This is a genomic window from Streptomyces sp. NPDC048057 (genome assembly GCF_040653095.1).
GTDB lineage: Bacteria > Actinomycetota > Actinomycetes > Streptomycetales > Streptomycetaceae > Streptomyces.
In genome coordinates this window covers 165158-222828 of record NZ_JBEZNF010000013.1, presented here as the reverse complement: position 1 = coordinate 222828, position 57671 = coordinate 165158, and the positions used below count along the sequence as shown (strand labels likewise).

52 protein-coding genes, 1 tRNA gene and 1 pseudogene (2 of these 54 running past the window's edge) are annotated in these 57671 nt (G+C 72.1%); 18 read left to right on the top strand and 36 right to left on the bottom strand.

The window, feature by feature from the left end; genetic code table 11:
* Positions 1-559: the 3' portion of a cob(I)yrinic acid a,c-diamide adenosyltransferase gene (locus AB0E05_RS17825; protein WP_361964310.1), read on the top strand. 14 nt of this gene lie to the left of the window's left edge; 559 of the gene's 573 nt are visible here — the last part of the coding sequence; its start codon lies beyond the left edge, outside the window; the stop codon is at positions 557-559.
* A gap of 9 nt (positions 560-568) precedes the next feature.
* On the opposite strand, the gene AB0E05_RS17820 is transcribed toward AB0E05_RS17825, so the two are convergent.
* Positions 569-1150 carry a hypothetical protein gene (locus AB0E05_RS17820; RefSeq protein ID WP_361964308.1) on the bottom strand — a complete coding sequence of 194 codons (582 nt, stop codon included), beginning with the start codon at positions 1148-1150 and terminating at the stop codon, positions 569-571.
* Between the two features lie 170 nt (positions 1151-1320).
* On the opposite strand from AB0E05_RS17820, the gene AB0E05_RS17815 reads away from it, so the two are divergent.
* The 3 genes from AB0E05_RS17815 (at position 1321) to AB0E05_RS17805 (ending at position 5285) form a co-directional block, all read left to right on the top strand.
* Positions 1321-2547, top strand: coding sequence for a histidine kinase (locus tag AB0E05_RS17815; RefSeq protein WP_361964306.1), 1227 nt, complete (start codon positions 1321-1323; stop codon positions 2545-2547).
* Positions 2544-3236 (top strand): response regulator transcription factor, encoded by a 693-nt coding sequence (locus tag AB0E05_RS17810; protein ID WP_361964304.1) that lies wholly within the window; start codon positions 2544-2546, stop codon positions 3234-3236. Before AB0E05_RS17815 ends, AB0E05_RS17810 begins: the two co-directional genes overlap by 4 nt.
* Positions 3237-3428: 192 nt before the next feature.
* A complete protein-coding gene (locus AB0E05_RS17805; protein WP_361964302.1) occupies positions 3429-5285 on the top strand; it encodes a glycoside hydrolase family 18 chitinase in 1857 nt (618 codons plus the stop codon).
* A gap of 118 nt (positions 5286-5403) precedes the next feature.
* On the opposite strand, the gene AB0E05_RS17800 is transcribed toward AB0E05_RS17805, so the two are convergent.
* From AB0E05_RS17800 to AB0E05_RS17680, 25 genes are all read right to left on the bottom strand, one after another.
* On the bottom strand, positions 5404-5865 hold the full coding sequence (locus tag AB0E05_RS17800) for a DUF2550 domain-containing protein (protein ID WP_361964300.1): 462 nt from the start codon (positions 5863-5865) through the stop codon (positions 5404-5406).
* A 162-nt stretch (positions 5866-6027) separates the two neighbouring features.
* On the bottom strand, positions 6028-6411 hold the full coding sequence (locus AB0E05_RS17795; protein ID WP_361537206.1) for a F0F1 ATP synthase subunit epsilon: 384 nt from the start codon (positions 6409-6411) through the stop codon (positions 6028-6030).
* Between the two features lie 171 nt (positions 6412-6582).
* Positions 6583-8025, bottom strand: coding sequence for a F0F1 ATP synthase subunit beta (gene atpD, locus AB0E05_RS17790; RefSeq protein WP_361964297.1), 1443 nt, complete (start codon positions 8023-8025; stop codon positions 6583-6585).
* Complete coding sequence (locus tag AB0E05_RS17785) at positions 8025-8942, bottom strand: F0F1 ATP synthase subunit gamma (protein ID WP_361964295.1); 918 nt, start codon at positions 8940-8942, stop codon at positions 8025-8027. Before AB0E05_RS17785 ends, atpD begins: the two co-directional genes overlap by 1 nt.
* Positions 8943-8962: 20 nt before the next feature.
* Positions 8963-10561, bottom strand: coding sequence for a F0F1 ATP synthase subunit alpha (gene atpA / locus AB0E05_RS17780; RefSeq protein WP_361964293.1), 1599 nt, complete (start codon positions 10559-10561; stop codon positions 8963-8965).
* Between the two features lie 156 nt (positions 10562-10717).
* Positions 10718-11533, bottom strand: a complete 816-nt coding sequence (locus tag AB0E05_RS17775; RefSeq protein WP_361964291.1) for a F0F1 ATP synthase subunit delta — start codon at positions 11531-11533, stop codon at positions 10718-10720.
* Positions 11530-12090, bottom strand: a complete 561-nt coding sequence (locus AB0E05_RS17770) for a F0F1 ATP synthase subunit B (RefSeq protein ID WP_361964289.1) — start codon at positions 12088-12090, stop codon at positions 11530-11532. The genes AB0E05_RS17775 and AB0E05_RS17770 overlap by 4 nt, the downstream gene beginning before the upstream one ends.
* 41 nt (positions 12091-12131) lie before the next feature.
* The gene (gene atpE, locus AB0E05_RS17765; RefSeq protein ID WP_358827635.1) at positions 12132-12362 is read right to left on the bottom strand and encodes an ATP synthase F0 subunit C; all 231 of its coding nucleotides are present in this window, start codon (positions 12360-12362) and stop codon (positions 12132-12134) included.
* Positions 12363-12446: 84 nt separating this feature from the next.
* Positions 12447-13259, bottom strand: a complete 813-nt coding sequence (atpB, locus tag AB0E05_RS17760; protein ID WP_361964287.1) for a F0F1 ATP synthase subunit A — start codon at positions 13257-13259, stop codon at positions 12447-12449.
* A gap of 225 nt (positions 13260-13484) precedes the next feature.
* Positions 13485-13931, bottom strand: coding sequence for a hypothetical protein (locus AB0E05_RS17755; protein ID WP_361964285.1), 447 nt, complete (start codon positions 13929-13931; stop codon positions 13485-13487).
* A 274-nt stretch (positions 13932-14205) separates the two neighbouring features.
* Positions 14206-15603, bottom strand: a complete 1398-nt coding sequence (locus AB0E05_RS17750) for an MraY family glycosyltransferase (protein WP_361964283.1) — start codon at positions 15601-15603, stop codon at positions 14206-14208.
* A 91-nt stretch (positions 15604-15694) separates the two neighbouring features.
* On the bottom strand, positions 15695-16963 hold the full coding sequence (glyA, locus tag AB0E05_RS17745; RefSeq protein WP_361964281.1) for a serine hydroxymethyltransferase: 1269 nt from the start codon (positions 16961-16963) through the stop codon (positions 15695-15697).
* A 440-nt stretch (positions 16964-17403) separates the two neighbouring features.
* Positions 17404-18045, bottom strand: a complete 642-nt coding sequence (locus AB0E05_RS17740) for a protein-tyrosine-phosphatase (protein WP_361964279.1) — start codon at positions 18043-18045, stop codon at positions 17404-17406.
* Complete coding sequence (locus AB0E05_RS17735; RefSeq protein ID WP_361964277.1) at positions 18042-18689, bottom strand: L-threonylcarbamoyladenylate synthase; 648 nt, start codon at positions 18687-18689, stop codon at positions 18042-18044. The genes AB0E05_RS17740 and AB0E05_RS17735 overlap by 4 nt, the downstream gene beginning before the upstream one ends.
* A 64-nt stretch (positions 18690-18753) precedes the next feature.
* Complete coding sequence (gene prmC / locus AB0E05_RS17730; protein ID WP_361964275.1) at positions 18754-19599, bottom strand: peptide chain release factor N(5)-glutamine methyltransferase; 846 nt, start codon at positions 19597-19599, stop codon at positions 18754-18756.
* Positions 19600-19656: 57 nt separating this feature from the next.
* Complete coding sequence (gene prfA, locus AB0E05_RS17725; protein WP_361964273.1) at positions 19657-20736, bottom strand: peptide chain release factor 1; 1080 nt, start codon at positions 20734-20736, stop codon at positions 19657-19659.
* Positions 20737-20877: 141 nt separating this feature from the next.
* On the bottom strand, positions 20878-21102 hold the full coding sequence (gene rpmE / locus AB0E05_RS17720) for a 50S ribosomal protein L31 (RefSeq protein WP_361964271.1): 225 nt from the start codon (positions 21100-21102) through the stop codon (positions 20878-20880).
* A 161-nt stretch (positions 21103-21263) separates the two neighbouring features.
* On the bottom strand, positions 21264-22421 hold the full coding sequence (locus AB0E05_RS17715; RefSeq protein ID WP_361964269.1) for an LCP family protein: 1158 nt from the start codon (positions 22419-22421) through the stop codon (positions 21264-21266).
* Positions 22422-22722: 301 nt separating this feature from the next.
* Positions 22723-24747 carry a transcription termination factor Rho gene (gene rho / locus AB0E05_RS17710; protein WP_361964267.1) on the bottom strand — a complete coding sequence of 675 codons (2025 nt, stop codon included), beginning with the start codon at positions 24745-24747 and terminating at the stop codon, positions 22723-22725.
* Positions 24748-25204: 457 nt separating this feature from the next.
* The gene (gene thrB, locus AB0E05_RS17705; protein ID WP_361964265.1) at positions 25205-26215 is read right to left on the bottom strand and encodes a homoserine kinase; all 1011 of its coding nucleotides are present in this window, start codon (positions 26213-26215) and stop codon (positions 25205-25207) included.
* A gap of 383 nt (positions 26216-26598) precedes the next feature.
* On the bottom strand, positions 26599-27657 hold the full coding sequence (gene thrC / locus AB0E05_RS17700) for a threonine synthase (protein ID WP_361964263.1): 1059 nt from the start codon (positions 27655-27657) through the stop codon (positions 26599-26601).
* A 6-nt stretch (positions 27658-27663) separates the two neighbouring features.
* Entirely contained in the window at positions 27664-28965 is a 1302-nt protein-coding gene (locus tag AB0E05_RS17695; protein WP_361964261.1) for a homoserine dehydrogenase, read from the bottom strand.
* Positions 28966-29061: 96 nt separating this feature from the next.
* The gene (gene lysA / locus AB0E05_RS17690; RefSeq protein ID WP_361964259.1) at positions 29062-30453 is read right to left on the bottom strand and encodes a diaminopimelate decarboxylase; all 1392 of its coding nucleotides are present in this window, start codon (positions 30451-30453) and stop codon (positions 29062-29064) included.
* 13 nt (positions 30454-30466) lie between these two features.
* A complete protein-coding gene (gene nrtL / locus AB0E05_RS17685) occupies positions 30467-31402 on the bottom strand; it encodes an ArgS-related anticodon-binding protein NrtL (RefSeq protein ID WP_361964257.1) in 936 nt (311 codons plus the stop codon).
* A 55-nt stretch (positions 31403-31457) separates the two neighbouring features.
* The gene (locus AB0E05_RS17680; RefSeq protein ID WP_361964345.1) at positions 31458-31940 is read right to left on the bottom strand and encodes a response regulator; all 483 of its coding nucleotides are present in this window, start codon (positions 31938-31940) and stop codon (positions 31458-31460) included.
* Between the two features lie 134 nt (positions 31941-32074).
* On the opposite strand from AB0E05_RS17680, the gene AB0E05_RS17675 reads away from it, so the two are divergent.
* Positions 32075-32149 (top strand) — tRNA-Arg (locus AB0E05_RS17675).
* Between the two features lie 75 nt (positions 32150-32224).
* Here the strand turns inward: AB0E05_RS17675 and AB0E05_RS17670 are convergent.
* A complete protein-coding gene (locus AB0E05_RS17670) occupies positions 32225-32776 on the bottom strand; it encodes a hypothetical protein (protein WP_361964255.1) in 552 nt (183 codons plus the stop codon).
* Positions 32777-32921: 145 nt separating this feature from the next.
* On the opposite strand from AB0E05_RS17670, the gene AB0E05_RS17665 reads away from it, so the two are divergent.
* Both AB0E05_RS17665 and AB0E05_RS17660 read left to right on the top strand, forming a co-directional pair.
* The gene (locus AB0E05_RS17665) at positions 32922-33539 is read left to right on the top strand and encodes a helix-turn-helix domain-containing protein (RefSeq protein ID WP_361964253.1); all 618 of its coding nucleotides are present in this window, start codon (positions 32922-32924) and stop codon (positions 33537-33539) included.
* Positions 33540-33612: 73 nt separating this feature from the next.
* Positions 33613-34869: an MFS transporter gene (locus AB0E05_RS17660; RefSeq protein ID WP_361964250.1), complete on the top strand. Its 1257-nt coding sequence runs from the start codon at positions 33613-33615 to the stop codon at positions 34867-34869.
* A gap of 164 nt (positions 34870-35033) precedes the next feature.
* On the opposite strand, the gene AB0E05_RS17655 is transcribed toward AB0E05_RS17660, so the two are convergent.
* The 7 genes from AB0E05_RS17655 to AB0E05_RS17625 all read right to left on the bottom strand — a co-directional run bounded on the left by AB0E05_RS17655 (position 35034) and on the right by AB0E05_RS17625 (position 43877).
* Positions 35034-36701 carry a hypothetical protein gene (locus AB0E05_RS17655; protein ID WP_361964248.1) on the bottom strand — a complete coding sequence of 556 codons (1668 nt, stop codon included), beginning with the start codon at positions 36699-36701 and terminating at the stop codon, positions 35034-35036.
* 141 nt (positions 36702-36842) lie between these two features.
* Positions 36843-37781, bottom strand: coding sequence for a hypothetical protein (locus tag AB0E05_RS17650; RefSeq protein WP_361964246.1), 939 nt, complete (start codon positions 37779-37781; stop codon positions 36843-36845).
* A 43-nt stretch (positions 37782-37824) separates the two neighbouring features.
* Positions 37825-39960 (bottom strand): M48 family metalloprotease, encoded by a 2136-nt coding sequence (locus AB0E05_RS17645; RefSeq protein ID WP_361964244.1) that lies wholly within the window; start codon positions 39958-39960, stop codon positions 37825-37827.
* Between the two features lie 82 nt (positions 39961-40042).
* A complete protein-coding gene (locus tag AB0E05_RS17640) occupies positions 40043-40747 on the bottom strand; it encodes a hypothetical protein (protein ID WP_361964242.1) in 705 nt (234 codons plus the stop codon).
* Positions 40744-41655 carry a hypothetical protein gene (locus tag AB0E05_RS17635; protein WP_361964240.1) on the bottom strand — a complete coding sequence of 304 codons (912 nt, stop codon included), beginning with the start codon at positions 41653-41655 and terminating at the stop codon, positions 40744-40746. Before AB0E05_RS17635 ends, AB0E05_RS17640 begins: the two co-directional genes overlap by 4 nt.
* A 433-nt stretch (positions 41656-42088) precedes the next feature.
* Positions 42089-43171, bottom strand: a complete 1083-nt coding sequence (locus tag AB0E05_RS17630; protein ID WP_361964238.1) for an NAD(P)/FAD-dependent oxidoreductase — start codon at positions 43169-43171, stop codon at positions 42089-42091.
* A 61-nt stretch (positions 43172-43232) separates the two neighbouring features.
* The gene (locus AB0E05_RS17625; protein ID WP_361964236.1) at positions 43233-43877 is read right to left on the bottom strand and encodes a TetR family transcriptional regulator; all 645 of its coding nucleotides are present in this window, start codon (positions 43875-43877) and stop codon (positions 43233-43235) included.
* A gap of 229 nt (positions 43878-44106) precedes the next feature.
* On the opposite strand from AB0E05_RS17625, the gene AB0E05_RS17620 reads away from it, so the two are divergent.
* Positions 44107-45120, top strand: coding sequence for a Ku protein (locus AB0E05_RS17620; RefSeq protein WP_361964234.1), 1014 nt, complete (start codon positions 44107-44109; stop codon positions 45118-45120).
* 63 nt (positions 45121-45183) lie between these two features.
* Positions 45184-46062, top strand: coding sequence for a non-homologous end-joining DNA ligase (gene ligD, locus AB0E05_RS17615; protein ID WP_361964232.1), 879 nt, complete (start codon positions 45184-45186; stop codon positions 46060-46062).
* 28 nt (positions 46063-46090) lie between these two features.
* On the opposite strand, the gene AB0E05_RS17610 is transcribed toward ligD, so the two are convergent.
* Entirely contained in the window at positions 46091-46939 is an 849-nt protein-coding gene (locus AB0E05_RS17610) for an NERD domain-containing protein (RefSeq protein WP_361964230.1), read from the bottom strand.
* Between the two features lie 236 nt (positions 46940-47175).
* Here AB0E05_RS17610 and AB0E05_RS17605 point away from each other — a divergent pair, with 236 nt between their 5' ends.
* The 7 genes and pseudogenes from AB0E05_RS17605 to AB0E05_RS17575 form a co-directional block, all read left to right on the top strand.
* Entirely contained in the window at positions 47176-49545 is a 2370-nt protein-coding gene (locus AB0E05_RS17605; protein WP_361964228.1) for a PBS lyase, read from the top strand.
* A complete protein-coding gene (locus AB0E05_RS17600) occupies positions 49542-49901 on the top strand; it encodes a zinc-ribbon domain-containing protein (protein ID WP_361964226.1) in 360 nt (119 codons plus the stop codon). The genes AB0E05_RS17605 and AB0E05_RS17600 overlap by 4 nt, the downstream gene beginning before the upstream one ends.
* Positions 49902-50006: 105 nt before the next feature.
* Positions 50007-50780 (top strand): hypothetical protein, encoded by a 774-nt coding sequence (locus tag AB0E05_RS17595; protein WP_361964224.1) that lies wholly within the window; start codon positions 50007-50009, stop codon positions 50778-50780.
* An 89-nt stretch (positions 50781-50869) separates the two neighbouring features.
* Positions 50870-52045, top strand: a complete 1176-nt coding sequence (locus AB0E05_RS17590) for a HAMP domain-containing sensor histidine kinase (RefSeq protein WP_361964343.1) — start codon at positions 50870-50872, stop codon at positions 52043-52045.
* A 504-nt stretch (positions 52046-52549) separates the two neighbouring features.
* Complete coding sequence (locus tag AB0E05_RS17585) at positions 52550-53896, top strand: FtsW/RodA/SpoVE family cell cycle protein (protein ID WP_361964222.1); 1347 nt, start codon at positions 52550-52552, stop codon at positions 53894-53896.
* Entirely contained in the window at positions 53893-55377 is a 1485-nt protein-coding gene (locus AB0E05_RS17580; protein WP_361964220.1) for a penicillin-binding transpeptidase domain-containing protein, read from the top strand. The genes AB0E05_RS17585 and AB0E05_RS17580 overlap by 4 nt, the downstream gene beginning before the upstream one ends.
* A 19-nt stretch (positions 55378-55396) precedes the next feature.
* Positions 55397-55531 (top strand): annotated as a pseudogene (locus AB0E05_RS17575) (DUF3291 domain-containing protein); the annotation flags it as partial.
* A gap of 109 nt (positions 55532-55640) precedes the next feature.
* Here the strand turns inward: AB0E05_RS17575 and AB0E05_RS17570 are convergent.
* Entirely contained in the window at positions 55641-56249 is a 609-nt protein-coding gene (locus tag AB0E05_RS17570) for a Uma2 family endonuclease (protein WP_361964218.1), read from the bottom strand.
* A 256-nt stretch (positions 56250-56505) separates the two neighbouring features.
* Between AB0E05_RS17570 and AB0E05_RS17565 the strand changes: the two genes are divergently transcribed.
* The gene (locus AB0E05_RS17565; protein WP_361964216.1) at positions 56506-57462 is read left to right on the top strand and encodes a diiron oxygenase; all 957 of its coding nucleotides are present in this window, start codon (positions 56506-56508) and stop codon (positions 57460-57462) included.
* 46 nt (positions 57463-57508) lie between these two features.
* Positions 57509-57671 carry the start of a TetR/AcrR family transcriptional regulator gene (locus tag AB0E05_RS17560; protein WP_361964214.1) on the top strand. 566 nt of this gene lie beyond the right edge of the window, so only the first 163 of its 729 coding nucleotides appear in the window; its start codon is at positions 57509-57511; its stop codon lies beyond the right edge, outside the window.

Sequence of the window (57671 nt, the reverse complement as noted above, 5' to 3'; positions counted from 1 at the left end):
GCGCATCTACACCCGCACCGGCGACACCGGCACCACCGCCCTCGGCGACATGAGCCGGGCGCCCAAGACCGATCTGCGGATCGCCGCCTACGCCGACACCAACGAGGCGAACGCCGTGCTGGGCACCGCGATCGCCCTGGGCGAGCTGCCCGGGGAGGTCGTCACCGTCCTCGTGCGGGTGCAGAACGACCTCTTCGACGTCGGCGCGGACCTGTCCACCCCGGTGGTGGAGAACCCCAAGTACCCGCCGCTGCGGGTGGAGCAGTCCTACGTCGACCGTTTGGAGAAGGACTGCGACCACTTCCTGGAGTCCCTGGACAAGCTGCGCAGCTTCATCCTCCCCGGCGGCACCCCGGCCGCGGCGCTGCTGCACCAGGCGTGCACCGTGGTGCGGCGCGCGGAGCGCTCCACCTGGGCGGCGCTGGAGGTGCACGCGGCGACGATGAACCCGCTGACCGCCACGTACCTCAACCGCCTCTCCGACCTGCTCTTCATCCTCGCCCGGACGGCGAACAAGGAGCGCGGCGACGTGCTGTGGGTGCCCGGCGGGGAGCGCTGAGGACACGGCTCACAGGCGCTTGCCCGTCTCGACCGGCTCGCCCTTCCCGTGCTGGCCCTCGGGCGCCTTCGTCGGGAAGACCACGTAGTACAGCACCACGAGCCCGTGGAACCCGGTGATCCGCCACGCCTGGGCGATCCACGCCCAGAGGCTGTCGTCCCGAGCGCCGTCGCCGACGTACGCGATCGCCAACAGCAGCAGCACGCTGGCGGTGATCGCGCCGACGACCGTGCCGAGCCACAGCTTCGTCTCGTACGCCATCCGCGCCTTGCCGTACCCCGCGCTGTTCTTCGGCGCCGGGGCGCCGGCGAAGCGGTGGGCGGCCTTGGCGTCCAGCCACTTGACGGTGCGGTGGCCGTGGCCGACGGTGTAGCCGATGTAGAGCGCGGCGAGACCGTGCGTCCAGCTCGGTTCGGCGCCGTTCCTGAGGTCGATCGCCGTGGCGACCAGCAGGACGACTTCCAACAGGGGCTCCAGCAACAGCAGCCCCAAGCCCAGGCGCGGCTTCTTCAGCACGTAGCGGGCCCCGAGGCCCGCAGCCAGCAGCACCCAGAAGCCGACCTCGCAGATCACGATCAGCGTGACGATCACGGCTCCACTCCTTTCACCACCTCAAGGGTCCCCGGCCGCGGTGCCTGCCTGCGTCGTCGCCGGTGACGAATCGGACGCCGCCGTACTGCATCTTTCGATGTAGCGGGTGCCGCGCCGACTCCCCCCACCACAGGAGGCCAAAGGGGGACGGCGGCGTGTTTCATGGGTGCGTGCACCTTCCCCGTCCCCACCGCGACGACGTCTTCATCGCCGTGGCCGCCCTGCTCGGCGGGCTGCTGCTGTGGTCGCTCGGCCTGTACACCAACGGCGACGTGGACCGGCCGCTGCCCAAGTGGGTGACGCTGGTGCCGCTCGTGGTGATCTGCGCCCAGTCCGTCTACCGCAGGACGTTCCCGCTGACCACGCTGCTGGTGTGCACCCTGTGTCTGTCCGTGGACGTGCTCACGGTCGGCAGCCTCGTCACGGTCATCATGTTCTCGGACGGGGTGTACGTGTCCGTGGTCTACGGGCCGCCCGGGCTCGCACGCCGCCTGCCGGTGATCACCGGGATGCTCACCGTCGCCGTGACGGGCCTGCTCGCCGCCCTGCTCCAGGTGCCGGAGACACTGCTGATCGGGGTGCTCTTCGGGCTGGTCACCTTCGGCCCGGCGACGACGGGCGCCATCGTGCGCAACCACCGCGAGGCGGCGGACGCGGCCAAGCTGCGGGCCGAGCAGACGGCGCTGTTGGCCGAGATGGACCGGGTGCAGGCGGTCACCGCCGAGCGTTCCCGGATGGCGCGCGAACTGCACGACATGGTCGCCAACCACCTCTCCGCGATCGCGATCCACTCCACCGCCGCGATCTCCCTGGACGATCCCGCGACCACCCGCACCGCGCTGGACGTCATCCGGGAGAACAGCGTCGCGGGCCTGGCCGAGATGCGCCGGTTGATCGGGCTGCTGCGGGACGACGCGAGCGCCGACGACCGCGAACCGACCGCCCGCCCCTCGCTCGCCGGCCTGGAGTCGCTGGTGGCGCAGGCCGGGACGAACGGCGCGGCCAGCGGCCTCACCGTCACCCTGGACGACCGGCGCGGCGGCCAGGGCCCCGGGGAGGCGACGCTGCCGGCCCCGGTGGAGCTCGCGGCGTACCGGATCGTCCAGGAGTCCCTGACGAACGCGCTCAAGCACGCGGAGCCCGGCGAGGTGCACGTCCAACTCGTCCACACCGCGGGCGATCGGCTGACCGTGACCGTGACCAGCGCGTACGGCTCCGGCGCCGGCCCGCGCGCCCCCGGCTCCGGCGCCGGTCTGGTGGGCATGCGGGAGCGGGTCGCCCTGCTCGACGGGGAGATCGACGCGGGCCCGGTGCCGGGCCCGGAAGGCGGACCGGAGAAGATCTGGCGGGTACGGGCGGTCCTTCCCGTACGGGACGACAAGGAGCCGGACGCATGACGGGCACAGCGCAGCACGCCGACGGGACGCACCAGGAGCCGCGGATCCGCGTGCTGGTCGCCGAGGACCAGAGTTCGGTGCGGGCGGGGCTCGTGCTCATCCTGCGCAGCGCACCCGACATCGAGGTGGTGGGCGAGGCCGTCGACGGCGAGGAGGCGGTGCGGCTCGCCCGTGAGCTGCGCCCGGACCTGGTCCTGATGGACATCCAGATGCCGCGGCTCGACGGGGTGTCGGCCACCCGCCAGGTGGTGGCGGAGGACCTGGCGGACGTGTTGGTGCTGACCACGTTCGACCTGGACGAGTACGTCTTCGGCTCGCTGCGGGCCGGCGCCTCGGGCTTCCTGCTGAAGAACACCGACGCCAAGGACCTGCTGGAGGCGGTGCGCACGGTCGCGCGCGGCGAGGGGCTGATCGCGCCCGCGGTGACGCGCCGGCTGATCGCGGAGTTCGCGGCGCCACGGCCGGTCCGCTCCGCCGACGCGCCGGATCCCGCGGTCCTCGACGCGCTCACGCGGCGGGAGCGGGAGGTGCTGTCCTGTCTGGGCGAGGGGCTGTCGAACGCGGAGATCGCGGAGCGGCTGACGATGGCGGAGGCGACGGTGAAGACCCACGTCAGCCGGTTGCTCGGCAAGTTGGAGTTGCGCAGCCGGGTTCAAGCAGCCGTCCTGGCACAGGAGTTGGGGATCTGACGCGCCGGCGCACAACGGCGTGCCATCGGGTGGCGCACCGAACGCCGCCTATGGTCTGGACCTATTGACGATTGGTCCAGACCTTCCTACTCTCCTCGGAACACGCGCTGCGGTGAGCCACGCAGTGTGCGCAGTGCACGGTTCAGCCCAATTGGTCCCACCCCACTGTTCGGACCTCGTCGAGGAGTACCCGTGAGCACTCAACCCCCACCTCTGCGCGCCCGGAGATTCCGGTTGCCCGTCAGATCCAGGATCGTCGCGATCCTGGCCGCGCTCGTCGTCCCGCTGGCCGCGATGGTCGGCCTCGCCTCCCCCGCCCAGGCGGCCACCTCGGCCACCGCCACGTACACCAAGGGCTCCGACTGGGGCAACGGCTTCGAGGGCAAGTGGACCATCAAGAACACCGGCACCACCACCATCAGCAGCTGGACGGTGGAGTGGGACTTTCCCGCCGGCACGAGGGTCACCTCCGCCTGGGACGCCGACGTGACCAACGTCGGCAACCGCTGGACCGCCAAGAGCAAGTCCTGGGCCGCCGCGCTCGCCCCCGGCGCCAGCGCGACCTTCGGCTTCAACGGCACCGGCACCGGCGCCCCGTCCAACTGCAAGATCAACGGCGGCGCCTGTGACGGCGGCACCATTCCCGGCGACGACCCGCCGTCCGCCCCCGGCACCCCGACCTCCAGCAACGTGACCGAGACCTCGGCCACCATCTCCTGGGGCGCCGCCACCGACGACAAGGGCGTCAAGAACTACGACGTCTACCGCGACGGCGCCAAGGTCGCCACGGTCACCGGCACCTCGTACAACGCCACCGGGCTGACCAAGGCCACCGACTACAGCTTCACGGTCCAGGCGCGCGACACCGCCGACCAGGTCGGCCCGCACAGCGCCGCCCACACCTTCCGCACCCCGGGCACCCCGGACCCCGGCGGCAACAAGATCAAGATGGGGTACTTCACCAACTGGGGCGTCTACGGACGCAACTACCACGTGAAGAACCTGGTGACCTCCGGCTCAGCGGCCAAGATCACCCACATCAACTACGCCTTCGGCAACGTCCAGAACGGCCGCTGCACCATCGGCGACTCCTACGCCGACTACGATCGCGCCTACACCGCCGACCTCTCCGTCGACGGCGTCGCCGACACCTGGGACCAGCCCCTGCGCGGCAACTTCAACCAGCTGCGCAAGTTGAAGAAGCAGTTCCCGCACATCAAGATCCTCTTCTCCTTCGGCGGCTGGACCTGGTCCGGCGGCTTCACCCAGGCCATGCAGAACCCGGCGGCCTTCGCCCAGTCCTGCTACGACCTGGTGGAGGACCCGCGCTGGGCCGACGTCTTCGACGGCATCGACCTGGACTGGGAGTACCCCAACGCCTGCGGTCTGACCTGCGACTCCAGCGGACCCGCCGTCATGAAGACCATGGCGCAGGCGTTCCGCGCCAAGTTCGGCCAGAACTACCTCGTCACCGCGGCCGTCACCGCCGACCCCAAGCCCGGCGGCAAGATCGACGCCGCTGACTACGGCGGCGCGGCACAGTACATGGACTGGTACAACGTGATGACGTACGACTTCTTCGGCGCCTGGGCGGCGCAGGGCCCGACGGCCCCGCACTCGCCGCTCACCACGTACCCCGGCATCCCCGAACCGACCTTCAACTCCGCCGACGCCATCGCCAAGTACAAGGCCAAGGGCGTGCCGGCCAGCAAGCTGCTCCTCGGAGTCGGCTTCTACGGCAGAGGCTGGACCGGCGTCACCCAGTCCGCCCCGGGCGGCACCGCCACCGGACCGGCCCAAGGCACCTTCGAACCGGGCTTCGAGGACTACAAGGTCCTCAAGAACACCTGCCCGTCCACCGGCACCGTCGGCGGCACCGGCTACGCCCACTGCGGCACCAACTGGTGGGGCTACGACACCCCGGCGACCATCGGGAACAAGATGAACTGGGCCAAGAACCAACAGCTCGGCGGCGCGTTCTGGTGGGAGTTCAGCGGTGACACCACCAACGGCGAGCTGGTCAGCGCGGTCAACAGCGGCCTGCAATGACCTTGAGCGGGACCGACTGAACCACCCGTGACGCACGGGCGAGGGGCCGGGAGGCCCGAACCTCCCGGCCCCTCGGCCGTTCTCACGAAGTCCTGCGCGCGCCTCGTACGAAGCAGTCCTACGCGACGTTCACCCGCTGGCCGGGCGGCGCCGCCTCCAGCCAGGCGAGGAAGCCCGTCAGCGCGTCCTCGCTCATCGCCAGCTCCAGCCGCACCCCCTGGTGCAGACAGCCCAGCACCACCGCGTCGGAGAGCAGCGCCAGCTCCTCCTCACCCTCGGGCGTGCGCCGGCCGACGACCTCGATCGCGGAGCGCTCCAGCACCCGGCGGGGCCGCGGCGCGTACGAGAAGACGCGGAACCACATGATGCGGTCGCCGCTGTAACGGGCGACCCCGTACACCCAGCCCTTGCCCGGGGGCAGTGCTGGCTGTACGGGGTCGTCCGGGACGTTCCACCGCAGGGAGCAGTCGAAGGTGCCGCCGGAGCGCTGGATGAGCCTGCGGCGCAGACCGAAGACGAAGAGTCCGATCCCCACCAGGGCGACCACGACCAGGACGCCCACCAGAACCGCGAGGAACATCTCCGTCGACCTCCTCGCATCGTTCGTGTCGTTCGCACCGTCCCCGCCGGAGCACTCGCTCCGACGGCCGATCCCACTTCCACCCGCATTGCCTCAGCCGCGACACGGTCTGGAGGATTCCAGTCCGGGCCGCGGCTGAGGGCGACGTCTGTCGGCGGGCGCTCAGCCCACCGCCACCGCACGCAGACGGACGTCGGCACGACGCTCGGCCGCCCCGTCCGAATCCGCCTTGGCACGCTCCAGCGCGCGCTCGGCACGCTGGGCGTCGATCTCGTCCGCCAGCTCGGCGACCTCCGCCAACAGCGACAGCTTGTTGTCGGCGAAGGAGATGAATCCACCGTGCACGGCGGCGACGACCGTACCGGCGCCTTCGGGGCCGCTGGTACGGATGGTCACCGGGCCCGACTCCAGCACACCGAGCAGCGGCTGGTGACCGGGCATGACGCCGATGTCGCCGGACGTGGTGCGCGCGACGACCAGGGTGGCCTCGCCGGACCAGACCTGGCGGTCGGCGGCGACCAGCTCGACATGCAGCTCAGCAGCCAAGGGTGGCTCCTCGGGTCACCACCCGGCGGCTCCGCCGGGTGTCGGTTCATCAGTCTAGTGGGGCCCACGGTACGACCGTGCCGGGGCCCGGTCCGGCGCTGCGGCCGGACGGGCGGGGAGGAGACGGGGCGTCCCGCGGGACGCCCCGCCCTCTCCTCGTCGGTGCGGGGGTCAGGAGACGCCCAGCTCCTTGGCGTTCTTGCGCAGGTCCTCGATGCCACCGCACATGAAGAACGCCTGCTCCGGGAAGTGGTCGTACTCGCCGTCGCAGATCGCGTTGAACGCGGAGATCGACTCGTCCAGCGGCACGTCCGAACCGTCCACGCCGGTGAACTGCTTCGCCGCGTGGGTGTTCTGCGACAGGAAGCGCTCGACGCGACGGGCACGGTGGACGACGAGCTTGTCCTCCTCGCCCAGTTCGTCGATGCCGAGGATCGCGATGATGTCCTGGAGGTCCTTGTACTTCTGCAGGATCCCCTTGACGCGCATGGCGGCCTCGTAGTGGTCCGCAGCGATGTACCGCGGGTCCAGGATCCGGGACGTGGAGTCCAGCGGGTCCACGGCCGGGTAGATGCCCTTCTCCGAGATCGGACGGGAGAGCACCGTCGTCGCGTCGAGGTGGGCGAAGGTGGTCGCCGGGGCCGGGTCGGTCAGGTCGTCCGCGGGGACGTAGATCGCCTGCATCGAGGTGATCGAGTGACCGCGGGTCGAGGTGATGCGCTCCTGGAGCAGACCCATCTCGTCCGCCAGGTTCGGCTGGTAACCCACCGCGGACGGCATGCGGCCGAGCAGGGTGGACACCTCGGAACCGGCCTGGGTGAACCGGAAGATGTTGTCGATGAAGAAGAGCACGTCCTGCTTCTGCACATCGCGGAAGTACTCCGCCATGGTCAGACCGGCCAGGGCGACGCGCAGACGGGTGCCCGGGGGCTCGTCCATCTGACCGAAGACCAGCGCCGTCTTGTCGAGGACGCCGGACTCCTCCATCTCGTCGATGAGGTCGTTGCCCTCACGGGTGCGCTCGCCGACGCCCGCGAAGACGGAGACGCCCTCGTGGAGGTTGGCGACACGCATGATCATTTCCTGGATCAGCACGGTCTTGCCGACACCGGCACCACCGAACAGACCGATCTTGCCGCCCTTGACGTACGGGGTCAGCAGGTCGACGACCTTCAGACCCGTCTCGAACATCTCGGTCTTCGACTCAAGCTGGTCGAAGGCCGGGGCCTTGCGGTGGATCGCCCAGCGCTCGCCGACGTTGGCGTTCTCCTCGGGGTGGTTCAGCACCTCGCCGAGGGTGTTGAACACCTTGCCCTTGGTGAAGTCGCCGACCGGGACGGTGATGCCCTTGCCCGTGTCGGCCACCGGGGCCTGGCGGACCAGACCGTCGGTGGGCTGCATCGAGATGGTGCGGACCACGCCCTCACCGAGGTGCTGCGCGACCTCCAGGGTCAGCGTCTTGGTCGCACCGTCGGCGGCGGGGTCGGCCACCTCGACGTGCAGCGCGTTGTAGATCTCCGGCATCGCGTCGACGGGGAACTCCACGTCGACGACCGGGCCGATGACCCGGGCGACGCGGCCCGTGGCAGCGGCCGTCTCAACAGACGTCGTCATTACTTTTCACTCCCCGCGGTCGCGTCGGCCAGGGCACTGGAGCCACCGACGATCTCGCTGATTTCCTGGGTGATTTCGGCCTGGCGGGCCGCGTTGGCAAGTCGGGAGAGCGTGTTGATCAGCTCACCCGCGTTGTCGGTCGCCGACTTCATCGCCCGGCGACGGGCGGCGTGCTCGGAGGCAGCGGACTGGAGCAGGGCGTTGTAGACCCGGCTCTCGACGTACCGCGGCAGCAGGGCGTCCAGGACGTCCTCCGCCGACGGCTCGAAGTCGAACAGCGGCAGGATCTCGGGCTTGCCGCCGCTCTCCTCCGTCGACTGCTCCAAGCTGAGCGGCAGCATCCGGTTGTCCACCGGCGTCTGCGTCATCATCGACACGAACTCCGTGAAGACGATGAACAGCTCGTCGGCACCGCCCTCGGCGGTGTCCTTCTGGACCGCCTCGATGAGCGCCGCGGAGACCTTCTTGGCGTCCGCGTACTCCGGACTGTCCGTGAAGCCCGTCCACGCGTCCGCGACCTTGCGCTCACGGAACCCGTAGTAGGCCACGCCCTTGCGGCCGACGATGTAGGTGTCGACCTCCTTGCCCTCGCCGCGGAGCCGCTCGGTGAGCCGGTCGGCCGCCTTGATGGCGTTGGAGGAGTAGCCACCGGCCAGACCGCGGTCGCTCGTGATGAGCAGCACCGCGGCACGGGTCGGCGTCTCCGCCTCCGTGGTCAGCGGGTGTTTGGTGTTCGACCCGGTCGCCACCGCCGTGACCGCGCGGGTCAGCTCGGTCGCGTACGGCATGGAGGCCGCCACCTTGCGCTGCGCCTTGACGATGCGCGAGGCGGCGATCATCTCCATCGCCTTGGTGATCTTCTTCGTCGCGCTGACGGACCGGATGCGACGCTTGTAGACCCGGAGCTGCGCTCCCATGGATCAGGTCCCTTCCGTCGTCACTTGGAGACGTTGACGGCGGCCGGAGCGTCCTCGCCGAGCAGCTTGCCGTCGTGCGTCTCGAACTGCTTCTTGAACGCGGAGATGGAGTCCGCGACCGCGGTCAGCGTGTCGTCCGACATCTTGCCGCCCTCACGGATGGAGAGCATCAGACCGGACTCCTCGCGGTGCAGGTACTCCAGCAGCTCGCGCTCGAAGCGGCGGATGTCCTGGACCGGGACGTCGTCCATCTTGCCGTTGGTGCCGGCCCACACGGAGACGACCTGGTCCTCGGTGCGCATCGGCTCGTACTGCGGCTGCTTCAGCAGCTCGACCATGCGCTTGCCGCGCTCCAGCGACGCCTTGGACGCGGCGTCCAGGTCGGAACCGAAGGCGGCGAACGCCTCCAGCTCGCGGAACTGGGCGAGGTCCACGCGAAGGCGGCCGGAGACCTGGCGCATCGCCTTGTGCTGGGCGGAGCCACCGACTCGGGAGACCGAGATGCCGACGTTCAGGGCCGGGCGCTGACCGGCGTTGAACAGGTCGGACTCCAGGAAGCACTGGCCGTCGGTGATGGAGATGACGTTGGTCGGGATGAACGCCGAGACGTCGTTGGCCTTCGTCTCGACGATCGGCAGACCGGTCATCGAACCGGCACCCATCGCGTCGGAGAGCTTGGCGCAGCGCTCCAGCAGACGCGAGTGCAGGTAGAAGACGTCACCGGGGTACGCCTCGCGACCCGGCGGACGGCGCAGCAGCAGGGACACGGCGCGGTAGGCGTCGGCCTGCTTCGACAGGTCGTCGAAGATGATCAGGACGTGCTTGCCCTCGTACATCCACTGCTGACCGATGGCCGAGCCGGTGTACGGCGCGAGGTACTTGAAGCCGGCCGGGTCGGACGCCGGAGCGGCGACGATGGTCGTGTACTCCAGGGCGCCGGCCTCCTCCAGCGCGCCGCGCACGGACGCGATGGTGGAGCCCTTCTGGCCGATGGCGACGTAGATGCAGCGGACCTGCTTGTTCACGTCGCCGGAGCGCCAGTTGTCGCGCTGGTTGATGATCGTGTCGACGGCCAGGGCGGTCTTGCCGGTCTGCCGGTCACCGATGATCAGCTGGCGCTGACCGCGGCCGATCGGGGTCATGGCGTCGACGGCCTTGTAGCCGGTCTCCATCGGCTCGTGCACCGACTTGCGCTGCATGACCGTGGGGGCCTGCAGCTCAAGGGCGCGGCGACCCGAGGTCTCGATCTCGCCGAGGCCGTCGATCGCGTTGCCGAGCGGGTCGACGACGCGGCCGAGGTAGCCCTCGCCGACGGCGACCGACAGCACCTCACCGGTGCGGCTGACCGACTGTCCTTCTTCGATGCCGCTGAACTCGCCGAGGACGATCGCGCCGATCTCGCGCTCTTCCAGGTTGAGCGCGAGGCCGAGGGTGCCGTCCTCGAACTTCAGCAGCTCGTTCGCCATGGCCGAGGGAAGTCCCTCGACCTTCGCGATGCCGTCGCCGGCCAGGCTGACCGTACCGACCTCCTCGCGCGAGGCCGCGTCCGGCTTGTACGACTGGACGAAGTTCTCCAGCGCGTCCCGGATCTCCTCCGGCCGGATCGTGAGCTCCGCCATCAGGTTCCCTGCTCTCCTTGTTGGGCCCGAAGTTTCTTTGGGGTCTGGGGGCGACCCCCAGGAATCTTCTGCAATCTCTGCACGACCCAACCGGGCCGCTGGTCTTGCCAATTCAGTTGTCGCACCGCTTTCGCGGCGGCCGGCGCGCTGGGCGCGTCAGCCGGCGAGGCGGCGCTTCGCCTCGTCGAGGCGGTCGGCGATGGTCCCGTCGATGACCTCGTCACCGACCCGTACCGAGAGTCCGCCGATCACGGTGGGGTCCACCTCAAGGTTGAGGTGCATCTCCCGGCCGTACAGCCGAGCCAGGCCGGCGCCGAGGCGCTGCTTCTGCTGCTCGGTGAGCGGCACCGCAGAGGTGACGACCGCCACCACTCGGTCCCGGCGGGCCGCGGCCAGCTTGGACAGGGAGTCGATGCCCTGTTCCAGGCTACGTCCACGCGGCGCGGTCACAAGACGTGCGACCAAGCGCTCGGTGGCCGGTGCGGCCTTTCCGACGAGGAGGCTGCGCAGCAGCTCCGCGCGGGCACCGGGGGCCGCCGACTTGTCGGTCAGCGCGGCCCGCAGCTGCGGGTTGGACTCCACGATCCGGCCGAAGCGGAACAGCTCGTCCTCGACGTCGTCGAGGACGCCGGCCCGCTGGGCCGCGGTGAGCTCGGCGACGGACGCCAGCTCTTCGAGGGCGTCGACCAGGTCGCGCGAGCGCGACCAGCGGGCCCGGACCATGCCCGAGACCAGGTCGGCGGTCTCGCCGCCCACCTGGCCGCGCAGCAGGCGACCGGCCAGCTCCGACTTGGCGTCGCCGGCCTGCGCCGGGTCGGTGAGGACCCGACGCAGCGACACCTCGCGGTCGAACAGCGCGGTGACGGCAGCCAGCTCACCGGCGAGCTTCGCCGCGTCGACCGACGTGTTGTCGGTCAGCGCGTCGAGGGACTCGCGTGCGGTGGCCAGTGCTTCGCGGCTCGCTCCGTTCATCGGACGACCTCCGCTCGTGCGACGGTGCCCGTCTCCAGCTCGTCGAGGAAGCGGTCGATCGTCCGGCTCTGGCGGTCCCGGTCCTCCAGGGCCTCGCCGACGAGCTTGCTGGCGAGGTCGCTGGCGAGCTGGCCGACGTCCTGACGGAGCACCGCGGCTGCGGACTTGCGGTCGGCATCGACCTGGGCGTGACCGGCGGCGATGATCTCCTCACGCTGCCGCTGGCCCTCGGCCCGCATCTCCTGCACGATCACAGCGCCCTGCTCGGTCGCCTCCTGGCGGAGCCGGGCGGCCTCGTGACGGGCTTCGGCGAGCTGGGCCTTGTACTGCTCCAGAACGCTCTCGGCCTCGGTCCTGGCCGCATCGGCCTTCTCGATGCCGCCTTCGATGGCCTCGCGGCGCTCTTCCAGAACCTTCTTGATGTTCGGGAGGAGCTTCTTGGCCAGGAAGAAGAAGACGATCGCGAAGGCGATGGTGCCGATGATGAGCTCGTCGGCGTGCGGGAGCAGCGGCGGCATCGGCTCCCCCGCTGCCGCGATGGTATTCAGGGCGCTCACATCAGTGCCTTCCGTGAAATGAGATGGGCTGACGCTCGGCCTTACGACGGGTAGACGAAGCCCATGACGATGCCGATGAGGGCGAGCGCCTCACAGAAGGCGAAACCCATGATCTGGTTGGTGCGGATCAGGCCGGCAGCCTCGGGCTGGCGGGCCAGGGCCTGGGTGCCGTTACCGAAGATGATGCCGACGCCGACGCCGGGGCCGATCGCGGCGAGACCGTAACCGATGGCGGCAACGTTTCCGGTGAGAGCGGCGAGGGTCTGGGACATGCCGGTTCTTCCTTCTCTTTCAAGGACCCGGTGGGGGTTGGCCACCGGACAGCTGGGTTGGGGTGGTGCGCTTCGCAGCAGGGCTCAGTGGTGCTCGGAGAGCGCGCCCTGGATGTAGTTGGCGGCCAGGAGGACGAAGACGTACGCCTGGACGGCCTGGATGAACAGCTCGAACACGATCATCGTCATGGTGAGGATGAACGAGGTGCCGGCGTAGACGATGCCGATGCCGTTCATCAGGTACCAGGTGGCGACGGTGAACATCACGATCAGCAGGTGACCGGCGAACATGTTCGCGAAGAGCCGGACCGCGTGCGTGAACGGCCGGATGATCAGGTTCGAGAGGAACTCCAGGACCACGATCAGCGGAAGGATCGGGCCGAGTTCCTTGTTGTAGCCGGTGATGTTCTTCCAGCCACCGACGAAGCCGTGCTTCTTGAAGGTCAGTCCGACCCACAGGAAGTACACGAGGAGGGCGAGCGCCACCGGGTAGGCGATGAGCGAGGTGACCGGGAACTGGGCGATCGGAATGATCGACCACAGGTTCATGATCCAGATGAAGAAGAACAACGACACCATCAGCGGGACGTACTTCTCGCCGTCCTTCTTGCCGATGATCTCGTACACGACGCCCCGGCGCACGAAGTCGTACCCCGCCTCGCCGATCATCTGGATCTTTCCGGGTACGAGCTTCGGCTTGTTGAAGGCCGCCCAGAAGAACCCGACCACGATCAGCGTGCTCACGAAGGCGAGCAGCATGGGCTTGTTGAACTCGAACCCGCCGACCGTGAAGAGAGGCTCGTACATGAAGGTGTGGAGCCCAGGGGCGTTGAATCCACACCCGGTGAAGAGTTGACAGTCCGCCTCGAAGGCGAGCATCTGGGGGTCAGCACTCACCGCGGACTCCTTCAGCGTGGCGCATAGGTACGGCAACCTCGTTGTGTCGGCGCGGCGCGCAGCCGCGGTTCGGCACGGGACTGGTGTTACGGATGGTGGGGCGGCGGGCGGGCCATGAGCCTCGCGGATGAGCGGGCTTCAGCTCAGATGCCCCCGCCCGCAGTGCCGCAGTTGGCACCGGACGATAGCAGGAACGCGAATGGCCATTTATCCCGCCCCTACTCTTCACGTCGCGGGCTCCGACTTCTGGGGCTCGCGAGCACCCGAACCGGCGGTTTTCTCGGGTTCGACGTAGAGGATCTTGGCCTTCATGTAAGCGCGAGCCTGTGCCGCGACCCAGACGAGGGTCGCCACGACCAAGGTCAGTGCGAAGACCTGGGGATCGAAGAGGGTGGTGTTCTTGAACACCATCAGGAAGACGAAGAGCAGCAGCAGCTGCGTGGTGTACAGCAGCAGACCCATCGCCTGGAAGAGGTGTGGATACTGCTTGGCCGTGCGCTGGAGCACCACCAGGCCGGCGCCCATGAAGATCAGGACGACCAGGGTGGCGACCGCTGAGCCGAGGGCTCCCTTGCCGCCCGCGACACCGGCGCTGATCGCGGTGGCGATCGCGCCGACCGCGGCCGTGGGTACGGCGGTGTGCAAAAGGGTGCGTGCGTCAGTGGACGGCATGGCGGCATCTCCGCTTGCTGGTGGTGGCAGTGGTGTCGTCATGGACGAGCGTAAACCGGGTCCGAGTTGGGTCCTCGGGGGCCAACAGACCGTCGCACTACGGTCTTTCGGCACTGTCGCCGGTTCTCGTGAATCGTATCACAAGCTATTTGGGAAGGTCTTTACCCGGTTGTGTGCCGACTCTCACACATGAGAGCGAACTTGCCCGTGTGTGCAAGCCGTGCGCCCGTTCGTGAGGCGAGTTGTCTGGTAATGGGCGGGAGGGTGGGAAAAGTCACCCGCGTGTGCCGGCCTTCCTCCGCTCGGACGCCCGCGAACGGGCGCCGATCGCCGTCGCCCCGTTGACACCGGCCGGCACCGGCTCCTCCCGCTCCTCGTGCGCCCCGGCTGCCCCGGCGGCACCCTCTCCCGCCGGGCCGGCCGCTCCCTCGCCGGCGTACGCGTGCGCGGGCTCCGGCTCGGTCCCCTCCTGCGCCAACCGCGCCTTGCGGCGGCGGTAGCGCGGCGGCACGAACCGCTCCGCCCACCGCGGGGCCCGCGGGGTGAACCGCGGCAGCAGCAGGAGCACCAGCCCCACCGCGCTCAGCCCCACGATCACCATCACGATCCACAGCGACGCCGAGTGGACCGAGTAGCCAACGACGCCGAAGGCGAAGAGCGCCGACCAGAAGTACATGATCAGCACGGCGCGGCTGTGCGAGTGCCCGATCTCCAGCAGCCGGTGGTGCAGGTGGCCCCGGTCGGCCGCGAACGGCGACTGCCCCTTCCAGGTGCGCCGCACGATCGCCAGCACCAGGTCGGCGAGCGGGATCGCGATGATCGTGAGCGGCAGCAGCAGCGGGATGAAGACCGGCAGCATCGCGTGGGTGGTGGAGCGGGTGCTGCCGTCGTAGACGAAGATCCGCAGGGTGTCGGGGTCCACCTGGCCGGTGACCGAGATCGCGGAGGCGGCCAGCACCAGGCCGATCAGCATCGAGCCCGAGTCGCCCATGAAGATCCGCGCCGGGTGCATGTTGTGCGGCAGGAAGCCCAGGCACATGCCCATCAGGATGGCCGTGAACAGCGTCGCCGGGGCGGCGGCCTCGATCATGTTCCCGAACCAGAGCCGGTACGAGTACAGGAAGAACGCGGCGGCGGCGATGCACACCATGCCGGCGGCCAGCCCGTCGAGCCCGTCGACGAAGTTCACCGCGTTGATGGTGATCACCACCAGCGCGACCGTCAGCAGCGTGCCCTGCCAGGAGGTCAGCGAGACCGTGCCGACGCCGGGCACCGGGATCCACAGGATCGTCAGGCCCTGCATGACCATGACGCCCGCGGCGATCATCTGCCCGCCGAGCTTGATCAGCGCGTCGATCTCGAACTTGTCGTCCAGGACGCCGATCAGCCAGATCAGGGCGGCGCCGGAGAGCAGCGCGCGCGGCTCGTTCGACAGCTCGAAGACGCTGCCGAGGTTCTGCAGGTGGTCGGCGACCAGGAGCCCCGCGCACAGCCCGAAGAACATGGCGATGCCACCGAGCCGCGGTGTCGGTTCTCGGTGGACGTCGCGCGCACGGATCTCCGGCATCGCGCCGGTCGCAATGGCGAACTTCCGCACCGGACCGGTCAGCAGATAGGTCACCGCGGCCGTGACACAGAGCGTCAGCAGATAATCACGCACGGGCTGCCCCACAGAAATCGCTGGCCATCTCAGCCCCACACCTTAGCCGTGGTGGTCACGTGGTTGAGGACTGCCGGGGGCCGCCGATGGTTGCACCGAACCGCTACTGCCCTGGATAGGGGGGAAATCTCCCCACCAACTCCGCGGCTTCCGCACGCAAGGTCCCCACCTCCTCGCCCTCCGCGTACAGCGCCGCGGCGAAGAGCACCGCGATCCGCGCCATCTCCGCCTCCCCCATGCCCTGGGTGGTCACCGCCGCCGTCCCCAGCCGGACGCCGCGCGCCGACCCGTACGGCAGGGCGCAGGTGTCCAGGACCAGCCCGGCAGCCGCCAGACGGCCGCGTGCCGTCCTCCCGTCGACGCCGAGGCCCGTGGGGTCGGCACCGATGAGATGGGTGTCCGTGCCGCCCGTGAGCACCGTGCAGCCCTCGGTTTCCAGGCCGGCCGCGAGCATCCGCGCGTTCGCCACGACCTGGTGGGCGTAGGCCGCGAACTCGGGCGTCGCCGCCTCGCGGAACGCGACGGCCTTCGCCGCGATGGTGTGCATCTGGGCGCCGCCCTGGGTGAACGGGAACACCGCCCGGTCGATCCGTTCCGCCAGCTCCTCGCCGCACAGCAGCAGCCCGCCGCGCGGCCCCCGCAGCACCTTGTGCGTCGTCGCGCAGACCACGTCGGCGTACGGCACCGGGCTCGGCGCCGCTCCCCCGGCGATCAGCCCCATCGGATGGGCCGCGTCCGCGATCAGATAGGCCCCCACCTCGTCCGCGACCTCCCGGAAGCGCGCGTAGTCGATGTGGCGCGGGTAGCAGATCGACCCGCAGACGATCGCCTTCGGGCGCACCTCGTGGGCGAGGCGCCGCACCTCGTCGTGGTCGATCAGACCGCTCTCCCGGTCCACTCCGTAGCCGACGAAGTCGAACCAGCGGCCCGAGAAGTTCGCGGGCGAGCCGTGCGTGAGGTGTCCGCCGTACGGCAGGCCCATCGCGAGGACGGTGTCACCCGGCCGCAGCAGCGCCGCGTAGGCCGCGAGGACCGCGGCGGAGCCGGAGTGCGGCTGTACGTTCGCGTGCTCGGCGCCGAACAGGGCCTTGGCCCGGTCCACGGCCAGCCGCTCGGCCACGTCGACCAGTTCGCAGCCGGCGTGGTGGCGGGCGCCCGGATAGCCCTCGGCGTACTTGTTCGCCAGCGGTGAGCCGAGGGCGGCCAGGACCGCGGGCGAGGTGAAGTTCTCCGCGGCGATCAGCTGGAGGCTGTCGGCCTGCCGGGCCGCCTCCGCGGCGATCACGTCGGCGATTTCGGGGTCCTGACGCGCGAGCGCGTCGAGCTGGGGTGACGCTTCGGTGCGCTGCGCACCTGCGGTGCGGACGGGCATGGTGTGCTCCGGGCCTCGCGTGTCTGTGCGCCTCCAATCTAGGCCGCCCCTGCGCTCCGCGCCCGCCGGACGATGCCCGCCCGCCCTCGGCTGCCGCCACCTGGCTGCGCCCTCGGCCACGAGCAACCAGGGCCCGCCCCCCTGCTGCCACCTCGACCAGGGGCAACCCAGGGGCGCTGGGGGTACCACCACGCCCGCAGGGCGTAGGGGGCGGAACTGCGCGACCAGCCACCGACGGCTTGCGGTCGCTCTGAACGCGTTCCCCGTACGGCGCTGTAGCGCCCTCGACCACGCGCCGCAAAACGAACGCTCGTCAGTCGAGTACCGGCCGTCTCTGGCTGGTCGCGCAGTCCCCCGCCCCCTAGATTGCCTGCGCCGCAGGCGGTGCACAGCGCGCCCCTGGGTTGCCCGCGCTACAGGCGGTCCCCAGCGCAGGGGTGTCAGTGGTGGGTCGGGATGCCCGTGAGCGCGGTGACCACGGGGTCCAGCGCCTGGTTGATCTCGTCGCCGATCGAGCGGAAGAACGTGATCGGCGCCCCGTACGGATCGAACACCTCATCCGCGTCGGGGCTCGGCGCCAGCAACCAGCCCCGCAGCGCCGCCGCCGCCCGCACCAGCGCCCGCGCCCGCTCCACCACGCCCTCGTCCCGGGGGTCCGGCAGCGTCGCCGGGTCGATCGCCCGCACCAGTCGGGTGAACTCCTTGAGCGTGAAGGTCCGCAGGCCCGCCGAGTGGCCCATCGAGATGACCTGGGCGCGGTGGTCCCGCGTCGCGGTGAGGACCAGGTCCGCCCGGATGACGTGCTCGTCGAGCAGTTCCCGGCCCACGAACCCGCTCGCGTCCGCGCCGAAGTCCGCGAGGACGGTCTCCGCGTTGGCCTCCATGGGCGCGCCCTCGTGCCCCCAGGTCCCCGCGCTCTCCACGATCAGGCCGCTCGCCATCAGGTCGCCCAGCCGGTCGTTGAGGGCGTGCCGGGTCAGCCGCTCGGTGATCGGCGAGCGGCAGACGTTGCCGGTGCTGACGTGGAGTATCCGGAAGCAGTCGTCCGTACCTATGCCACGCCCCACGTCAGGGGCGATCAATGCGCCACCTCAAGGTCGGGTACGACCTTGCGCAGTTCGTCCGCGTCCAGCGCGCCGACGCGCAGCAGCACGGGCACCTCACCGGTGACGTCGACGATGGAGGACGGCACGATGCCGGGGGTGGGCCCGCCGTCGAGGTAGACGGAGACGGCGTCGCCGAGCATGTTCTGCGCGGCGTCGCAGTCCTCCGGCGCGGGATATCCCGTCAGGTTCGCGGAGGAGACCGCCATCGGGCCGACTTCGGTGAGCAGTTCGATGGCGACGGGGTGCAGCGGCATGCGGACGGCGACCGTGCCGCGGGTGTCGCCGAGGTCCCACTGGAGGGACGGCTGGTGGCGGGCGACCAGCGTCAGGGCGCCGGGCCAGAAGGCGTCGACCAGCTCCCACGCCCCCTCGGAGAAGTCGGTGACCAGGCCGTGCAGGGTGTTCGGGGAGCCGATGAGGACGGGGGTGGGCATGTTGCGGCCCCGGCCCTTGGCGGTCAGCAGGTCGGCGACCGCCTCGGAGCTGAAGGCGTCCGCGCCCAGCCCGTAGACGGTGTCCGTGGGCAGGACGACCAGCTCGCCGCGGCGGACGGCGGACGATGCCTCACGCAGCCCGGTCGTGCGGTCGGTCGCGTCGTTGCAGTCGTATCGCCGAGCCATCAGGGGGCCTCCTCATGGGGGTGCTCCCACGCCCGCGGGGCGTGGGAGCCGTACGGGGTCGTCGTCACGGCGTCGCCTTGCGGGCGGTGGCGAACCGCGGGCGCTTGTTCAGGTCCGGGTGATCCGCGGCGTCGGTCCACCCGGACTCCTCGGCGAAGATCCAGGGCACCTGACCGCCCTGGGTGTCCGCGTGCTCGATGACGACGAGGCCGCCGGGGCGCAGCAGCCGGTGGGCGGTGCGCTCGATGCCGCGGATGGTGTCGAGGCCGTCCTCGCCGGAGAAGAGGGCCATCTCCGGGTCGTGGTCGCGGGCCTCGGGGGCCACGTACTCCCATTCGGTGAGCGGGATGTACGGCGGGTTGGAGATGACCAGGTCGACCTGGCCGTCCAGCTCGGGCAGGGCGCTGAGCGCATTGCCCTGGTGGAGGGTGACGCGGGAGCCCTCCGCGTTCTTGCGGGCCCAGGTCAGCGCCGAGTCGGAGAGTTCGACGGCGTGCACGCGCGAGCGCGGCACCTCCTGAGCCATGGCCAGGGCGATCGCCCCGGAGCCGGTGCACAGGTCGACGATGAGCGGTTCGACGACGTCCATGGCGCGTACGGCGTCTATGGCCCAGCCGACGACCGACTCGGTCTCCGGGCGGGGCACGAAGACGCCGGGGCCCACCTGGAGCTCCAGATAGCGGAAGAAGGCGCGGCCGGTGATGTGTTGCAGCGGTTCGCGGGCCTCGCGGCGGGCCACGGCCTCCCAGTAGCGGGCGTCGAAGTCCGCGTCCTTGACCGTGTGCAGTTCACCCCGCTTCACGCCGTGCACGAAGGCGGCCAGCTCCTCCGCGTCGAAGCGCGGCGAGGGCACGCCGGCGTCGGCCAGCCGCTGGGTGGCCTGGGCCACCTCGGCAAGCAGCAGGTTCACTGGTCGTCCTCCACCCGTTTCGTACGGACGTGTCTTACTGCCGTGGCCGCTGCGCGGTCACTGCGCGGCGGCGAGCTTGGCAGCGGAGTCGGCGTCCACGCACGCCTGGATCACGGCGTCCAGGTCCCCGTCGAGGACCTGGTCGAGGTTGTACGCCTTGAATCCGACGCGGTGGTCCGAGATGCGGTTCTCCGGGAAGTTGTACGTCCGGATCTTCTCGGAGCGATCGACGGTGCGGACCTGGCTGCGGCGCTGGTCCGCGGCCTTGCTCTCGGCCTCCTCCTGGGCGGCGGCGAGCAGCCGCGACCGCAGGATGCGCAACGCCTGCTCCTTGTTCTGGAGCTGGCTCTTCTCGTTCTGGCAGGAGGCGACCACCCCGGTCGGGAGGTGGGTGATGCGCACGGCGGAGTCGGTGGTGTTGACCGACTGGCCGCCGGGGCCGGACGAGCGGTAGACGTCGATCCGAAGGTCGTTCGGGTTGATCTCGACGTCGATCTCCTCGGCCTCCGGGGTCACGAGGACGCCGGCGGCGGAGGTGTGGATGCGGCCCTGGGACTCGGTCGCGGGCACGCGCTGGACGCGGTGCACCCCGCCCTCGTACTTCAGTCGGGCCCACACGCCCTGGCCGGGCTGAGTGGCTCCCTGGCCGCCCTTGGTCTTCACGGCGACCTGGACGTCCTTGTAGCCGCCCAGCTCGGACTCGGTGGCGTCGATGATCTCGGTCTTCCAGCCGGCACGCTCGGCGTAGCGCAGGTACATCCGCAGCAGGTCGCCGGCGAAGAGGGCGGACTCGTCGCCGCCGGCGCCGGCCTTGACCTCCAGGATGACGTCCTTGTCGTCGCTGGGGTCGCGGGGGACCAGCAGCAGCCGCAGCTTCTCCGTGAGTTCCTCGCGCCGCTGCTCCAGCTCCTTGGCCTCGGCGGCGAAGTCCGGGTCGTCGGCGGCGAATTCGCGGGCGGTCTCGATGTCCTCGCCGGTCTGCTTCCAGGAGCGGTAGGCGGCGACGATCGGCGTCAGCTCGGCGTACCGCTTGTTCAGCTTCCGCGCGTTCGCCTGGTCGGCGTGCACGGCGGGGTCGGCGAGCTGCTTTTCGAGATCGGCGTGCTCGGCGACGATTTCTTCGACCGCCTCGAACATCGTGGCTCCTGGGTTCTCTGTGGGGTGCTGCTGCGCTGCTGCGCCGCCGGCGAAGGGGGGTGACGTCCTCGTGCGGGACGTCAAAGCGCCGGTCCCGGCCGCCCGGCGAAGGGGCGGCCGATGACCGGCGCAGACGGCTCGCTACTTCTTGGCGGAGCCGGCGGCCTTGCCGAAGCGGGCCTCGAAGCGGGCCACGCGGCCACCGGTGTCGAGGATCTTCTGCTTGCCCGTGTAGAACGGGTGGCACGCGGAGCAGACCTCGGCGCGGATGGTGCCGGCCTCGATCGTGCTGCGGGTGGTGAACGACGCGCCACAGGTGCAGCTGACCTGCGTCTCGACGTACTCGGGGTGGATGTCGCGCTTCAAGGTGTCTCCTAGTTTCGGGAGGGCGCCGGGTCGCTCGGGCGGATTGCTCGGGCGTGAACCGGGGCCGACGTACCAGTCTGCCAGGACCGGCCGTATCTCCCAAAACCGGGGGCGGAACGGAACTATTCCCCCGCGCGCGCCCCGGCCCACGTGCGCGGGCGCTAACGCTCCGTGCCGGTTTCGGTGCCGGGCGCGGAGGGGGTGCTGCGGATGACGGAGCCCGCGTCGGACTTGTCAGCCGCGGAGTCCTTGAGGGCCTCGGCCGGGATCGGCTGGTCCGCCCTCAGGGCGCTCCAGACCTGCCGGGAGGCGCTGTCGAGGGGGACGACGCGGTTGGGGTCCGCCGCGTCGTAGACGACGGGCAGGGTGACCATCTGGACGTCGTCGGGGCCGATGCCGCTGAGGGAGCGGGCGAAGCCGACCAGCTTCGACACGGAGGCGAGCTGGGAGTCGGGGGTGATCGCCTTGGTGGCGGTGTCGGCGACGTCGAGGAGCTTCGTCGGGTTCGTCAGCAGGCCGATGTCCTTCACCTGGGCGATGAACGCCTTCATGAACGCCTGCTGGAGCTGGATGCGCCCCAGGTCGCTGCCGTCGCCGACGCTCTTGCGGGTGCGGACCAGACCGAGCGCCTGCTCCCCGTCCAGGTTGTGGGTGCCGGGCGGGAGGTCGAGGTGGCTGTCGGGGTCCTTGATGGGCTCGGTGGTGGTGATCTCGACGCCGCCGAGGGCGTCGACGAGCTTCTTGAAGCCGGTGAAGTCGACCTCGATGTAGTGGTCCATGCGGATGCCGGACATCCGCTCCACGGTCTTGACCGCGCAGGCCGGGCCGCCGACCTCGTACGCCGTGTTGAACATGACGTCGCGCTCGGCGGATATGCGCTGGCCTTCGGGGCCGGTGCAACTCGGCCGGGAGACGAGGGTGTCGCGGGGTATGGAGACCACGCTCGCCTCCTTGTGGCCCGGGTAGACGTGGACGACCATCGCGGTGTCCGAGCGCCCGGCGCCCTCGTCGCGGCCGTACTCGCCGTTGTCGCCGGAGCGGGTGTCGGAGCCGAGGACGAGGATGTCCATCGAGCCGGTGTCGACGTCGGCGGGGCGGTCCTTGTTGTCGAGCTGGGCGTTGATGTCGACGCCCTTGAGGTTGCCGTCGAGCTTGACGTAGGCGAGGCCGAGGCCGCCGCCCCCGATGAGCACCAGGGCGGCTGCGGACCAGGCGGCGACGGCCACGGCCGTACGACGGCCGGAGCGCGGCTTGCGACGGCCGCCGCGGCCCGCGTCCCCGCTGCCTATTCGGCTCCCGCCGGTGCTGTGCTCGGCCATGGTCTCTCCCGGCTCCTCCGTCGCGGCTGCGGCCCGTACGACCCCTGCGACAGCCGCGGCTTCTATGGCGTTCTGTCGTGCCTGTGGATTTTTGTTCCGCCTCGGTTAGGACGTCGACATCTTCGGAAGGGTTGCACGCGGGTGTGAGAGCAGGGTGAGAAAACGGTCGCCGACCCCTGTGGGGAGGGTCACCGTACACAGTGGTGCGCAGCCGTACGCATGCGGCAGGCCCCGCCACCACGGGGGTGACGGGGCCTGGCGTCCGTACTGCGCGTCGAGCGCGTCCAGCAGTGCGCCTGCGTCAGTCGCCGTTGCCGACCGACGGGGTCGTCTTCTGGATCTGGAGCAGGAACTCCGCGTTCGACTTGGTCTGCTTCATCTTGTCGAGCAGCAGCTCGATCGCCTGCTGCTGGTCGAGGGCGTGCAGCACCCGACGCAGCTTCCAGACGATGGCGAGCTCCTCGCTGCCGAGCAGGATCTCCTCCTTGCGGGTGCTGGACGCGTCGACGTCCACCGCGGGGAAGATGCGCTTGTCGGAGAGCTTCCGGTCGAGCTTGAGCTCCATGTTGCCGGTGCCCTTGAACTCCTCGAAGATCACCTCGTCCATGCGCGAGCCGGTGTCGACCAGCGCGGTGGCCAGGATGGTCAGCGAGCCGCCGTCCTCGATGTTGCGCGCCGCACCGAAGAACCGCTTCGGCGGGTAGAGCGCGGTCGAGTCGACACCACCGGACAGGATGCGTCCGGAAGCGGGGGCCGCGAGGTTGTACGCACGGCCCAGGCGGGTGATGGAGTCCAGCAGGACGACCACGTCGTGACCCAGCTCGACGAGGCGCTTGGCGCGCTCGATGGCCAGCTCGGCGACGGTGGTGTGGTCCTCGGCCGGGCGGTCGAAGGTCGAGGAGATGACCTCGCCCTTCACCGACCGCTGCATGTCGGTGACCTCTTCCGGACGCTCGTCGACGAGGACGACCATCAGGTGGCACTCGGGGCTGTTGACCGTGATGGCGTTGGCGATCGCCTGGAGGATCATGGTCTTGCCGGTCTTCGGCGGGGCCACGATCAGACCGCGCTGGCCCTTGCCGATCGGCGACACGAGGTCGATGATCCGCGTGGTCAGCACGCCGGGGTCGGTCTCCAGCCGGAGCCGGTCCTGCGGGTACAGCGGGGTGAGCTTGTTGAACTCCGGCCGCCCGCGGCCCGATTCGGGCGCCATGCCGTTGACGGAGTCCAGTCGGACCAGCGCGTTGAACTTCTCGCGGCGCTCGCCCTCCTTCGGCTGACGGACCGCGCCGGTGACGTGGTCGCCCTTGCGCAGGCCGTTCTTGCGGACCTGGGCGAGGGAGACGTACACGTCGTTCGGTCCCGGCAGGTAGCCGGAGGTGCGGATGAACGCGTAGTTGTCGAGGATGTCGAGGATGCCCGCGACGGGGATCAGGACGTCGTCGTCGGAAACCTGCGGCTCACCGGCGAAGTCCTCACGGCCGCGACGGCCGCGACGGTCGCGGTAGCGACCGCGCCGACCGCGGCGACCGCCGCCGTCCTCGTCGAAGTCGTCCTGCTGGCTGCTCTGCTGCTGACGCTGACCGCCCTGCTGCTGACGCTGGCCGCCCTGCTGGTCGTCGCCCTTGCCACGGCTGCGGTCGCGGTCGCGGTCGCGGTCACGCTGACGCTCGCGGCGGTCACCGCGCTGGCCGCGCTCACCGCGCTCCTTGCGGCCCTCGCCGTCCTGCGTCGACGCGGAGGCGCCCACGGCGGCCTCGGCCTTGGCGTCCGCCTGCGGCTCCGCCTTGGCCTCCTTGGCCGCGCTCTCCTTGGCGGCACCGGCCTCGGCGGTCTCGGCGTCGGGGCTGCCCGCGGGAGCGGTGGCGCGACGGCGACGGCGCTCGCCGGCCGGCTGGTCGTCGCTGGCCGGCTGGCCGGGGATGTCGATCTGCTGCTGGGTCGCGGCCTTCTCGGCAGCGGTGGACGCGCCCTCGGTAGCGGCAGCCGCCGCCTCGCCCGTACGCGCCTTGGAGGTGGTGCGGCGCTTCGGCTTGGCCTCGGCGCCCTTCGCCTCCGGCTCGGCGGTCTTCTTGGCCGCAGTGGCTCCGCCGCCGGCCTGCGCCTCCTTGATGACCTCGATCAGCTGGCTCTTGCGCATGCGCGCGGTGCCCCTGATCCCGAGGCCGGACGCGACCTGCTGCAGCTCCGCCAGGACCATGCCCTCAAGGCCGGTGCCGGAACGGCGGCGCCGGGAGGTGGTGCCGGAGGCAGCACCTGCGGCGGGCGCGGTGGTGTCGACGTTCGCGTCGGCAGTCACGCCCATCAGATCGGTGGTGTCGCTCACGAAGGGTCCTTCCCTGGAGCGGACGTCGGCCATCTGGCTCGGCGACCGGTTGTGCTGTCCGACTGCGGTCCACTTGTGTGGCCGTGTCGGGGCGGTGGTCCCCGCCGGGTCTGAGTACGGCGGAGAGGCAGAAACATGCAATCCGGCCCGAGGTCCCCCTGCTCGGCCCACTCCGCGACGGAGCGGGAGGTGTCGTGCCGGTTCCGGAGCGTGCTCGCTACTGCTCAGGCAGGCTGCTCAGGCAGTAGGGGAGGCTCCCGGAAGAATTGGTGGTCCCGATTCGGGACGCGAAGCTCCGAGCCACAAAGGCTTCGGTTGCAGACTTGAGGTTAACACTACCGGCTCCAACAAACATTCCCCCTCTCCCTCACCGGCAATCTCGTGTTCTTGCGATTCACCGTGCGCTGCGACGGGACGTGGCGGTGCGTCCCGCGCGGTGAATCCGCTCCCGGCGGGATCACCCGGGAAGGGAGTCACCCGTCCCCTCACCGGCCCCTCCCACCTGCGACGGACCCCCGTCCCCCGGCTCGGCGAACGACGGAGCGGCGTCCGGGGCCACCATCGGCAGCACGCTCGCCCCGGCGGTGTCGAAGGCGAGCCGGTTCGCGGCCCAGCCCTCGCCCGCGAGCCGTGCGACCTTGTCGGCGACGCCGTGCTCGGCCAGCGCGAGCACCGTGGGGCCCGCACCGGAGATGACTGCAGGGACGCCGTCCGCGCGCAGTCGGTTGACAAGGTCCACGCTCTGCGGCATCGCCGGCGCGCGGTACTCCTGGTGGAGCCGGTCCTCCGTGGCGGGCAGCAGGAGTTCGGGACGCCTGGTCAGGGCCTCGACGAGGAGGGCGGCGCGTCCGGCGTTCGCGGCGGCGTCCACATGGGGGACGGTGCGCGGCAGCAGTCCGCGGGCCGTCTCCGTGAGCACCGGCTTCGCGGGGACGAAAACCACCGGAACGACGGAATCGGCCGGGTCCATCCTGATGGCCCGCGCGGCCCCGCCGTCGCTCCAGGCGAGCGTGAAACCGCCGTACAGACAGGCCGCGACGTTGTCCGGGTGCCCCTCGATCTCGGTCGCGAGCTCCAGCAGCGCGGTCTCGTCGAGGCGGGCGTCGCCCCCTATCGTCACGGCCCTGGCGGCAACGATCCCGGCGCAGATCGCCGCGGACGACGAGCCGAGGCCCCGACCGTGCGGAATGCGGTTGGCGCAGACGACCTCCAGGCCGCGCGGCTGCCCGCCGAGCAGGTCGAAGGCCGTGCGCAGGGAGCGTACGAGCAGGTGGCTCTCGTCGCGGGGCAGCGTCGACGCGCCCTCACCCGCGATGTCGATGTGCAGACCGGAGTCCGCGACCCGTACGACGACGTCGTCGTACAGCCCCAGGGACAGCCCGAAGGCGTCGAAGCCGGGGCCGAGGTTGGCACTGGTGGCGGGCACGCGCACTCGGACGGCGGCGGCGCGGAACGCTGGACCGGCCATCGCTCGATGACACTCCTTGGTTCTCAACTGACGTGTGCTGACTGCTGCCTGCTGCTGGTGCGTGGCGGTGTGCGGCATCGGGGACCAGGCGCCCGGGGGCCGAAGACGGCGACGACACCGCAACTGCACCGCTGCACAGACATATGCGGTGGGTGGGTTCGGTACAGCCTATCGAAGGAAGGTTCTGCCGCGACATAGGGCGCACAGGAGGCGCACGATGCGTGTCGCGAGCCTCCTGTGCCCCGATGTCCGCTGTTCCCCGGCTTGGGACGGATCCCACCGGGGTATTGCTCCCGTTCCGTCGCCCGCGCGGCCGTGGCCAGCGCGTACGCCGCGCCGGGGCGCGGCCGCGGACGCCGGCGCACGGGCGACGCCCAAGTGCCTCAGGCCAGCCCGAGGTGCTCCGCGGCCGTCGGCGCGTCGACCGGGACGGTGACCGGCTGCGGCGCGCCCGCGACGGCCCAGTCCGGGTCCTTCAGACCGTTGCCGGTGACGGTGCAGACGATCCGCTGGCCCGGGTCGACCTTGCCGGCTTCGGCGGCCTTGAGGAGACCGGCGACCGACGCCGCGGACGCGGGCTCCACGAAGACGCCCTCCTGCGAGGCCAAGAGGCGGTAGGCGCGCAGGATCTCACGGTCCGTCACCTCGTCGATGAAGCCGCCGGACTCGTCGCGGGCGGCGAGCGCCTGCTGCCAGGACGCCGGGTTGCCGATCCGGATCGCGGTGGCGATGGTCGAGGGGTCCTTGACGACCTCGCCGCGGACGATCGGCGCGGAGCCGGACGCCTGGAAGCCCCACATGCGGGGGGTGCGGGTGGCCGGCCCGTCGGCGGCGTACTCCCGGTACCCCTTCCAGTACGCGGTGATGTTGCCGGCGTTGCCGACCGGCAGCACGTGGACGTCGGGGGCGTCGCCGAGGGCGTCGACGATCTCGAAGGACGCCGTCTTCTGCCCCTCGATCCGGTACGGGTTGACGGAGTTGACCAGCGCCACCGGGTAGTTCTCGGACAGGTTCCTGGCCAGGTCCAGGCAGTCGTCGAAGTTGCCGTCGACCTGGAGGATCTTCGAGCCGTACACCAGGGCCTGCCCCATCTTGCCCAGCGCGATCTTGCCGCGGGGCACCAGGACCGCGCAGACCATCCCCGCGCGCACGGCGTAAGCCGCGGCGGAGGCCGAGGTGTTGCCGGTGGAGGCGCAGATGACGGCCTTCGCGCCCTCCTCCTTGGCGCGGGTGATCGCCATCGTCATCCCGCGGTCCTTGAAGGAGCCGGTGGGATTGGCGCCCTCGACCTTGAGGTGCACCTCGCAGCCCGTGCGCTCGGAGAGCACCTGCGCCGGTACGAGCGGCGTACCACCCTCACGGAGCGTGACGACCGGGGTCGTGTCGGTCACCGGAAGCCGGTCCCGGTACTCCTCGATGATGCCGCGCCACTGGTGGGTCATTGCTGGTTACTCCCCTTCAACACGCATGATGCTGGCGACACCGCGCACGGTGTCGAGCTTGCGCAGCGCCTCAACGGTCCCCGAGAGGGCCGCGTCGGGCGCGCGGTGGGTGACGACGACGAGGGACGCCTCGCCGTCGCTGTCTGGACGGCCCTGCTGGCGAACGGTGTCGATGGACACCCCGTGCTCGGCGAAGACCGTCGCGACCTGGGCGAGGACGCCCGGCTTGTCGGCCACGTCGAGGCTGATGTGGTACCGCGTCACCACGTCGCCCATCGGGCTCACGGGCAGCTGGGTGTACGCGGACTCCCCCGGGCCGGTGGCCCCGGCGAGCTTGTTGCGGCAGACCGCGACCAGGTCGCCGAGGACCGCGGACGCGGTGGGCGCGCCACCGGCGCCGGGGCCGTAGAACATCAGCTGCCCGGCGGCCTCCGACTCCACGAAGACCGCGTTGTACGCCTCGCGGACGGAGGCGAGGGGGTGGCTGAGCGGGATCATCGCGGGGTGGACGCGCGCGGTGACGGACTGCCCGTCGGCGGCGCGCTCGCAGATGGCGAGCAGTTTGACCGTGCAGCCCATGCGCTTGGCGGAGGCCATGTCGGCGGCGGTGACCTCGGTCAGTCCCTCGCGGTGGACGTCGTCGAGGCGGACCCGGGTGTGGAAGGCGATGCCGGCGAGGATGGCGGCCTTGGCGGCGGCGTCGAAGCCCTCGACGTCGGCGGTCGGGTCCGCCTCCGCGTAACCGAGGGCGGTGGCCTCGTCCAGCGCCTCCGAGTAGCCGGCGCCGGAGCGCTCCATCTTGTCGAGGATGAAGTTCGTCGTGCCGTTGACGATGCCGAGGACGCGGTTGACCTTGTCGCCGGCGAGCGATTCGCGCAGCGGCCTGATCAGCGGGATCGCGCCGGCGACGGCGGCCTCGAAGTAGAGGTCGCGGCCGTGCTGCTCGGCGGCGGCGTACAGCGTCGCGCCGTCCTCGGCGAGCAGGGCCTTGTTCGCGGAGACGACGGAGGCGCCGTGCTCGAACGCGGTGGTGATCAGGGTGCGGGCGGGCTCGATGCCGCCGATGACCTCGATGACGACGTCGATGTCGCCCCGTTTGACCAGGGCGGTGGCGTCGGTGGTGACGAGGGCCGGGTCGATGCCCTCGCGGACCTTGGAGGGCCGCCGCACGGCAACCCCCGCGAGCTCCACGGGGGCGCCGATCCTGGCCGCGAGGTCGTCGGCGTGCGTCGTCATGATGCGCGCCACCTCTGAGCCGACGACTCCACAGCCCAGCAGCGCCACCTTCAGCGGACGCGTACGCATCATGCGACCTCGTTTCTCATCACTTCTACGGTTGGACCAGTCTCACTCACCGGACAGCATTTTCTATCCTCGGTCCGGCATCCGAGACGTCTATCTCACTTAACCGACGTCCAGACGCAGGAGATCTTCCTCCGTCTCGCGCCGGACGATCACTCGTGCCGCGCCGTCGCACACCGCGACGACCGGGGGCCGCAGTGCGTGGTTGTAGTTGCTGGCCATCGAGCGACAGTACGCGCCCGTCGCCGGCACCGCGATCAGGTCGCCCGGCGCCAGGTCCGCCGGCAGGAAGGCGTCCTTCACCACGATGTCACCGCTCTCGCAGTGCTTCCCGACGACCCGGCTGAGCACCGGCGCGGCGGTGGAGGTGCGGGAGACCAGGACGACGCTGTACTCGGCGTCGTACAGCGCGGTGCGGATGTTGTCCGACATGCCGCCGTCGACGCTGACGTACGTCCGCAGGCCCTCCAGCGCCTTGATGGTGCCCACCTCGTACAGGGTGAACGCGGTGGGTCCGACGATGGCCCGGCCCGGCTCGACGGAGATCCGCGGGGTGCGCAGCCCGGCGGCGTCACACTCACGAGTGACGATCTCGTGGAGCGCCTTGGCGATGTGGCGCGGCTCGCGCGGGTCGTCGTCGGCGGTGTACGCGATGCCGAGCCCGCCGCCGAGGTCGATCTCGGGCAGTTCGACGCCGTGCTCGTCGCGGACGCGCTTGAGCAGTCCGACGACGCGGTGGGCGGCCACCTCGAAGCCGGAGGTGTCGAAGATCTGCGAACCGATGTGGGAGTGGATGCCGAGCAGTTCGAGGCCGTCGAGGGCGAGCGCCCGGCGCACTGCCTCCGCGGCCTGTCCGCCGGCGAGCGGGATGCCGAACTTCTGGTCCTCGTGGGCGGTGGCGATGAACTCGTGGGTGTGCGCCTCCACGCCGACGGTGACCCGGATCAGCACCCGCTGGCGCACGCCCCGGCGCTGGGCGGCGTGCGCGACCTGCGCGATCTCCTGGAAGGAGTCGAGCACGATGCGTCCGACGCCGGCGTCCATCGCCTGCTCGATCTCCCGCGCGGACTTGTTGTTGCCGTGGAAGGCGATCCGCTCGCCGGGCATCCCGGCGTCGAGCGCGGTGCGCAGTTCGCCGCCGGAGCAGACGTCGAGGTTGAGCCCCTCCTCGTGCAGCCAGCGCACGACGGCCTTGCTGAGGAACGCCTTGCCCGCGTAGAAGACGTCCGCGTCCTTGCCGAACGCCTCGGCCCAGGCGCGGCAGCGGGTGCGGAAGTCCTCCTCGTCGAGGACGTACGCGGGGGTGCCGAACTCCTCCGCGAGCCGCGTCACCTCGATCCCGCCGACGGTGGCGACGCCGTCCTCGGAGCGGGTGACCGTACGGGACCAGATCTTCGGGTCCAGGTGGTTCAGGTCCGCCGGCGGCGCGCTGTAGTGGCCTTCGGGCAGGACGTCGGCGTGACGGGGCCCGGCGGGGTGGGCGGAACGGCTCATCGTCGTGTCTCTCTCACAAGTGATGGGGGGCGCTGATGCCGAGCAGGGACAGGCCGCCGGCGAGCACCGTCCCGGCGGCTTCGGCGAGCGCGAGCCGGGACCGGTGGGCGGCCGTGGGTTTCTCCCCGCCCAGGGGCAGCACGGCGTGCTGGCCGACGAGCAGCGCGTCGGCGGTGACCACGAGGTGCCGGGCGAGCCGGTCGGGCGCGCCCAGCCGGGCGGCGGACGCGACGGCGCCCGGCAGGTCGACGATCGCCCGTTCCAACTCGTCGTCGCGTCCGTCGGGGGCGTATGCGTCGGGGGAAAACCCCAGGTCGGCGGCGTTGCGGAGCAGGGCGCGGGCGCGGGCATGCGCATATCGCGCGGTGAAGAGGGGGTTGCTCTCGTGCTGCCGCAGCAGGTGCTCCCCGGGGCGCGGCAGGTCGTGCGCGGCCACGGAGAGGAAGGCCCATCGGGTGGCGTCGGTCCCGAGGGCGTCGGTGGTGTCGGGGTGGTCGCGCACGTCGACGGGCGCGGTGGGGCCGAGCCCCTGGGTACGGCGCAGCAGCACGACCGCGTCGTGCCAGACGGCCGCGCGGTCGCCGCGGTCGACCGCCGCTGCGTGCGCGGCGTACGCCCGTACCTGCTCGACGGCGTCCTCGACGTCCCGGCGCCGACGGTCCGCGCCCTCGTCGAGCGTGATGTTCAAGAACCCGGGCCCGGTGACGTCCACCCCGGCGATGCCCGGCTCCCGCGCGATGCGCTCCCCGAGGGCCCGCGCGACGACGACGGGCGGCTGTCCGGCCGCTCCCGCGAGCCGCAGCGCGACGTTGGTGGCGTAGTCCCCGCACCCGCCGGGCCGGGGCCGCTCCACCTTCACCGTCTGCGGCACGGGCACCCGCAGCACACCGTCCTCGACGGCGCGGCGCACGGCGTGCAGCACGGTGCGGGAGAGCTCGGCGGGGGTCACGGGACAAGCGTAGGCGAGGAGGTGGGGCCGATAGCGAACCCGTTTCGCGATGCGGTCAGCCCCGCGCGCTCCCGGCCCGCCCGGCCCCGCGCCTGTCGTCCACGGCCGGCGGCCCCTCCCGCAGCATCAACTGACGCACGAGCCGCACCAGGTCGGCCGGCTCGAAGGGCTTCGCCAAGAACGCGTCCACCCCGGCGGCGATCCCGCTCTCCACCTCGTACTGCGTGCACGCACTGATGATCGCCACGGGCAGATGACTGGTCCCCGGGTCCTCCCGCAACCGAGCGGCGGTCCGGAGCCCGTCGAGCCGCGGCATCACCACGTCGAGCGTGACGACGTCCGGCCGCACCTCCCGCACGACCTCCAGGCACTCGGCACCATCGGCCGCGGTCACCACCTCAAAGCCCTCCAGCTCAAGGTTGACCCTGATCAACTGCCGAATGACGCGGTTGTCATCGACAACGAGCACCCGCCCGGACGCACCTGACACAACTTGAGAGTAGGTCGGCCGGCGCGGCTGCGTCCGGGTTTTCCCCACTTCCACCCCCTCCGGGGGAACCGAAACCACTCTCCCGCCCCACTTCCCGCCACGAAATACCTGTTCACGGGCACCCTTCCGGAGCTGGTAGTGTTCTACCCGTCACGCCGACGGGACACCGCGGCGGACGGTGCGCCCCCGTAGCTCAGGGGATAGAGCAACGGCCTCCGGAGCCGTGTGCGCAGGTTCGAATCCTGCCGGGGGCACCAAAAAATCAGGGCCTTGAACTGCAGGGATGCAGGACAAGGCCCTTTGTGCATGCCCGGGAAAGGGATGCCGGCCGGTCAGGCGGCCTCTTCGTCTCGCGGCGGCAGGAAGAACGGCCGGGGTATCAGGTCCGCGAAGCCGAAGTCGCCGAAGTCGGGGTCCAGGACGGCGCGGCCGATGAACTCCGATGCCGTCATGTCGAACCTGTTCCACTCCGCGCCCAGCTCGTCCGACCACAGGGCCAGGGTGGGCCAGTCGTTCGGGGATCCGGAATCCGCGAGCCAGAACAGCTTCTGGTCCGACGTGCCGTAGCCCCAGGGAATCAGGCCCGTCGTCCCGGGCCGGTAGATCGCGTGCGGTGCGTACACCGAATGCCGTTCGTCCTCGCTGCCCGGTTCGGGCGCACAGCGCAGTTCGACCTGCCAGCTGATGAGCGTGTCGGCCCATGACCCGTCGCCGACGGATGTCAGCGCGTAGGCCCCGCAGAACTCACCCGGCCCGAAGGCCGCGCATAAACGCTTGTAGTCGTCGGGGAGTTCGAGTTCCAGTGCGCTCTCCACGTCGTCCCAGGAGAGCTTCAGCCGCTGATCCGTCCAGCCAGTGGCTTCCAGAAGGCGTTCCGTCCACATGTCGACCTCCTCTTGAGTCGGTGCACCGCAAGGTGGTCGAGCAACGTATCGAGGGGGACTGACACTCCCTCCAGATGACGAGTCGCCGGGTGGTCGGGCAGCACCGTAATGGACTGAGCGATCCAAAAGCTGGTACGGTCACGGGATGGCGCGACCGAGGACTTTTGACGAGGGGCGGGCCCTGGACGCGGCGATGCGGACGTTTTGGGAGAAGGGGTACGAGGCCGCTTCCACCCAGGACCTGTGCGATGCCACCGGGCTGGGCCGCAGCAGCATCTACAACACGTTCAAGAGCAAGCACGACCTCTTCGAGCGGGCGCTGACGCGTTACGTCGACATGACGACCCGTACGCAGCAGGAGGTACTGGAGGAGCCCGGGCGGTCGGGGGCCGAGCGGGTGCGGGCGTTGTTCGCGGTGATCGTCGAGAGTGAGACGGACCAGCGGCTCGGGGGGCGCAGCCTGGGGTGTTTGACCGTGAACACGCTGGTGGGGATGGCCGGGCGGGATCCGCGGACGGCCGCGATCCTGGAGCGGGACACGGCGCGGCGGCTGGCCATGATGCGGGCGGTGCTGGAGGACGGGCGGCGGGACGGGAGCATCACCGCGCCGCAGGACGCGGGGGCGCTCGCGCGGTTCGTGAACGCGACGATCGCCGGCATCCGGGTCTCCAGCCAGGGCGGCGCCGACCGGGCGGCGCTGGAGGCCATCGCCGAGGTCGCCGTCGCGGCGCTCACTTCCGTACGACCTGTGCGACCTGTGTAGGCACACCTGCACGGGGCGGCTTTTCGTCTGCGCTTGTTTTGGACTGAGCATTACACAATCGAGGGAGCTCTTCGTGGGCCGTTCCGTGTACGTGTTGGCGCTCGGCATCTTCGCCATGGTGACCAGTGAGTTCGCGGTCGCCGGGCTGATGCCGCAGATGGCCGAGGGGTTGGACGCGACCGTTCCGCAGATCGGGTACCTGATCACCGCGTTCGCGGTGGCGATGACGGTCGGCGGGCCCTTCCTGACCGTGACGCTCGCCCGGCTGCCGCCCCGTACCGCCCTGTTGTGCCTCTTCGCGGTCTTCCTCGTCGGCAACGTGCTGGCCGCGCTCGCCACCGACTACGTCGTCATGGTCGTGGCGAGGGTGATCACCGGCGTGGCCGCGCAGGCGTTCTTCGGCGTCGCCGTCTCGCTCGGGGTCCAACTCGCCCGGCCCGACCTGCGCGGGCGGGCGATCGCGGTCGTCATGAACGGGCTGATGCTCGGCACCCTGTTGGGGCTGCCGCTGTCCACGCTGGTGGGCGAGCGGTTCGGCTGGCGGGCCGCGTTCTGGGCGATCTCGGGGCTGGCGCTGGTCGCGGCGCTCGCCACCGTGCTCGGCGTGCCGCGTCTGGAGCGGATCGCGCCCGCGGGCGGGTTGCGGCGGGAGATGGGCGTCTTCCGCCGCCCCCGGCTGTGGCTGGCGATGACCACCGGCACCTTCGTCATCGGCGCCACCTTCTCGGCCTTCAGCTACCTCAATCCGATCCTGACCGAACTCACCGGCTTCGCCACCGGCACCGTGCCGCTGCTGCTGATCGCGTACGGCGCGGCGACCGTGCTCGGGAACACCGTCGTCGGACGGCTGGCGGACCGGTACGCCCTGCCCGTGCTCGCGGTGGGGCTCGCGCTCAACCTCCTCTTCCTCAGCGGGTTCGCGCTCCTCGCCGACGTGCCCGCGCCGGCCGTGGCCTTCCTGCTCGGCATCGGGCTGGTCGGCGTCACCATGAATCCGGCGATGGTCACCCGCGTCCAGCGCGCCGGCAACACCAGCCCCTTGGTGAACACCGTGCACTCCTCCTTCATCACCGCCGGCGTGATCATCGGCTCCTCCCTGGGCGGCGTCGCCATCGAACGGTTCGGGCTGCGCGCGCCGTTGTGGCTGGGTGCGGTGTTGGCGGTCGCCGGGCTGGCCACGGTGGTGCCGGAGCTCGTACGGCGTCGGGCCCGCGCCGCCACGGAACCCGCGCCGCCGCGGGCGGCAGCAGTCGTGTGCGCGCCTGGTGGGTGTGGAGCGCGGCGGGGACCCTCGTCCTGCTCGGGGGGTACCGGGGTGGCTGGGCGCTGACCACCGCCCATCCGGCCGGGACCGGCCTGCCGGGACCGGCCTCGGCCCGGGGCCGCCTCCAAGCCAGCGGCTGGGCCCGTGTGCGAACTGTCTGCGGGTCTGCTGCTCCTCGACGCAGCAGCGGGCGGGCCCGCCCATGCAGCTCGGTTCCCGGTCGGGGTGGCTTACAACCCGTGTTCGTCCATCAGGCGCATCAGATTGCGCTTGCGCTTCTGGTCGGTCCTCAGCTCGGTGACGTACGCGGCAAACTCCTCAGGCGAGTCGAGGTGACGATGGCAGTCACGCATGCTCAGCAGCAGGCCGACGAGCCGCTCGTAGACGTCGTTGCCGACCTGCCGGGCGAGCGGGGCCGCCAGACGCCGATAGGCGGCGAGCGCGTCACGGGGGCGGACGGCACGCGACTGATCGGCCAGGGCGAGCCACTGGTGGTCGTACGCGCCGAACTCCGCGGCGGCTTCCCACGCGGCGTCCCCGTCCCCGTCGTCCAGCAGCGCGTCGACCAGGACGGGGGCGCCGCGCACCGCCCGCTGCTCGGCGTCCGCACGCAGGAGGTCCAGTGCTTCCGTGCGCTCGGTGGGCCAGCGGTCGACGGCCCTGGAGGCGGCGCGGAGCTGACGGTAGGCGAGCAGGGTGCGGCGGGCGGCGAAGTGGTCGCGACGCAGGACGGCGGCCGCGGGCAGCCGGTCCTCCCGGGCGTGTCGGTCGGCGAGGTAGTCCACGAGGGCCGTGTCGACCACGGCGAGGTCGTCGGTGTCCCTGATGCCGCGCTCGGCCCATGACAGCGCCTCGTCGAAGCGGCCCGCGGCCTCCAGTTCCCTCGCGATGAGCAGATGTGTGTGGCCGCTCGGCGCGAGGTCGGCGGCGTGCACGGCGATCACGGTGTCGAGGTCGCGTCCCGCTCTGGCCAGCCGTTGCAGCAGGTCCTTCTCGGACCAGCCGGAGCGGTTGGCCTGCCACGCCTCGACCGCGTACCGGCGCAGGGCGTCCATCCCGCGGTCCCCGAGCAGGTCCTCGTAGTCGAGGGGGTCGAGGTCCGTCAGGTCGGCAGCGTCGTCGAGCGCGTGGTCGACCAGCCAGCGGGCCAGTTCCTCCGGGACGGGCGGTGCGGCGCGGCATGCTTCGTGGTGGGCGTCGGCGAGGTCGGTACCGAGAGTCCCAAGTCCTCCGTCGGAGTCGTCGACGCTCTCCACGACCTCGGCCAGCAGCCGGATGGCGTCCTGCGCCAGCTCGATCGCGTCGGCCGCCCGGCCCGAGCCGGTCAGCTCCCTGATCACGGCCGCCACCTGCCCGGCCTGGTCGGCGTAGGCGCGGGCGTCGGCGTACTCGACGTGGCCGTACTGGGCGAACGGGCCGATGTCGAGCAACTCGCGGACGCGGGAGCGAACGCCGGCCAGGTCTCCCCCGGCGCTCGCGGCCCGCAGCTCCAAGCTGCGCCGAAGCCGTTCGTCCCCGGCCATCTGGTCCCGTACGAGGGTCAGCAGTTCCTCGTGCGGCAGCCCCGACAGCCAGGCGTCGAGCTGCCGCGCCCGGTCCCGGGCGGCGGTCCGCCGCACCGCCAGACCGTCCCCCTCGGCGAGCACGACCAGCCCGAGCGCGACCAGGTGCTTGCAGAAGTTGCCTTCCCGGCCGTACGGGCAGGTGCACGTGCCCGCCAAGCCTTCGGGCCCGGCCAGCGCCAACTTCGCCGCGTACCGTTCCGTACCGTGCACGACCGCGCTGACCCGGTCCTCCCCGAACTCGACCGCGGACACCGCATCGCGGTATCCCCGCCCGCGCTCGAAGGAACGTGCCCCGGCCAGTGCTTCCAGCGTCGCCTCGTTGAGATCCCGCACGACTCCCCGCACACAAGCTCGCGTTTCGTTGGACGGCCCGACCCTAACGAACTGCGGCCGGCCCCACCTTGCGATCCGGCCACGGCGACGGGCCACCCATTCCCCGCCGACGCTGCCGGCACCCCCGGGGAACCCCCGCCACTACGGAACCCGGGCCGCCGCCTTCGCCGCGAGCGACAACGTCTGGGCGCGGGACGGCGCCTGGGGGCTGCCCAGGTGGCTGAGGATGACGAGGGAGTCGCGGACGACGACCAGCACGAGCGTCTCGCGGACCGTGACCGCCTCGTACGTCACGGAGACGGTCGCGTGCCAGGACGCCGTGCCGACGCCGGCGGAGCCGTGGGGGGTGACGGTCTGTCGGGCCTGGTCGCCGTCGGGCCAGGTGAGGGTGTACGTACCGCAGCCGGCGAGGGCGCCCGCCGCGGCGTCCAGTTGGCGGCGGGCGGTTCTCGCGCCGGGGTACCAGCGCAGGACCTGTTGGAGGAAGGGGCCGCTGCTGCTCTGGGCGAAGGCGACCCGGGCCTCGACGGAGCCGGGGACGGTGGTGCGGTGGATCTCCAGCGCGTTGAGGCGCTGGACGCAGTCGGGGCGACTGGAGCGGGTCGGCGGATCGTTCTTCAGGATCGTCTTGGTGTAGCCGGCGGGGAGTTGGGCGGTGCTCAGCAGGGCGCGGGTGAGGGCGCCGGTCGTCGGGGCGGCCGGTCGGGTGGCGGGGCGGGGCGCGGTGGTGGGTGGTCGCGGGCCGGTGGTGCGGGGGCCGCCCGGGGCAGCGCCGGACGGACCGGGGCGCGGGCCGGCGCCGCTCGCCGTCGGGGTCGTGGTGCGGGGACGTCCGGACGTCGCACCGGGGCCGGGCGTGGCCGGGCCCGAGGGGGTGGCCGTCGGCGCGGCGGTCGTGGGCAGCGGTGACGGGACCTCGATCGTCGTGCCGTCCGGTCGCACCCGGTCGGCTCTGCCGTCTCCCCCGCCGTCGCCGCACGCGCCCGCCGTCGCGGCGAGCACCAGGCACAGCAGCACGGGACCGACGGCCCGGCGCCGACGGGGGCAGCAGACGCGAAGAGGGGCGGATTGCGGCGTCATCAAGGGGCTCCTGCGGGAGGGGTGCGGGAAGAAGGTGCGCGGGTCAGCGGGCGTAGCGGTACAGCAGGTCGCAGCGGAGCTCCGCCGCCTGGTGCACGTCGCTGTGCACCCGCTCCGGGAGGGAGCGCAGCAGCACGGCGGAGACCGCGCGCAGGACGGGGTCCTCGACGGCGACGAGGAGTTCGCCCGTCTCGCGCCGGCCGTCCGGGTCGACCCACAGGGCCGAGCCGCCGATGGCCAACGCGCGGCAGGCGAGGAAGGGATCGGTGACCGGGGCCGCGCCGTCCGCGCCGATCGGCGGCAGCGGCGACAGTTGGTCGATCGGTACGGGCGCGTCGTCCGGCCGCTCGGGCGGCGGCTGTCGCAGCACGCTCCCGCCGCCCGGTGCGTCCCCTGCGGCCACCGTGCCCGGCAGCAGGATCCGCCGCGGGCTCGTGTCGTCGGAGCCGGCCAACGGGATCCACACCGCCGCCGGGAGGACGAACAGCGCCACCGCGAGCGCCGGCACCCCGCGCGGGCGCGGTCGGCTGCGGCGTACCGCCGTCGCCGCGAAGGGCGCGAGCGCGCCGAAGAGGGTGGCCGTGGCCGCGACGGCCCAGCCGCGCGAGTCGAGGGCGCCCCAGTACGCGGTGGAGTCCGCGTTCCCGGCGGCCAGCGCGGCGCACAGGAACCAGGTGCCGAGCGGCAGCGCGAGGACGAGTCCGCTGAGGACGACGGCGGCGGCGCACGCCGGGGCGGAGCGCGGCCCGCCCGGCCGGGCGCGCGCGGCGCGGGCCAGGGCCGCGACCCAGGTGGTGAAGAGGGCGCCGCCGACGACGAGTGCGAGCGCCAGGGCGAGTTGGCGTCCGGTGCTGGCGTCGGCGAGCGAGAACGACGCGGTGAGCCCGTCGGCGGTGCCGGACTCCGCCGCCCAGTCGCCGGCCGCGCGGGCGGCGAGTTGCGAGCCGGCGAGGACGCCGAAGCCGAGGGCCGCTCCGGCGTACGCGGGCCGCGGTCCGTACGCGTCCGGGTGTCCGACGGCCGCCGCCCGCCACAGCGCGACGGTGACGACCCCGGCGAGCGCCCAGCCCGTGAGCGCGCCGGTGATGCGGTAGCCGGTGGCGATGCTGTCCGGGGTGAGGGCGGTGACCAGCAGCGCGAGGTCGGTGCAGACCAGTCCGGCGGCGAGGCCGGTGACCAGGCTCTCGGTCGGGCCGAGCCCCCACAGCCGCGTCGGGCGGGCCAGCACGTCGAGCCGGGCCCGCCGGGTGGGGTGGGTGGCGAGGCCGAGCGCCTGCACGACGCGGCGGCCCGGCGTCGGCGGCCGGTCCTTGAGGACGTACGCGGCCATGGCGTCCGGGTCGCGCGGATCGGCGGACGCGCGGACGTCCGCGTCGTGCTCCCGCACCCGCAGCACCGCGCACAGGGTGAGGCCGACGACGGCGAGGACCGCGGCCAGCCGCAGCGCCAGGGCGGTGCCGAGGGCGCCGGGGGCCCGCCAGACCTCGGTGGCCAGCGGGACGGTGACGCCGACGAGGAGGACCCACCCGGCGGCGAGCGCCAGCCGTACGCGTCCGACGTCCCGCGCGTCCAGGTGCGCCACCTCGTGGCGGAACACGGCCTCCACGTCCCGGCGCGGCAGCATCCGCAGGCCCGGGTCGACGACGACGCGCGGACGGCGCGCGCTGCCGGCGGCGCGGGCGCCGAAGCCGATGCGGGTGGTGCGCCGGACGACCAACTGCGGGGGCCGGCGCGCGCCGTGGGGTACGACGGAGGCCAGGGTGGCGGCGGTCCTCGGGTCGGCGGGTCCGGTGCGCCGCCGGGACAGGGTGAAGGCACGGGCCGCCGCCCGGACCAGGAGGGCGAGCAGCAACAGGGCGAGGGGGCCGCAGAGGACGAGAGCGGCCTGGTCGAGCCGTACGCCGTCGACGCAGCGGGTGAAGCCGGTGACGGTGTCCATCGGGTCGACGGGGCCGGCCGCGGACGGGTCGGGGAGGCAGGCGAGTTGGGCGCCGGGCCAGTGGGCGCGCTCCTTGACCAGCCACCACCAGGTCGCGAAGGACGCGCCGGCCGTGGCGACGAGGACGAGGAGGAAGAGGCGCGTGGTGGTCGGCCGGGGCAGCCGGCTGGCGCAGAGCACGGCGGCGGGGACGGGGTCGGGTGCGGTGCGGGGTGCGGTGCGGGCTTCGGTGGTCGTCACGGGCGTGGCCGCTTCCCGGGTGGTGGTGCCGGATGCAGTGAGGGTGTGGGGGGCGGCGGTACGGGTGGGAGCTCGTGCGCCCTTACGGGGCGTCGGTGGCGGCGCGGGGGCCGGCGGCCGGGTCGGGGTCCGCGCCGGTGCCGGGGCGGGCGTTCGGGCGACGGTCACCCGGGGGGAGCCCCGGGTCGGGGGACGGGTCGGGGTCCGGGCGGGAGCCCGTGGGCGCCGCCGGGCCCGTGTTCGAGCGAGGGGGCGAGCCGGGGTCCGTATCTCCGGGGCCGGAGCCCGAACCGACGTCCAGGGCTCCGGATGGTGCCGGCGTCGGGCCGACCAGGGCGACCACCAGCACGCAGCCGTACCGGTCCGCGTCGCCGCGCGACAGACCGCAGTCGCGGGCCTGGTCGACGGCCCACCGCAGCAGGTCGTCCCGGGGGAACGGCGCGGCGTCCGGGACCGGGTCGACCAGCGCGGCCCGGCGCTCCTCGGTCGCGTCCCCGCTCCGGCGCCGGCGCGCGCGGCGGCGGGCGAGTGCGGAGCCGCCGCGGCGGACGGCCCCGGCGGTGACGTCGGCGAGGAACTGGGCGACGAAGGCGACGAGCACGGGCAGCAGCACGGCCGTGTCGACGCCCGCGGTGAGCACCCCGCCGCCCGAGCGGCCGGGCCGCCCCGGCGCGTACGGCTGCTCGGCGTACGCGCGCCGGGCCTCGTCCAGGTGGGGCAACTCGTCCGGGGCGAGGGCGTGGACGACCTCCCGCAGCACGTCCGCGCCCGTACGGTCCGCGGTCACCGGTGTTCACCGCCCGCGGGCGCCGCACCGGCGCTCCCCCGGGTGCGGCGCAGGCGCAGCAGCAGGGCGCCGGCGGCCACGGCCGCGCCGCCGCCGAGGGCCAGCGGGAGGGGGGACGTACCCGTGGCGGCGAGTTCTTCGCGGGCGCCGGTGCCGGTCTGGGGGACGGGTCCGGCACCGCCCCCGTCGACGGGCGGGTCGTCGACCGGTGCGGCCGGGTCGGTCGGCGCGTCGGTCGGAACGGGCCGGAGCGACGGGTCCTCGGAGGCCGTGGGCGTGGGCGTGGGCGACGGGCTCCGGGTCGGCGTGGGTGACGGCGTGGCCGACGGGGAGGGCGAGGGCGACGGCCTGGCCGCGGCGACGGCGTACGACGCGGTGCCGTCCATGAGCGGCACCGGGTCGACGCCGGGGGCGATCTGGATCAGTCCCTGGGCCACGAACTGGAGCTTCTCGCCGACCTTCACGTCCTTGTCGAGGGTGATCCGCAGTCGTACCTTCGCGGTTCCCTTCGCCGGGATCGAGCCCGTGGACGGCAGCCCGCCGTCGACGGTGAGGAAGCCGGTGAGGGCGATCTGCCCCTGGCTGAGGCTGACGGGCCGCCAGGTGCCGGCCGTGGCGTCGTACCAGGTGAGAACGGTCTGCTGGGGCGTCAGCGCGGTGGCGGGCGGCGCGAGGCGCAGTCCGACGCCGACGATGAAGCTGTCGGTGATCGGAGTGTCCAGGGTGTTGTGGAACTCGACCTCGACGGTGAGCGGTCCGGCGACCGGGATCGGGCCCGAGGCCGGTGTGATCTTGGCGAAGGGGGCGACCGGGTCCGCCGCCTGGAGCGATGCGGAGGCGGCTGCGTACGCGGGTGTCGTCGGCGTCGCCGCCAACAGCCCTGCGGCGACGAGCACCGCCCACGGCACTGCGGCCCGCCGTCTCCGTAGGGACCCGGAATTCCGTGCACAGGACATGGGAACGCCCCCCTTTCAGGCGCACCCCCGTACGCCCCTCTGAATGCAGTGTCAGGGAGTGTGGCACGGAATTCCAGCACGGGCGGGAAACGAGCAGGAATTCCGCAGCCCTCTTCACCATGCATCAAAAAGGGGACCTGTTACGCCTGTTCAGAGTGGGGCTGAAGCGTTCGCCAGCCGGCCGGCGATGCCGAACGCAATTCTCGCCGCATTACGGGGAATCGGCATTGACGCACCTCGTTCGCAGGAATTTCGTACGGGTTTCACCGTCGTCACAGAAGGACGCGGGCGTCTCGCGGATCCCGCCCGAGCGCGACCCGCCGCCCGGCACGGGGAAGTCCGGACGGCGGGCCCAGGGAACGCGTCGGGGAACTGCTTCGGGGAGCTATGCCGCCGCGGGGCGGCGGCGCCAGGCCGGTTCCGTCGTGGCGATCCACCGCCGCAGCCGCCGCGTGATGTACGTGGCGTCCGGGCCGACGCCGTGCAGTCCGGCCGACAGGAAGGTGCGCTGCCCCTCCAACCCCATGAAGGCGAGCCCGGGGTGGACGGTCGACAGGCCGTACCGCTGGCGCGGGAGGCCGCGTCGGTCCAGGGCGCCGAGCGGGCGCAGGTACTCCAGGGCCGGGCGGTACCCGGTGGCGAGGACGACCGCGTCGACGTGTTCGCGTCTGCCGTCGGGCCAGCGCAGTTCGGTGCCGTCCGCCGCGGTGAACATCTCCCGGCGGTCCGGCTTCCCGCCCTCGACGGCGGCCCGGTAGGTGCCGTCGTCGTCGATCACCACCGTGAAGGAGGACTCGGTGAGCAGGGCCCCGATGGGGATGCGGGAGGCCGCTTCGACCACCTTCAGGAACGGTTCGTTGCCCTGGAAGGGGGCTCGGCTGTACCGGATCGGCTTGCGGGTGGCGAGGGTGACGTCGGCGTGGCCGGAGAGTTCGTGCGCGATCTGCACGGCGGAGTTGGCCGCACCGACGACGACCACCCGCTGGCCCGCGAAGGGTTCCGGCGAGCGGTACTCCGCGGAGTGCACGACCTTGCCCGCGTAGCCGGCGAGGCCGGGGATGTCGGGCCGGTGGGGGTTGCCGAAGTTCCCGGAGGCGGCCACGACGACGGCCGCGTGCAGCTGTTCGCCGGACTCGGTGGTCACGACGTACCCCTCGCGGTCGGCGACGACCGAGGTCACGCGGGTGCCGGTGCGTATCTCGCAGTCGAGCCGGGACGCGTAGTCCCTCAAGTACGCCGCGACCTCGTCGCGGACCGGGAAGTGGGACGGCTTCCCGGGGAAGGGCATGCCGGGGAGGGAGGACAGCCGGACGGGGGTGAAGACGACCAGGCTGTCGTAGTAGTGGGGCCAGGAGCCGACGGGTTCGGCGCCGGCCTCCAGGATGACCGGTCTGAAGCCGTGGTTGCGCAGGGTGAAGGCGGTGCCGAGCCCACATTGTCCGCCGCCGATCACTATTGCGGTGTCCATGTCTGTCGTATCCCTTCCCTAGGTACGTGCGAACTGCGAACGCCCCTCGCGCACCCGGCCGTCACTGCACCGCGGGCCTCCCGGGGGCGGGCAGGCCCGCGGAGAGCGTCGCGACGGCGTCCGCCATCAGCGCGGCGAACGGAGTCGCGCCGTCGAGCCGGAGCCAGTGCTCCAGACACGCCCGGTACGCGGCCTCCGCGACGTACAGCACCAGCGCGCCGTACGGGTCGTCCCCGGCGAGTCCGACGCGCCGACCGACGGCCCGGGCCGCGCTCTTCTCCTCGTCGGCGGCGAGCAGGCCGAGCCGCACGATCAGCGCGGGGTGCTCCGCCATCACCGCGACCCGCGCCAGCCACTCGTCCCGGTCCGCGTCCACGAGTGCCATCTCCTCGCCCCACGCGTGGACGACCGCGCGCAGCGGGGACAGCTCGGCGGGCGCGGCCTCGATCCGGGCGGCCGTGGCGTCGGCGTCGGCGGTCTCCGGGTACGGCAGCAGCAGCGCGTCCTCCTTCATCGCGAAGTAGTTGAAGAAGGTGCGCGGCGAGACCCCGGCGTCGTTGCAGATGTCCTCCACGGTCACCCGATCGAGCCCGCGCTCGGCCACGAGGCGCAGCGCGCAGGTCGCGAGCAGACGGTGAGTCCCACGGCGCTTGCGTTCACGGAGGCCCAGGGGGTGGTCGGTGGAGGGGCGGCGGGGGGTGGTCACGGGGTCCACGGTAGGTCGATGGATGCAGTCACTGCAATTTTTTATCGCGTGCACCTTTCGCGTCGCGGGGCGGGGCGGGTGGAGCGCGGCTTGCTCGGGCGCGATTCGGCGCACTCGCCGTGCCCTTGCGGGCGCGTCGGCCTCTGCGGCCCGGTGGGACTAGCGAGATCGTCCAGGGGCGCGCATTGCTTCCGCGGCATAGCCTGAGAATCCCGGCGAAGGAGGCAGCATGCGGGCGACCTGGAAAGGGGCCATTTCTTTCGGGCTCGTCACGATCCCCGTGCAGCTCTTCACCGCCACCGAGGAGCACGATCTGCCGTTGCGGCAGGTGCACGTGCAGGACGGGTCGCGGGTGCGCATGCGGCGGTTCTGCGAGGCGGAGGACAAGGAGATTCCGTACGCCGAGGTCGCCCGGGGGTACGAGGCTCCGGACGGGAGCATGATCACGCTGACCGACGAGGACCTGGCGGACCTGCCGCTGCCCAGCAAGAAGGTCATCGACGTGCTCGCCTTCGTCGACGCGGAGGCCATCGACCCGCTGATGCTGTCGAAGGCGTACTACGTCGGTTCGTCCGACCGTTCGGCGGCGAAGCCGTACGCCCTGCTGCGGGACGCCCTGGCGCAGGCCGGCCAGATCGCCGTCACCAAGATCGCCCTGCGCTCCCGGGAGGCGCTGGCGGTGCTGCGCGTACGGGACGACACGTTGGTGCTCCAGACCTGCCTGTGGCCCGACGAGGTGCGGCCGGCGGCCGGGATCGCGCCTGAGGGGGAGGTCGCCATCCGTCCGCAGGAACTGAAGATGGCCCGTTCCCTGATGGACACCCTCTCCGAGGACTTCGACCTCGACGCGCTGCACGACGAGTACCAGGAGGCGCTGCGGCAGGTCGTCGAGGCCAAGCTCCAGGGCGTGGAGCCGCCGCACGAGGCGGAGGCGGCGCCCAGCGGCGGGAAGGTGCTCGACCTGATGGCCGCGCTGGAGAACAGCGTCCGGGCGGCGAAGGAGTCCCGGGGCGAGGAGGCGGCGGAGACGGAGGAGGAGGCCGAGGTCACGAAGCTGCCCGCCCGCAAGCCGGCGAAGAAGACCGCGGCCAAGAAGACGGCCACGAAAACGGCGGCGAAGACGACCGCGGCGAAGACCGCCGAGAAGAGGGCGGCACCCCGCAAGACCGCCCGGAAAGCGCAGAAGACGCAGAAGACGCAGAAGGCAGCAGCCGGGAAGTCCACGAAACGGGCCTCCGCGTGACCCCCGCCCCGCGGGCGCCCCGTCCCGTCGCGGACGCCCCGCCGCCCGTGTGATCCTCGACCCATGACGCCGATCACCGAGGTGGCCGGGCGACGGCTGGCGCTCAGCAACCTGGAGAAGGTCATCCACCCCGCCACGGGGACCACCAAGGGCGAGATCCTGCACTACTACGCGGTCACCGCCGACGCGATGCTGCCGCACCTGCGCGACCGGCCCGTCTCCTTCCTGCGCTACCCCGACGGACCGGACGGACAGCTCTTCTTCACCAAGAACCCGCCGGCCGGCACGCCCTCCTGGGTGCGCACCACACCGGTGCCGCACACCGACGACCCCGGCGCGCGCCAGGTCGTCGTGGACGACCTGGCCGCGCTGGTGTGGGCGGCGAACCTGGTCGTGGAGTTCCACACGCCCCAGTGGACCGCGGCCGAGCCCGGCGTCGCCGACCGCATGGTCTTCGACCTCGACCCGGGGGCGCCGGCGACCGTCGCGGAGTGCTGCACGGTCGCGCTGTGGCTGCGCGAGCGCCTGGCGGCGGACGGCCTTCAGGCGTACGCCAAGACGTCCGGCGCGAAGGGGCTGCACGTGCTCGTGCCGCTGGCGCCGACCCCTTCGCGCACGGTGTCCGCGTACGCGCGGAAGCTGGCGCAGGAGGGTGAGGCGGAGCTTCCGGAGTTGGTGCTGCACCGGATGGCGCGCGCCCTGCGGCCCGGGAAGGTCTTCGTAGACCACAGCCAGAACGCCGCGGCGAAGACCACCGCCGCGCCCTACACGCTGCGCGCCCGCGCCGTGCCGACCGTGTCGACCCCGGTGACGTGGGACGAGGTGGCGGCGGGCGGGGAGTTGTCGTTCCGCTTCGAGGACGTGGGCCCGCGGCTGGAGCGGTACGGGGACCTGATGGCGCCGCTGCTCGCCCCGGACCGGGCCCGTCCGCTCCCGTCCTGAGCCCGCCGGGCCCGACGCCGGCGGGGCGTCAGGCCCGGAGCCACGTGCGGCGGTCGCGGGCGCTGGCGTACAGCGCGTCGACGTCGACGGGCTTGATGACGCCGCCCAGCGAGGCCAGCGCCGGGATCTCGCCGTCCCGCAGGATGCGGACGTCGGCCGGTGCGGGCGGCACCGCCTCCAGCCGGGCGGCGCCGACGACCACCAGCACCGGGCGGACCACCGTGGCCAGCGCCAGCGCGGCGCGTTCGGCGCGGTGGCGGACGACGTCGAGCAGCGGTACGGGCTGGGCGCGGCCCGCGCGCACGCCCTCCCCTGCGACGACGATGCGCAGGCCCCGGGCCGGCAGCGCGTGCAGGGCCAGCACCCCGCCGGGGCCGACGGCCACGTGGTGCAGATGGTCGGTCCCCGGCAGCGGTACGGAGTGCACCACGCGCCACCCCGCGCTTTCCAGCCCGTCCAGGGCGTCGCCCACCGTCTGCTGGGCGGCGAGCCGGGCCCGGGCGCCGCGGTGCGGGTCGCGGGCGAGGCGCCGGGGCGGGGCCAGCGGGTCGAGTCGGGCGTGCAGCGCCTCGCCGGGGCGGTTGGGTGCCAGGTCGTCGTCCGGGTGCAGGCTGAGCCTGGTCAGATCGGCCGAGGTGGGCACCGGGGGCGGGCCGACGGTGACGTCACCGGTGACGTACGGTGCGAGCACGGCGAGCACTTCGTCGCGAAGCCGCTCGTGAACCAGATAGATCCGGCCACCCTCACCGGCCCCCGGGCGCCCCTCGGCGCCCGGGCCACCGGCACCGTCCGGGTCGTACCAGGCGACCGCACGCCCGTTCGGCAGCAGGACGCACAGCCGACCGCCTGCCGGTGTTACGCGTAGTAACGCACTCATTGCAGTACCTCAAGCCCCCTGACACCGTCGCTGGCGCTCGCGCCCCATGGGACCAGTCCCCGCCCCTCCTGAGCAATAACCGCGCCATGTAGCGGTCGATGCCGACTCGATGTCGGCCGTGTGGTGCAGACTCTCACCGAGCGCCGATTCGAACGGGGGTTGTGGAAACGCCCCGGTCGGGCGTATGCCTGTGACGCCTGTGACGTCAGAGTTCTGGGTTTGGGGAGGAGGCAGGCGTGTTCGGGGGGATCGACGAGGTCGACTGGGCCGCTTTGGAGCATGCCTACGGGCCGGCGGGGGACGTCCCGGAGCTGCTGCGCGGCCTCGCGTCAACCGACCCCGCGGTGCGCGAGGCGGCGCTCGACGGCATGTACGCGACCGTGCACCACCAGGGCGAGGTCTTCGACTCGACGCTCGCCTGCATCCCCTTCCTCCTCGAACTGGCCGGTGACCCCGCGGTCCAGGACCGCGGCGGCGTCATCGAGCTGTTGACCAGCATCGGCGGCATCGACCTCGACGGGGACGACGTCCTGGACCTGGTCGAGGGCGAGGAGTTCGAGTCCGCGGCGAACTACGCGATGGCGGCGTCGGCGGTGACCGCCGGTGCGGACGTCTTCCTCGCCCAGGTCGGCGCCGAGGACCGCGGGGTGCGACTGGCCGTGCCGCTGGCACTCGCCACGCTGCACTCCGAGCCCGCCCTGGTGCTGGCGCTCTTGCGGGAGCGGCTGAAGGTGGAGCAGGACCCGGAGGTGCGGCTGGCGTGCGTGGAGGCCGGGGGCCGCATAGCCCTGCGGCACGACGGGCTGAACCCCGAGGTGGTGGAGTGGCTGACCGGGCTGACCCGGGTGGCGCACGACGCCGACCCCTCGGCGTACGACCCCGACGCGTACGCCGCGGCGCCGTCGTACGAGCACCAGCCCGAACCGTACGAGCGCGGGACGTACGCCAACGGCACGCGGGATGCGGGCGGGGCCCGCGAGAAGGCCGGCGCGCGCGAGCCGGGCAGTGCCCGCGGTTACGACCCGGGGCTGCGGCTCTCCGCGATCGCCCAGCTCGCCCGGTGCGCACCGCACCGTCTGCCGGACGACGTGGTGCCGGGGGTGACGGGCCTGCTGCGGGAGTTGCGCGGCGGCTCCCCCGAGGCGCCGATTCCCCAGCAGCACGCACCGGCGCCGTCCGCCGCGACCCTGCTCGGCCAGAACGGCCAGGGCGGGCAAGGCGGGCAGCTCGGTCCGCTCAGGGGGCGCCAGGAGGCGACCACGACGGAGCGCGCCGCGCCGTGGACCGGCGCCCTGCTGCGCACCCTGCACTCCGGCCTCGGCGACCGCGTCGACGACCGCGTGGCGCTCCTGGCCGACCAGTTGTGCAGCCCGGACCAGGGCCAGCGGATCGACGCCGTACGGATGAGCAGCGGCCTGTTGCGCACCTGCCGCGGCGAGTACGGCGAGTTGGTGGCGCTCCTCGGCGAACAGCTCCCGGAGGACCGCGGCGGACCGCGCCTCGCCGACGCCGCCATCGCGGTGCTGGGCGAGCTGTTCGCGCTCGCCGAGCCCGCCACCGACGCCCTCGCGGAGTACGTGGCCGCCAATCCGGACCGCTGGGTGCAGGAGTGGGTCGGCGGGCCGCTGATGCTGGGCGGCGCGGTCACGGCGCTGGCGCGCACGGGTGACGCACGCGCCGTGCCGGTGCTGACGCGGATGTTGGAGCTGCCCGAGGCCCCGCAGGACCTCGGCTACGTCCTGGACCACCTGGGCGAGGCCGCGGCCCCGCTGGCGCCCGTGCTGCGCGAGCGCCTGGGCGCGGTCGCGCTCGACGACCGGCTGTACGACCTGGCCGGCCCGCTGCTGTACGGGCTCACCGCGCTGCGCGCCGCGGAGGCGATGCCCGAGGTGCTGCGGGTTTTGCGGGGCGTACCGGAGTACCGCCGGGAGTGGGTGGTGGACCTGGTGCTGCGCGCGCTCACCGCGTTCGGGCCCGCGGCCGGCGAGGCCGTGCCGGACCTGCGGCGGCTGCTGCGACCGGCCCGGCCCCAGCGGGGGGACGCCTGGTCGTGCGCGCTGCCGGAGGCCGCCGGCGCGCTCTCCCCCGCCTTCCAGGCGAAGGCTGCGGCGGCCCTGTGGGCGGTGGAGGGCTCCGACAGCGCGGACGTGGTGCTGCCGGTGCTGCTCGGCGCGCTGACGGCCGCGGACACCGGCGGCCGGCGCTCGGCCGCGACGGCGCTCGGCACGATGGGCCCGGCCGCGGCGGTGGCCGAGCCGGCGCTGACGGAGCTGTTGGCGGCGGTCGACCCGTGGACCCGGGTGGACGCGGCGGTCGCCCTGTGGCGCGTCACGGGCCATCCACGCCGGGCGTGGCCGGTGCTGCGGGCGGCGTGGCACACCCTGCCGTTCACCCGCGTCCCGACCGCGGAGCGGTTGGCCGCGGGCGGCGGTATCACCGCGGTGATGGCGGTCGAGGGCGCGGAGGCCCTGCTGCGCAGCGAGCTGGCCGGGGTCCGGCGGCACAACGCCATCGACGGCGGCTACGGCAGTCATGACATCGTGAGGGACGAGAAGCTGCTGGCCCTCTGCCGGCGGGCACTGATCAGGGAGAGGCACTCGCTGTGATCATCTTCGGCACCAAGGGGTACCTGTACCAGCTCGCGATACTGACGCTGGTGTGCGGGCAGTGCGGCAATCCGGCCGCGCACACGCTGCGCAAGCGGGTCACCAAGTTCACGTTGTTCTTCGTGCCGCTGTTCCCGGTCTCCTCGAAGTACGGGACGCAGTGCACGTTCTGCGGTGCGGAGTCGCAGATCACCCAGCAGCAGGCCGACGCGTTGCAGGCGCAGGCCGCCGGCGGCCAGGGTGTGCCCGGCGTGCAGGGCGGCCAGGGGTACGGCCAGTCGCAGCCCGCCCCGAACCAGCAGGGCAATCCCTTCCAGCAGGGCAACAACACCCCGGGGAACCCCTACCAGCGGTAGGGAGTGTCGTCGTCGGGTCTCGGCCGTCGGACGCCCGCGCCGACTGGTTTTCGCCATCTCATAAGGTTTATGGGACGAAGAACGCCCCGTTCGGCTAGGAGATCCTTGCGCCCCCGCCCCCGACGCCTGCTGTCCGCGGCGCTGCTCAGCGCGGCCACGGGCTCCGTGCTGCTGTCGGGGTGCGGTGAGGCGGGCGGGTTGCGCAGCGAGGGGCCGACGCCCACGGCCACCGGGCCCGTACGGCTCTGGCCGGATCTGCCGCCCGTCACCGCTCCCCCGTACGACTACGGCGAGACCGACACGGTCCCCGTCCCCGGCGTGAAGGTGCCCGCCGGCGGGGCGCGGGCGCTCGATCCGGTGGCCGTGGTCCGTGCGGAGGCGCGCGCGTACCCGGAGGCGTACGGGCTGCCGGACGACGCGCCCGACGCGCTCGTCAAGAAGCTCGCGGGGTGCACCAAGCGCGCCCCGAAGGAAGCGCAGCCGCCGAAGCCGGGCGCCTGCCCGGTGCTCAAGCCGTACTACCGCGACCTCACCGGCGACGGCCGGGAGGAACTGATCGTCGCGGTGCGGGTGGGGCGGCAGCTCACGGAGGTCCGCTGCTACATGCCCGCGCGGGACTCGGACCCGACGGAGCTGACGCGGATCATGTCCACCGCGGACCAGTTGGTCAGGGTGGACCTGGCCGGCCGGGACATCCTCCTGCGCTCCGTCTCGGCCGGCATGCCCGGCAGCGAGTACCGCACCGCCTGGTCCTGGGACGAGCACCACCGGGCGATGCTGCCGAGGCGCGACGAGATCGTGCCGGTCAAGCCGGGCGAGGCGTCCCGGGGCGCGGCGGCGCGGCCGACCGCGTCGCCCGGTGCGGAGGACACTCCGTGACCGGGCGCGCCGTCCGTCCCGCCCGACGCCCCCGGCTGCCCCGTTGGACCGCGACCCTCACCTGGAAGGCCGCGGTCTTCATCACCGTCATGTGCTGCACGCTCGCCGCGCTGCTGGGCGTGCTGGTGCACGTGGGGGTGACCCGGCAGACCGTGGACGCGTCCCGCGAGAAGGCGCTGAGCCGGCTGGCCGACGTCACCGCGGCGTACGAGGCGGGGCAGCCGCTGCCGAAGTTCGGCGCGGTGGACCCGCCGGGCCTGCCGTCGTCCCTGCGCGACCTGGCGCTGCGCGGCGAGCGCGGCACGATGGTGAGCCTCTTCGACGGGCGCCCCACGATGTGGGCGGCGGGCCCGGCGGACGGCCGGGCGATCGCCGCGCGCTCCGACCACTCGCAGAGCGCGAAGACCATCAACGCGCTGGACCGGGCGATCCTCGGGTCCGCGGGGCTGGCCATCGGCGCGACGCTGCTCGCGGGGGCGTTCGCGGTCACCCGGGTCACCCGGCGGCTCCACCTCACCGCGCAGGTGGCGCGGCGCATCAGCGCCGGCGACCTGGACGCGCGGGTCGACGACCCGCGCACCAAGGACCCCTCCCGCCGACAGGACGAGGTCGCGACGGTGTCCGGGGCGCTGGACACGATGGCGTCCTCCCTCCAGCGCAAGCTGCTGAGCGAGCAGCGCTTCACGGCGGACGTCGCCCACGAACTGCGCACCCCGCTCACCGGGCTGACCGCGGCGGCGGAACTCCTGCCGGAGGGGCGGCCGACGGAGCTGGTGCGCGACCGCGTCCGGGCTATGCGCTCCCTCACCGAGGACCTGCTGGAGATATCCCGTCTGGACGCGGGCAGCGAGACGGTCGACCTGGCGCTGCTGGAACTGGCCCACCTGGTGGAGCGGGTGGCCCGGTCGACCGGTGCGGACACGCAGGTACGGGTGGTGCGGGACGCGACCGTGGAGACGGACCGCCGCCGGCTGGAGCGGGTGCTGGGCAACCTGGTGGCGAACGCGCACCGCCACGGGGCGGCGCCGGTGGTCCTGACCGTGGACGGCCCGGTCGTCACGGTCCACGACCACGGCCCGGGCTACCCCGACTTCCTGCTGGCGCAGGGCCCGACGCGGTTCCGCTCGGCGGGCGAGACGAAGGGCCACGGCCTGGGCCTGACGATCGCGGCGGGCCAGGCGGACGTCCTGGGCGCGACGCTGACGTTCCACAACCCCGTGGAGGGCGGAGCGCTGGCCCGCGTCACCCTCCCGGCGGCGCCCTGACAACCGCGCTGCGGCCCTTCGCCCGCGCGCTGCGGCCGTTCGCCCGCGCATTCTGACCTCCCCGCCGTCTTCCCTGCGGGTGCGCTGACCAGTGCGGCCCGCTGCTCCCTCGCGTCCCTGGACGCCTCCGCCGTTTCCCTACGGGAGCATTGGTCTCTGCCGGCCGGTGGTGGGCTGATCGCGCAGTTCCGCCCCCTGTGCCCTGCGGGCACGGGGGGACCCCCAGCGCCCCTGATTCGCTGCCCTTGTCGGTCATCTGCGGACCGGCTACCCCTACGCCCGCAGGGCGTGAGTCTTTAGGGGCGCGGGGGGTCCCCCCAGGCCCTCCGGGGCCGAGGGGGCGGAACTGCGCGACCAGCCACAGACGGGCCGCAGAGACCAACGCACCCGCGGGGAAACGGCGAACGGTCCAGGGGCGCAGCGGGCCTGGCAGCGGGGGCCGGGCAACGGGCAAGGGGTGCGCATTGCGGGCATATGGGGTGGGTGCTTGCTACGTTGCGTCGCATGACCGCAAGCACGCGCACAGCCGCACCCGCATCCGTGGCCTCCGCGCAGCACCGGGCGGGGACCGCGCGGGGGGTCGAGTTGGGGCTGCTCGTGGGGGCCGTGCTGATCCCGACGTACGGGTACGCCGCCGTCGGGCTCGCGCACGACCGCGCCGTGCCGCCCGACGTGCTCGGCTACGGCGCCGGCCTCGGCGCCCTCGCGCTCTTCGCACACCTAGCGGTCCGGCTCCGCGCCCCCCGCGCCGACCCGCTGTTCCTCCCCATCGCCGTGCTCCTCAACGGCCTGGGACTCGTGCTGATCTACCGGCTCGACCTGGAGACGCCGGAGAGCGTCGCCGCGCCCGCGCAGCTCGTGTGGTCGACCCTCGGCGTCGGGCTGTTCGTCGTCGCGGTGACGCTGCTGCCGCACCATCGCGTCCTCCAGCGGTACGCATACCTCTCCGTCACCGCCGCGCTCGCGCTCATGGTCGTGCCGGTCCTCTTCCCGCCCGTGAACGGTGCCCGCATCTGGATCCGGCTCGGCGAGCTGTCGTTCCAGCCGGGTGAGTTCGCGAAGATCCTGCTCGCGGTGTTCTTCGCCGCGTACCTCGCCGCCAACCGCCACACCCTCGCCCGCACCAACCGCCGCCGGCTGCCCCCGGGCCGGGTGATCGCCCCGGTTGTCACCGTGTGGCTGGTCAGCGTGGGGGTGCTGGTCCTGGAGCGGGACCTGGGGACCTCGTTGCTGTTCTTCGGGCTCTTCGTCGTGATGCTGTACGTCGCGACGGGCCGCACCGGCTGGATCGCGGTCGGGCTGGCGCTCGCCGCCGCGGGTGCGTTCGCGGTCGGGGCGCTGGAGCCGCACGTGCACGGCCGGGTGGACGACTGGCTGCACCCCTTCGCGTCGATCGAGGCCGGGCAGGGCCCGAACCAGGTGGCGCAGTCGCTGTTCGCGTTCGGCGCCGGCGGGATGCTCGGCACCGGGCTGGGCCTCGGGCACTCCGCGCTCATCGGGTTCGCCGCCAAGTCGGACTTCGTCCTGGCGACCGCCGGGGAGGAGTTGGGGCTCGCCGGGCTGACCGGGATCCTGCTGCTGTACGCGCTGCTGGTGGCGCGCGGCCTGCGCGCCGGGCTGAGCCTGCGGGACCCCTTCGGACAGTTGCTCGCCGTCGGCCTGGCGTCGATCGTCGCGCTCCAGGTCTTCGTGATCACCGGCGGGGTGACCGGGCTGATCCCGCTGACCGGCATGGCGATGCCGTTCCTCGCGCAGGGCGGCTCGTCCGTGGTGACCAACTGGATCATCGTGGCGCTGCTGATCCGGTTGAGCGATCTCGCGCGCACCCCGGGACCGGAGGCCCTGCGGTGATCCGCACCATCCGCCGGGCGTCCGGGCTCTGTCTGGTCCTCCTCGGCGCGCTGCTCGTCAATGCGGCCCGGGTGCAGGTCGTCCAGTCGGACCGGTTGGACGACAACCCGGCGAACCGGCGCGGCGCGATCGCCCGCTACGCGGAGCCGCGCGGCAACATCCTGGTGGAGGGCGCGCCGGTGACGGGCTCCCGGGACACCCACCAACAACTGCGCTTCGAGCGCACCTACGTCGACGGCCCGGTGTACGCGCCGGTGACCGGGTTCGCCTCGCAGACGTACGGCACCTCGTTCGTCGAGCACGCCGAGGACGCGGCGCTGTCCGGCGCCGATCCGCTGCTCGCGACCTTCCCGCTCTGGAACGACCTCAGCCGCGACCGTCTCGCGGGCGGCGACGTGCTGACCACCGTCAAGCGGTCGGTGCAGGAGGCGGCGTTCCGGGGGCTGGCGGGGCGGCGGGGCGCGGTCGCCGCGGTCGAGCCCGCGTCGGGCCGGATCCTGGCGCTGGTCAGCAGCCCGTCGTACGACCCGGGGGTGCTGTCCGGGACCGGCGGGCAGGTCAAGCGGGCGTGGGCGGAGCTGAACGCGGCACCGACGCAGCCGATGGTGAACCGGGCGATCCGGCAGACGTACCCGCCGGGCTCCGCGTTCAAGATCGTGACCGCGGCGGCGGCGCTGGACGCGGGCGTGGTGCGGGACGTGGACGCGCCGACGGACACCCCGGAGCCGTACGTGCTGCCGGGGACGCGCACCCGGCTTCCGGACGCCGCCGACGGCTGCGGCGGTGCGTCACTGGCGTACGCGATCCAGTGGTCCTGCAACTCGGTGTTGGCGAACGTCGGGGCGAAGGTCGGCCTGCCGGGCATGGTGAAGGCGGTGGCCGCCTTCGGGTTCAACGACCGGGGGCTCGCGATCCCGTCGCCGGTCGCGCCGTCCAACTTCGACGTGCGGATGTCGGTGGACCAGGTGGCGCTGTCGTCGATCGGGCAGTTCAACACGACGGCGACCCCGTTGCAGATGGCCATGGTCGCCGCGGCGGTCGCCAACGGCGGCACGCTCAAGGAGCCGTACCTGGTCGACCGGGTGGTGACCCGCAGCGGGCGGACGCTCTCCCAGCACCACCAGCGCCCGTACCGCCAGGCGATGTACCCCTCGACGGCGCGCCAGCTCCAGCGGCTGATGGTGCGCGTGGTGGAGGACGGCACGGGGGCGAACGCCGCGGTCCGGGGCGCCCGGGTGGGCGGCAAGACGGGCACGGCCCAGCACGGCCTGGGCAACTCCGGCACCCCGTACGCCTGGTTCATCTCCTGGGCGCAGGCCGACGACGCGGTCCAGCCGGCGGTGGCGGTCGCCGTGGTCGTCGAGGGAGCGGGAGGCACCGAGGGCACGGCGGCGGCGGAGACGGTCCGCCGGGAGGTCAGCGGCAACGGCGACGCGGCGCCGATCGCCCGGGCCGTGATGGAGGCGGCCATCACCGGATGAGCCGGCCCGGCGCGGCGTCATGGTTCGGATCACGAGGCCCTACGAACTCGCGCAGGTGAACATGGCCCGGCTCGCATTCCCCTTGGACTCCGCCGAGTTGAAGTTCTTCGTCGACAACCTGGACCCGGTGAACGGGGTCGCGGAGGCGGAGGACCGGCCGCGGCTGCTGCGCGCGGGGGGGCCGACGTACGGGGCGTTCACGCTGAACCGGGCGTTCCCCGCGCCGGAGGCCGCACTGCACCCCGGCGGTCAGCGCTGACGGCTCAGAAGGCGTCCGTGAGGTCGATGTCGACGGGGAACGGGCGGTCCAGCTTGAGCTGCTTGTGGTGGATGCCGGTCACGGCGTAGGTGTGCGTGGCGGGGTCGAGTTCGTAGACGTACACCACCGGGGCGTCGTTCACGTTCTCCACTCGCCAGAAGTGCGGGATGCCCGCGCGGGCGTACTTGAGGGGTTTGACCTCCCGGTCGCGCTCTTCGGAGTCTGGGGACGTGATCTCCACGGCCAGAAGGAGCACCTCAGGTTCGTACCAGGTCTGCCTTGAACCCTTCCGCTCGGTCCGCGGCACCACCATGAGATCGGGCTCCGGCCGATTGCGCTTGTCCAGCCTGATCGACATTTCCCGGACGACGTAGAGTTCCTTCGAAGCACAGCTGATTAAGCCGTGCTCCAGCAGGCGCAGCGTGGCCATGTGGAAATCGGCCTGCGGACTCATGAAGACGAGACTCCCGTCGATCAGCTCCGTGTGCGGAGGAAGGTCCGGAAGCCGGTCGAGGTCGTCCGCTGTCCAGCCGTCGGTCGGCGGACGAGGCCACTCGTACCTGTCGCCCTGCTCGTCCCGCCCGTGCTGCGCGTCGTCGCGTACGGCGCTCATCGCTCCTCCCATGCCGCCGAGTCTGACCGTCCCCGTCAGGGTACCCAGCCTGGTTCACCCGTCATCGCCCGAACGAGTGAGTGATGGTTCACCCTTTGACGTCACGCGCCGGCAGCCGCCCCGTTGCTTGCTAGACAGTTAGTCAACAGGTCGCGTGCGGAGTCTTGACGCACTTGCTGACGGGCAGTCTCATAAGGGGTGCCCGGGGGCGGCCCCGGGGACCTCCCGTCGAGCGAGCCCCGAGGTGTGCGACGCCATGACGACGACGACCGGCACGAACGACCGTGACAGCGTGAGCGACGTGCGGGGCCTGCGGGACGCGCTCGGGCCCCTGCGGGACCGCGAGCAAGTGGCGCTGCGGCTGCTCGAATCCTCCGCGAAGCACTCCTTCGACCCCGATCGGGAGCTCGACTGGGACTCCCCCTGGGAGGACGGCAAGTGGTACTGGCCGCCGGAGCTGGTCTCCCTCTACGACACCCCGCTGTGGCGGCGGATGTCCGAGGAGCAGCGCCAGGAGCTGGCCCGCCACGAGCTGGCCTCGCTCTGCTCGCTCGGGATCTGGTTCGAGGTCATCCTGATGCAGTTGCTCGTACGGCACGTGTACGACAAGCCCGTGACGAGCCCTCACGTCCGCTACGCCCTCACCGAGATCGCCGACGAGTGCCGGCACTCGATGATGTTCGCCCGGCTGATCGAGAAGACCGGGGCGCCCGCGTATCCGGTGCCGCGCCTCTACCACAACCTCGCGCGCGTGCTGAAGACGGTCTCGACGACCCCGGGCTCCTTCGCCGCGGCGCTCCTCGGCGAGGAGATCCTGGACTGGATGCAGCGGCTGACCTTCCCCGACGAGCGGCTGCAGCCGCTGGTGCGCGGCGTCACCCGGATCCACGTGATCGAGGAGGCGCGGCACGTCCGGTACGCGCGCGAGGAGCTGCGGCGGCAGATGGTGACCGCGCCGCGCTGGGAGCGCGAGCTGACCCGGCTGAGCTGCGGGGAGGCGGCGTGCGTCTTCTCCGTCTGCTTCATCAGCCCGACGGTGTACGAGAACGTGGGGCTCGACCGCCGCGAGGCGGTCGCACAGGCGCGGGCCAGCGGGCACCGGCGCGAGGTGATGCAGACCGGGGCGCGGCGGCTGACCGACTTCCTGGACGACGTGGGCGTGCTGCGGGGCCCCGGGCGTCGACTCTGGCGGGCCTCCGGGCTGTTGGCGTGAGCTTTCCCACCCGCTCCGCGGGGCGTGCGCCGGCTACCCTGCGGGCATGACCAGTCCCGCGCCGGCAGCCCGTGCCTACCGGAGGCTCAGCGTCGAGGAACGCCGCGCGCAGCTGTTGACGGCGGCGCTCGCGCTCTTCGCCCACCTGCCGCCGGAGGACGTCTCCCTCGACGACGTGGCCGAGTCGGCCGGGGTCTCCCGGCCGCTCG

Bases quoted from the DNA above. Each gene is read 5' to 3' on its own strand.
- AB0E05_RS17810 (WP_361964304.1), top strand. From the start codon at position 2,544: ATGACGGGCACAGCGCAGCACGCCGACGGGACGCACCAGGAGCCGCGG.
- AB0E05_RS17800 (WP_361964300.1), bottom strand. From the start codon at position 5,865: ATGTTCCTCGCGGTTCTGGTGGGCGTCCTGGTCGTGGTCGCCCTGGTG.
- atpD (WP_361964297.1), bottom strand. From the start codon at position 8,025: ATGACGACGTCTGTTGAGACGGCCGCTGCCACGGGCCGCGTCGCCCGG.
- AB0E05_RS17785 (WP_361964295.1), bottom strand. From the start codon at position 8,942: ATGGGAGCGCAGCTCCGGGTCTACAAGCGTCGCATCCGGTCCGTCAGC.
- atpA (WP_361964293.1), bottom strand. From the start codon at position 10,561: ATGGCGGAGCTCACGATCCGGCCGGAGGAGATCCGGGACGCGCTGGAG.
- AB0E05_RS17775 (WP_361964291.1), bottom strand. From the start codon at position 11,533: ATGAACGGAGCGAGCCGCGAAGCACTGGCCACCGCACGCGAGTCCCTC.
- atpE (WP_358827635.1), bottom strand. From the start codon at position 12,362: ATGTCCCAGACCCTCGCCGCTCTCACCGGAAACGTTGCCGCCATCGGT.
- AB0E05_RS17755 (WP_361964285.1), bottom strand. From the start codon at position 13,931: ATGCCGTCCACTGACGCACGCACCCTTTTGCACACCGCCGTACCCACG.
- glyA (WP_361964281.1), bottom strand. From the start codon at position 16,963: ATGCCCGTCCGCACCGCAGGTGCGCAGCGCACCGAAGCGTCACCCCAG.
- AB0E05_RS17735 (WP_361964277.1), bottom strand. From the start codon at position 18,689: ATGGCTCGGCGATACGACTGCAACGACGCGACCGACCGCACGACCGGG.
- prfA (WP_361964273.1), bottom strand. From the start codon at position 20,736: ATGTTCGAGGCGGTCGAAGAAATCGTCGCCGAGCACGCCGATCTCGAA.
- AB0E05_RS17715 (WP_361964269.1), bottom strand. From the start codon at position 22,421: ATGGCCGAGCACAGCACCGGCGGGAGCCGAATAGGCAGCGGGGACGCG.
- thrB (WP_361964265.1), bottom strand. From the start codon at position 26,215: ATGGCCGGTCCAGCGTTCCGCGCCGCCGCCGTCCGAGTGCGCGTGCCC.
- thrC (WP_361964263.1), bottom strand. From the start codon at position 27,657: ATGACCCACCAGTGGCGCGGCATCATCGAGGAGTACCGGGACCGGCTT.
- AB0E05_RS17695 (WP_361964261.1), bottom strand. From the start codon at position 28,965: ATGATGCGTACGCGTCCGCTGAAGGTGGCGCTGCTGGGCTGTGGAGTC.
- lysA (WP_361964259.1), bottom strand. From the start codon at position 30,453: ATGAGCCGTTCCGCCCACCCCGCCGGGCCCCGTCACGCCGACGTCCTG.
- AB0E05_RS17670 (WP_361964255.1), bottom strand. From the start codon at position 32,776: ATGTGGACGGAACGCCTTCTGGAAGCCACTGGCTGGACGGATCAGCGG.
- AB0E05_RS17665 (WP_361964253.1), top strand. From the start codon at position 32,922: ATGGCGCGACCGAGGACTTTTGACGAGGGGCGGGCCCTGGACGCGGCG.
- AB0E05_RS17650 (WP_361964246.1), bottom strand. From the start codon at position 37,781: ATGACGCCGCAATCCGCCCCTCTTCGCGTCTGCTGCCCCCGTCGGCGC.
- AB0E05_RS17630 (WP_361964238.1), bottom strand. From the start codon at position 43,171: ATGGACACCGCAATAGTGATCGGCGGCGGACAATGTGGGCTCGGCACC.
- AB0E05_RS17620 (WP_361964234.1), top strand. From the start codon at position 44,107: ATGCGGGCGACCTGGAAAGGGGCCATTTCTTTCGGGCTCGTCACGATC.
- ligD (WP_361964232.1), top strand. From the start codon at position 45,184: ATGACGCCGATCACCGAGGTGGCCGGGCGACGGCTGGCGCTCAGCAAC.
- AB0E05_RS17610 (WP_361964230.1), bottom strand. From the start codon at position 46,939: ATGAGTGCGTTACTACGCGTAACACCGGCAGGCGGTCGGCTGTGCGTC.
- AB0E05_RS17590 (WP_361964343.1), top strand. From the start codon at position 50,870: ATGTGCTGCACGCTCGCCGCGCTGCTGGGCGTGCTGGTGCACGTGGGG.
- AB0E05_RS17585 (WP_361964222.1), top strand. From the start codon at position 52,550: ATGACCGCAAGCACGCGCACAGCCGCACCCGCATCCGTGGCCTCCGCG.
- AB0E05_RS17570 (WP_361964218.1), bottom strand. From the start codon at position 56,249: ATGAGCGCCGTACGCGACGACGCGCAGCACGGGCGGGACGAGCAGGGC.
- AB0E05_RS17565 (WP_361964216.1), top strand. From the start codon at position 56,506: ATGACGACGACGACCGGCACGAACGACCGTGACAGCGTGAGCGACGTG.